The organism is Mesorhizobium sp. 01N446, assembly GCF_056399285.1.
Genome location: NZ_JBFTRA010000015.1, coordinates 55,040 through 111,043 on the forward strand (window position 1 = coordinate 55,040; position 56,004 = coordinate 111,043).

Consider the following 56,004-nt stretch of genomic DNA (forward strand, 5'->3'; position numbering starts at 1 on the left):
CATTTCGGAGCCGGTTATGTAGCCCTTGTAGTCCAGGCGATTGTGGATGAACGACACCAGACCGGGACCATAGGCGACGATCCGGGCGCCGAGGAAGTTGTAGATCAGCTCGAACGACGTGTAGCTGTTGTTGACGACATTGAGCTTGCCCCAGGTCTTGTCGATATCGACGTAGAGCTTGTCGTGCATCGACTTTTGCACATCCTCGCCATGCGAGGCGGCGACATGGAAGCTGCGGCGCAGGAACGTCGTCAGTTCGCTGCGGTAGCTGCCCTCGGCCTGCTGCATGCGGATATTGAGCCGCTCGAGCAAGCGGCCAAGCTTGACCGCGATCCAGGTGTTCAGCGGCACGTAAGTGGCGACGGCGAGGAAGGCCAGCGCCGCGCTGCCATAACTGCCAAGGAACTCCAGCCCTTTGACCTCGACCGAGGATCCGATCAGATTTTCGCCGATGAAATAGAGCGACGTCGCGACACCCAGAACGCCCATGGCGAGACCGATCGCCCCGCCCGTCATGTCCTTGATCGATTCCTGGATGCGCTGGTCGATGTTGTCGGGAGCCACGATACCGCCAGCCACCGAACCATGCTGGGCATGGAAATGGGTATGATTGCCGTCGAGCAGGGCCTGGTTGAACTGGCTGTTCAGCCAGCCGCGCCATTTGCGGTGGAGGGTTGCCGAGACAAGACCACGCACGCCGGTGAACCCGGCATCCTTAAGCACGACCAGCAGCACCAATATGCCGGCATTGGTCAGAATCGCCCGCAACGGGCTGGTGTTGGCGGCATCGTGGAAAAAGGCAATCGAATTGCCCAACTCGCCCAGCGCCACGGCAAACCATACGCCGGCCTTGCTGGAAAGTGCCGTCAGCAGGGCGATGACGACGGTGAGTGTCCAGGCTTCCGTCCACCGATCCGAGAACCAGTAGGCCCTCATCAGGCCCCAGAAGCTGCGCATCGAGGATACCGGCGTTAATTGCGACGGCCCCGCGGCTCCGCGGTGTAGTCTATCCGGTACTGACTCCTGCGATCGTTTGCCGATCCGAATCACGATCCCGCCCAAACCTTTTTTGTTTTGTTACGGATAGTAACACCAATTGATCATTTTCCATTAATTTTTGTAGGGGGTCGGAGAGATTGAAGTACCGGACGTGTCGGGAAGGCAACAGAACAGGCCGTCAAAATGCAGCGCGGAAGCCAGCCGAAGTGTCATTTAACGTAATAATTTGAGATAGTTACCCGGTAGCGAAGCAGCAGGCCAAAACCTTCCCTTGGGGAAGGTTTCCGCACGATTTTGTGACTCGTTTTGGCTTGCCCGGCAGGCCGATTTTCTCATTGCGGCTAACCAAATTCCCGAAAACGGGCCGTCCTTTGATGCCTGATTCCTGCCGCTGTCGGCCTTGCCGGAGGCCGAGAAATGACCCTAAACGGTCTCTGCGGTGAGGCGTATTCGCCGATCATCACTTAACCGCCTTGAACCCGACATGCCTGACCATGGCGCCGGGATCGATCGGCTGGAGCGGCGTTGACAAATCCCGGGTTCGGGATTGAACCTTTCGAGGCGTTGTCGACACCCATGGTTGTCCAACGGGAGGCTTCCCCATGCTCACGCGCGCAACCGCATTCGCAGCTTTCAACCTCATCGCCTGGTTATCCCTCTTTGCCTGGGGATCCTTCGCGAATGCAGCCGAACAGAGCATTCCGGCCGGCGCCGAGGGCCAGATCGAGTTCAACGCACCGTCGGGCAACATTGGCTGCATCTACACGCCGAAAGGCGGCACGAGTACCTACGAGCCCAGGGATGGCGGCCCGGAACTGAGCTGCTCGCGCGTCGAGCCGAGTTACATCACCATCATCCTTGGCCCCAAGGGGCCGGCGACGCTGATCAAGAACCCCGGCGAACAGCCTTGCTGCAGCGATGTCACAAGGCTCGCCTACGGCAACAGCTGGAGCGCCGGGCCGTTTTCCTGCCAATCGTCAACGAAGGGTCTGGCCTGCGCGGCAATGAACGGCCATGGATTTTTCATCAGCAAGGCCAAGGTGACGGTGAAGTAGGCCTGTTCTTACCCGCAGGCGATGGATCACCGGCCTCAGCCGACCTTGTCCAATTCGCCCCGAGCCTTCGCCGCCGCCACCTGGCGGATGGCATCCGCCAGCGTGTCGACGTCCTGAGCCCCCATCACGGCATATTTGCCTTCAAGCAGGAAGCACGGCACGCCCGATATGCCCATGCGCGACGCCGTGGCGATCTCGGTGCGCACCGCTTCGACATCGGCGTCGGTCGGCAAGAGCGTGGCGACCACGGACGCATCCATGCCGGCCTCGCGGGCGGCTTCGACCAACACGGCATGGTCGCCGATGTTGACCCCTTCCTCGAAATTCAACTGGAACAGGCGGCGGACCAGCCTGTTCTGCACGGCTTCCCCGGCAGCACCCGCCCAACGGATCAGGCGGTGGGCATCGAGCGTGTTCGGCGCCACCTTGATGGCATCGAAGGCAAAGGAAATGCCCTCTGCCTCGCCAAGCGGCTCGATACGGGCATGGATTTCGCGAATGCGCTCGTCGCTGCCGAACTTGGCCCGCATATACTCCCGGCGATCCTTGCCTTGCGACGGAATGGTCGGATCGAGCTGGAACGGCCGCCAGCGTATATGCACATCGACGTCCCCGGCCGCGGCAACCGCCTTGTCCAGCCGCTTCTGGCCAATAAAGCACCAGGGGCAGACGACATCCGACACCACGTCGACGGTTATCGCGTTCGCTTCGCTCATCTCGATCTCCGGATTTTCAGTTCGGTTTGCGCCACCATGTCGGCAGCTGATAGCCGAATATGGGCGTCTTCTTCGGATGTTCCAGATAATTCCAGTAAGCAAGCCACTGCTGCGTGTTGTACTGCATGGGCACCATGTAGTTGCCCGAGATCAGCAGCCGGTCGAGAACGCGAACGGCGGCGACGTAGTCCTCCTTCGAGCGGGCGCGCAGCATCGCTTCGATCGCCGCATCGACCGCCGGATCGGCAACGCCGGCGAGATTGAAAGAGCCTTCAGCCCTAGCCGCCTCGGAGCCCCAGCGCCCGAGCTGTTCGAAGCCTGGCGACAGTGAATTGTTGAAGCCGCTGGATCCGATCAGGGCCTCGAAATCGAAGCGCTGCTTGCGTGACTGGATCTGGTCGCCGTCGAGGCTGCGGATGCTGACGTTGATGCCGATCTTCTCCAGCGTGCGCTGATAGATGCCGGCCAGCCGCTCCTCGTCTTGCGAAGCGGTCAGGATCTCGAATGCGAAAGGTTTGCCGTCGGGATCGAGCATCGTACCGTCCTGCACGTGGTAACCGATGCTTTTCAGGAGATCGAAGGCTGCCTTCAACACCTTGCGATCCTGGCCCGAACCGTCGGTCACGGGCGGTTTCCAGGTGCCGTCCATGACGTCAGGCGGCACACGGCCGGGGTAGGGGGCGAGCAACGCCTTCTCCCTGTCGTCGGCAGGATGGCCGAGCGCGGAAAGCTCGGAGTTCTGCCAATAGCTCATCGTTCGGGTGTATTTGCCGCCGAACAGGTTCTTGTTCGCCCATTCGAAGTCGTAAAGCATGCCGAGCGCGCGCCGAACTACCGGATTGGAGAACTTCGGCAGCCTCGTGTTGAACAGGAAACCGCTCACCACGGGTGGAATGCCGGTGTCGAAGGTCTCGGAAACCACCTCGCCCCTGTGGAAGGCCGGGAAGTCCAGGTCGCGCTCCCGTTTGACCGGATCGCCGTCGTCGTCGATGGCGCAGAGGCCTTTCTTGAAAGCCTCGAGCTTGGCGTTGGCGTTGAGGAAATATTCGATGGTGATCTGGTCGTAATTGTCGAAGCCGCGCTTGGCCGGGACATCCTTGCCCCAATAATCGGGGTTGCGTTTGAACACGATGCGCTGGCCCGGCGCCACCTGGGCAATGGTGTAAGGTCCGCTGCCAATCAGCGGCTTCAGCGTTGTCTTGTCGAAAGTCTCCTTGTCGAAGGCATGTTTCGGCAGGATAGGCGTCAACGCGATGATCAGAGGCGTTTCACGATTGGCCTTGTCATTGAAGGTGAAGCGCACGCTGTGATCACCGGTCTTTTCAAGCTTGGCGATCAGGCTCATGCGTGCGTTGTAGGGCGGGCGGCCCTTGTCGGTGAAGACATCGTAGGTGAACAGCACATCCTCCGGCGTCACCGGCTCGCCATCCGACCACTTTGCCTTGGGGTTGAGGTGGAATTCGATCGACTTGCGCTCGGCATCCATGTCCGCGCTGTCGGCGAGCAGGCCATAGAGACTGAAGGCTTCGTCGTAATTGCGCTGCATCAGCGGCTCGAAAACGAGGTTGCCGTAGGTCAGATCCATCATGCCGCGCGCCGTCGTGCGCAGGCTTTTCAGGATGAAGGGGTTGAGGTTGTCGAAGCTGCCGACGACACAATAGGTGATGTTGCCACCCTTCGGCGCGTCGGGATTGACGTAGTCGAAATGGGCGTAGTCGGGCGGCAGCGCCGGCTCGCCCTGCATGGCGATGGCATGCTTCGGTTCCGACATGGCTGGTCGCAGCGAAAGGGTGAAAAGCGATATCGCGGTGATCAGCCAAACAAGAACGCGGCCCATGACCGTCTCCTTAACAGGTCGGCTTGATGATTCGGTGCGCACCCTAGCATGAGGCAGCTCGTTGCCGGCCAATCGTGTCATCAAGAATTACAAGTGAACGGGCTGGATTCGGCACCGCTTGCAGTGTAACACGCCGTCCGAAGTCATTCTGTTGCCTCATTTCGGCAACAGGTAGCTGGACCACACGGCGTAGAGAAGCCGGTTCCGGGATCATTTGAGAGGAAGTGCACGAGATGACGAGCCTGAACAGCAATGCGTACCGCCTTTCGGTCATGGCCGCGGGCGTGGTCGGCTTTCTGGGCGCGGGACTTCCCTCTGCTTCCGCACAGCAGCAGCAACAGATTCCACAGGGTTGGTTCAAGGCCTGCACCAAGCAGGAAGACGTCGATATCTGCAACGTCCAGAACATCGTCACTGCCGGCAACGGCCAGCTTGTCACCGGTGTCAGCCTGATCGAACTCAAAGGCAAGGTGAACCGCAAGGTGTTTCAGGTGACGGTCCCGACCGGCCGCCTGGTGCCTCCCGGCATCGGCCTGCAGATCGACACCGGCAAGGCGCAGAAGCTCGACTATGTCATCTGCTTCCCGGATCGTTGCGTGGCCGAAGTGCCGCTGACCGACCAACTGGTCGCCTCGTTCAAGAAGGGTCAGGGGATCACGCTGACCTCGATCAATTTCCAGAACCAGGCCAACCCGATCAAGATCGCGCTCCAGGGCTTCAGCGGCGCCTATGACGGCCCGCCGCTGCAGCAGTCGGACATCGAGGACCGGCAGAAGAAGCTGCAGGATTTCGTCGCCAAGAACAACCAGGACTTCGCCAAGAAGCTCAAGGACGAGCAGGACAAGGCCAAGACCGCCAACTGATCACCGGCTCGGCATTCTCGAGTCAAAGAAAAAGCGGGGTCATGCCCCGCTTTTTTCGTGTCTGAAAATGGCCTGGATTTTCCGGCTGGCCTGGATTTGCCGGGCGGCCGGCCGGAATGCCGCGAGGTCAGTGCCTTGACTGGCGTTTCGGCTCGTAGCGCCCATCCGGCCTCTTGTCGAACATCTCCTTGATCTGCGGGTGGCGGACCGGTTCGCCCGACCGATCCTCGAGCAGATTCTGCTCCGACACATACGCGATGTATTCGGTTTCCGAATTCTCGGCGAGCAGATGGTAGAACGGCTGATCCTTGCGCGGCCGCACATCGGCGGGAATGGCTTCATACCATTCGTCGGTGTTGGCAAACTGCGGGTCGACGTCGAAAATGATGCCTCGAAACGGAAACAGCCGGTGGCGAACCACCTGTCCGATCGCAAATTTGGCTGTTTTCATCGTACTCACCACTGAATTCCTTGATTTTATTTGGCGCAGACTCCGAGTCAATTCAATCCCGAAGCGTCTGAGCGCCTTGAAGCTACGCAGAATGCCGCGCAAAGGTTTTGATTGACGTCGCGATGCCGCGATAAAATCCGCAAAATCGCTACTGCTGCCGCATGGGTTTTCGCAGGCCGCCCGCGAGTGCCGCAAAACCACTGCCGGGACGAAGCCCTTCGCGCATGAAGAAGGCGCGCAGCGGCGCAAAGCCGCCAAGCACGCCGAGACCGGCGCCGCGTGCCATCTGCGCCGGCAGCATATCGGAGAGCAGCGACATGTTGAGGAGGTTCACCGCGCTGCTGCGCGCCAGAATATCGGGCCGGCGCTTGAAATCGTAGGCGGCAAGGGCCTTGGCCGCGCCTGGATCTTCGCTGTTTTCTTTTGCAATTCCAACCAGATCGTCGATATCCCTGATGCCAAGGTTGAGGCCTTGCGCGCCGATCGGCGGGAACACATGCGCGGCTTCGCCGACCAGCGCCACCCGGTCTCGCGCGAAACGCAGGGGCGTTACGGTCGAAAGCGGATAGATCTGGCGGCCCGGCTCCACCGTCACCCGACCCAGCATCGACTGCATCTGCTGCTCGACCCGCAGCGAGAGCGTTGCGTCATCCAGTGCCGCAAGTTCCTTGGCAGTCTCGGGCTTCACCACCCAGACGAGGCTTGAGCGATTGCCGGGCAACGGAACCTGCGTGAACGGACCGGTTTCCGTGTGGAACTCGGTCGAGGTGAAGGCATGTTCACGGCTATGGCCGAAATTGAGCACAAGCGCGGCCTGGGGATAGGCGTGTGAACCGGTCGAAATGCCCGCAGCCTCGCGCGCGGGCGACTGGCGTCCATCGGCGGCGACCGCCAGTGACGCGCCGACCTCGCTGCCGTCGGCGAGGACGGCATGAGCCCGATCGGCATCGAGATGCCAGGTCCTCACCATCGACCTGCGCCATTCGATCCCGGAATGGGCGGCCACCTTGGCGGCAAGCGCGGGTCCAAGGACGCTGTTGGGCAGGTTCAGCCCGAACTGGTCCTCGTCGATCTCGCTGGCGCGGAAGGTGACGACGGGGCTGCGGATCAGCCGGCTCGTCGCGTCGACGATGCGCATGACTTTCAAGGGAGCGGCCTTGGGCCTGATGACTTCGAGAACCTCGAGCCGCTCAAGCACTTTCAGGGCAGGGTTCATCAGCGCCGTGGTGCGGCCATCTGGGGCCGATGCCTCAGGTCCGACCAGCGTCACCGGGAAGCCGGCATCGGCGAAAGCCAGCGCCGCGATCAGCCCTGCCGGCCCGGTGCCGGCAATCAGTATCGGCGCTGTTTCCTGATGCTCCAAGGTCGGGTTCCGGCTTGCGATGCGGGGCGGGCCACCAGGCCGGCCAGTCGATAAGCATATAGGTCAGTTCATGCGGCTTGATCAACGCGGCGATTCGGCCCATTCGGGTATCATGACCGGCCACCAGGACGATTTCAGCCATCTCGACCGCGCCGGCCGCGCCACGGCTGACATCACGCGCAACCCACGTTTGACGGTCAATATCGTCGTCGGCGTAAGCATTCTGCTCGCCTGGCTGTTGTTGGCCACGATGGCGATTCGTGGCGCCGAGGCCGGGGGCAGCATGCCCGGCGACACTTTTCTGCGCGATCTGCCGCAGTTGCCGCTGCCCGATTTCCTGGAACGGTTCTTCGTGCTCTGCCTGTCGCCGGCGACGCTGGATGCCAGCGTCGTCCCGCGTGCCCTGGCGCTGATCCTGATGTGGTTCCTGATGGCGATCGCCGCAATGCTGCCATCCGCGGCACCGATGATCCGCACCTATTGCGAGATCGCCGATACGGCCCGGATCAAGGGCGAGCCGGTCGTCCATCCGCTGATGCTCGTTGCCGGCTATCTCGGCGTTTGGCTCGCCGCCTCGATGCTGTTTTCGGCACTAACGCTCTTCGTGCACGCATTCGCCGCGTCGGGTGAAATCTACGATCCGCTGCTTGGCATTGCCGGCGCGCTCGCACTGCTGGTCGCTGGCCTTTATCAGTTCAGCGGCCTCAAGGAAGCTTGCCTGACGAAATGCCGCAATCCGTTCTCGATCCTGTTTTCGAACTGGAGCACCAGACCGATCCGCGTCTTCCGCCTTGGCGCCGCGCAAGGCATCTGGTGCCTCGGCTGCTGCTGGGCGCTGATGCTGGTTATGTTCGCCGTCGGTGTGATGAACATCTTCTGGATGGCGCTGATCGGCCTGTTCACCCTGATCGAAAAACAGACCACGGGACGTCTTCCAACCCGGCTGGCCGGTGCGATACTGCTTGTCTGGGCAGCCGCGCTGCTAGTAATCTCGCTGTGAGTGGGGGAACTTCAATGACAGATCAGGGCTGGGCGATGAAAGGAGAGCTCGTACTCTCCTGCAATTGCACGGTTTTTTGCCCCTGCGTGCTGTCGCTTGGCAGTCACCCTCCGACCGAGGGCTATTGCCAGACCTGGGCGGGCTTCCGTATCGATGCCGGCCATTTCGGCGAGGTCGATCTGTCCGGCCTCAATCTTGGGCTGATCATGGAAATCCCCGGCTACATGAGCCGCGGCAACTGGACCGCCGGCCTCTTCATCGACAAACGCGCCTCGATCTACGCGGTCAAGGCCTTGACGAAGATCTTCACCGGCAAGGCCGGCGGAACCACGTCGCTGCTATCGATCCTGGTCGGAAAATTCCTGGGTGTCGAACAGGTGCCGATCACCTATGAGACACGGGACAAGACGCGTATCTTCCAGATACCGAAGATCATCGATGGCGCCGTCACCCCAATCGCGGGCAAGGATCGCGAGAAGGATACGGTGATCACCAATTCGGAATACTGGATTGCGCCGGAGATCATCGTGGCGAGGTCCGACAAGAGCAAGATGCGAGCCTTTGGCCGCAACTGGAATTTTGCCGGCCGCTCGGCCGAAATCTGCAAGCTGGATTGGCGGGGCCCGTGAGCAAGAACACATCGGCCAGGAACATGGCGGCACGGAAAGCCGCCAAGAAGATCACGGACCGGATTCCGCGACCGAAGAAGAAGGTCACCTGGCCGCAGGCGAGGGCGTTCTCGGTCCATCTGCTGACGGCGTCAGGCTCGTTCCTTGCCTTCCTGTCGCTGGTGGCGGCGAGTGAGGAACGCTGGACGGCGATGTTCTGGTGGCTCGGCCTGGCGCTGTTCGTCGACGGCATCGACGGACCCATCGCCAGGAAGCTCGAGGTCAAGGAAATCCTGCCGACCTGGTCGGGCGAACTGCTCGACAACATCATCGACTACGTGACCTATGTGCTGATCCCGGCCTTCGCGCTCTACCAGCGCGGCTTCATGGGCGAGGGCCTGTCGTTCCTGTCGGCGGCGATCATCGTCGTCTCCAGCGCGATCTATTATGCCGACACCGGCATGAAGACGAAGGAGAATTTCTTCAAGGGATTCCCTGTTGTCTGGAACATGGTGGTGTTCACGCTGTTCGTCATCGAACCGGGACAATGGRTGTCGTTCGCGGTGGTGGTGGTGGCCGGCATTCTGACGTTCGTCCCGATCAATTTCATTCATCCGGTGCGGGTCGTGCGGCTGCGGCCCATCAATCTCACAATGACCCTTTTGTGGTGTGCCTTCGGTGCGCTTGCACTCGCACAGGCGGCGCTCGCCGCCTTCTACGACCAGATCGGCGTCCTGGGCGAACAGGTCAGCACTTTCATCAAGATCGGCATCACCATTACCGGGCTCTACCTGGCCTGCATCGGTGGCATCATGCAGTTCTTTCCAAATCTCGGCGCCAAAAAGGCCTGACCAGCCGCTCCCAGAGGAATCTCAATCCATGTCCAAAGCCATCCGCATCCACGCCCATGGCGGCCCGGAAGTTCTGACCTATGAGGACACCGAACCCGGCCGGCCTGGTTCCGGACAGATCCTGGTCCGGCATACGGCCATCGGCCTCAACTTCATCGATGTCTATCATCGCTCCGGTCTCTATCCGCCGCCCGGCGGTTTTCCGCTCATTCCCGGCAGCGAAGCCGCCGGCGTCGTGCTGGAGGTCGGTGAGGGCGTCGACTGGCTGAAGCCGGGTGATCGGATCGCCTATTCGACTGGTGTCGGTGCCTATGCCGAGCAACGCGTCATCGCCGCCAGCCTCATGGTGAAGATTCCAGAGGGCATCAGCGACGAGCAGGCGGCCGCGATGATGCTGAAAGGCATGACATCAGAATATTTGCTGCGCCGGACCTTCAAGGTGAAGGCGGGCGACACGATCCTGTTCCATGCGGCGGCCGGCGGCGTCGGGCTCATTCTGGGCCAGTGGGCGAAGCATCTGGGCGCAACCGTCATCGGCACGGCAAGCTCGACCGACAAGATCGAGCTCGCCAAGGCGCATGGTTTCGACCATGTCATCAATTACAGGGAGCAGGACTTCGTCGCCGGCGTCGCGGCCATCACCGGCGGCAAGAAATGCGACGTCGTCTACGATTCGGTGGGCAATGACACGTTCCCGGCCTCGCTCGACTGCCTGAAGCCGCTCGGCATGTTCGTCAGTTTCGGTCAGTCATCGGGACCGATCCCGCCCTTCTCGATGTCGTTGCTGGCGCAGAAAGGCTCGCTGTTCGTCACCAGGCCGACGCTGTTCGTCTACAACGCAAAACGCGAGGACCTCGATGCCTCCGCGGCCGCGCTGTTCGAGGTGGTGCTCAGCGGCGCCGTCAAGATCCAGATCAACCAGCGCTATGCGCTGAAGGATGCGGGCAAGGCGCATGCCGACCTCGAGGGTCGCAGGACCACGGGGACGACCATTCTCATCCCTTAGTCCCGCCAGGCTTGCTATCCCTTGAATTTCCGCTGAAATTCTTGAAGCTCTTTCAAGACGCGTGCCGCTTTCCGTTGAGAGCCGGCGGCGCCTACCATGCTTGCGGGAACACAGAACATATCTGGTGAACCAGATGGGAGGCACTGTGAGTGCAAATCATGATGGGGCGAACCTGCTCGAGGTTCGCGGCCTGACCAAGATATTCGGCACGTTGACGGCGTGCGACCATATCGACCTCAACATCGCCAAGGGTGAAATCCACGCGCTGCTCGGCGAGAACGGCGCCGGCAAGTCGACGCTGGTCAAGATGCTGTTCGGCTCGCTGGAGCCCAATTCCGGCGAGATTTTCTGGAACGGCCAGGCTGTGCGGATCACCAGCCCGGGTTCTGCCAAGAAACTCGGCATCGGCATGGTGTTCCAGCATTTTTCGCTATTCGAGGCGCTGACCGCGGCCGAGAACATCGCGCTGTCGCTCGATGACGGCTCGCCGATCAGCAGCATCGCCGCGAAGGCGAGGGCGCTTTCCTACAGCTATGGCCTGCCGCTCGATCCGGACTCGCTTGTCGGCGATCTGTCGGTCGGCGAACGCCAGCGCATCGAGATCATCCGCTGCCTGCTGCAGACACCGCAACTCATCATCCTTGACGAGCCGACCTCGGTGCTGACGCCGCAGGAAGCCGACAAGCTGTTCGAGACGCTGGAGCGGCTGCGCTCGGAAGGCAAATCGATCCTCTACATTTCGCACCGGCTGGAAGAGGTCAAACGCATCTGCGACCGTGCCACCGTGTTGCGGCATGGCAAGGTGGTCGGTCACTGCAACCCGCGCGAGGAGACCGCCTCCTCGCTCGCCCGCATGATGGTCGGCAACGAGGTGCAGGCCGTGGTGCGGGCGCCGGTGGCGGGGATCGAAACCGCACAGCCGCTGCTCGAAATCCGAGGTCTCACCCGCAAGCCGGCGACGCCGTTCTCCATTCCGCTCAAGAACATCAGCCTCAATGTCCGCGCCGGCGAGGTGATCGGCATTGCCGGTGTCGCCGGCAACGGCCAGGGCGAATTCTTCGAATCCGTCTCCGGCGAAGTGTTGCAACAGGATGCCGCCTCGGTGCGCATCCGCGGCAAGGATGCCGGCGGCCTCACCATCACCGGACGGCGCCTGCTGGGCGCCGCCTTCGTGCCGGAAGAGCGCCTCGGCCATGGTGCCGCACCGCGCATGAAACTCTCGGAAAACCTGCTTCTGTCGCGCCATGCCACCGACGGCAAGGCTTTTGTCGGCGCCGGCGGGATGGTCAAGAGCGGCGCCATCTACGCTGCCTCCCAACGTATCATCGAGGCGATGGACGTGCGCAAGAGCGCGCCGGATCCGGAAGCGGCGGCACTGTCCGGCGGAAACCTGCAGAAATTCATCGTCGGCCGCGAACTCGACCGGCGGCCAAGCGTCATGGTGGTGAACCAGCCGACCTGGGGCGTCGACGCCGGCGCCGCCGCCCATATCCGGCAGGCGCTGATCGAGCTGTCGCGCAGCGGATCGGCGGTGCTGGTGATCAGCCAGGATCTCGACGAGCTGTTCGAAATATCGGACGCGATCGCGGTCATGCACAATGGCGAACTGTCCAAGCCGATGCCGATCGCCGAAGCGACCTTCGAGAAGGTCGGCCTGCTGATGGGCGGCGCCGAACCCGGCCACGCCGAACACACGCTGGAGACGGCATGATGCGCCTCGAACTCGTCAAACGCCCGCAGCGCTCCGCGCTGTTTTCGGCCCTGTCACCGTTCATCGCCTTCGCGCTGACGATCATCGCCGGGGCCATCATGTTCGCGCTGCTCGGGGTCAACCCGTTGACCGCGTTCCGGATCTATTTCGTCGAACCGGTCAGCCAGGTCTGGCAGCTGCATGAGCTGGCGATCAAGGCGGCACCGCTGATCCTGATCGCGGTCGGCCTGTCGGTCTGCTACAAGGCCAACATCTGGAACATCGGCGCCGAGGGCCAGTTCGTCTTCGGCGCCATCTTCGGCTCGGCCATTCCGGTGCTGTTTCCGCAATTCGAAGGGCCGCTGGTGCTGCCGCTGATGCTTTTGCTCGGCATGGTCGGCGGTGCGGCCTACGCGGCAATCCCCGCGTTTCTGAAGACCCGTTTCAACACCAACGAGATCCTGACCAGCCTCATGCTGGTCTATGTGGCCCAGCTCTTCCTCGACTGGCTGGTGCGCGGCCCCTGGCGCGATCCGCAGGGCCATGGTTTCCCACAGACGATCCAGTTCGGCGACTCCGCCGTGCTGCCTGAGTTGATGCCGGATGCCGGACGCGCCAATTGGGGCTTTGTCTTTGCGCTGGTTGCCGCGGTGCTAATCTCGATCCTGATGGGCAGCATGCTCAAGGGCTTCGAGGTGCGCGTGCTGGGCTCCAGCCCGCGGGCAGGGCGCTTCGCCGGCTTCGGCCTCAACCGCATGGTGTTCTTCGCCTTCCTGCTGTCGGGTGCGCTGGCCGGCCTTGCCGGCATTTCGGAAGTCTCCGGCGCCATCGGGCAATTGCAGCCGGTGATCTCGCCCGGTTACGGCTTCACCGCCATCATCGTGGCGTTCCTCGGCCGCCTCAATCCGCTCGGCATCATCGCCGCCGGCCTCGTACTGGCGTTGACCTATCTCGGCGGTGAGGCGGTGCAAAGCGCGCTCGGCATTTCCGACAAGGTGGCGCGGGTGTTCCAGGGCATGCTTTTGTTCTTCGTGCTCGGCTGCGACACGCTCATCCACTACCGCATCCGCCTGATCGGCCTGGCGCTGACGAAACAAGAAGGCGCGGCAAAGCTCGAAGCCGCGCCGAAGTTGAAGGAAGCCCGCTGATGGACATCACCGTCAACATCCTCCTGACCATCGCAACCGCCGCCACGCCGCTGTTGATCGCGGCGATCGGCGAACTGGTGGTCGAGCGCTCCGGCGTGCTCAATCTCGGTGTCGAAGGCATGATGATCATGGGCGCGGTCGGCGGCTTCGGGGCCGGCTATCTGACCGGCTCGCCCTGGATCGGCCTTTTGGCGGCGATCGCCATGGGGGCGGTGTTCTCACTGCTGTTTGCCGTCATGACGCTGTCGCTGGCCACCAACCAGGTGGCGACCGGCCTGTCGCTGACGCTGCTCGGCCTGGGCCTCTCCGGCATGATCGGCACCAGCTTCGTCGGCCAGCCCGGTGTCAGGCTGCCCAATCTCGACATTCCCGGCCTGAGCTCCATCCCGGTCGTCGGCAAGCTGCTGTTCGGCCAGGATCCGGTGTTCTACATCTCGATCGCGCTGACCGCCGCCGTCATGTGGTTCCTGTTCAAGACGCGCACCGGCCTCACGCTGCGCTCGATCGGCGACAGTCACACCTCGGCGCATGCGCTCGGCATCAAGGTCATCCGCTACCGCTATCTGGCGGTGATCTTCGGCGGCGCCTGCGCCGGTCTGGCCGGCGGCCATCTGTCGCTGGTCTACACGCCGCAATGGGTCGAGAACATGACCGCGGGCCGCGGCTGGATCGCGCTGGCGCTCGTGGTGTTCGCGTCGTGGCGGCCGTGGCGGGTGCTGGCTGGCGCCTACATCTTCGGCGCGGTGTGGATAGGCCAGCTTCATGCACAGGCTTTTGGCATTCCGGTGCCCTCGCAGATGCTTTCTTCTCTGCCCTATCTGGCAACCGTCGTGGTTCTCGTTCTAATCTCGCGCAACAAGCGTCTGACGATGATGAACACGCCGGCATCCCTGGGGCAGCCATTCGTTCCGGATCGTTGACAAAAACAAAAAGACGGGAAGCTCCAAGGCTTAACACAGAGAGGTAACACGATGAAAAAACTGCTTATTGCCCTGATGACGACGACAGCGGCATTGTCGCTGGCCGCGTCCGCGGAGGCTGCCGACAAGTTGAAGGCCTGCTGGGTCTATACCGGCCCGATCGGCGATTTCGGCTATTCCTACCAGCACGACCAGGGCCGGCTCGAAGTCGAGAAGGCGCTCGGTGACAAGGTCGAGACCGCCTATCTGGAGAATGTCTCCGAAGGTCCCGACGCCGACCGTGCTTTCGAGCGCCTGGCGCGCGAAGGCTGCAAGCTCATCTTCGGCACCTCGTTCGGCTTCATGGATGCCGAAGTGAAGGTCGCCAAGAAGTTTCCGAAAGTGATGTTCGAGCACGCCACCGGCTACAAGACCGGTGACAATCTCGGCATCTACAATGCCCGCTTCTATGAAGGCCGTTACGTGCTCGGCCAGATCGCCGCCAAGGAATCGAAATCCGGCGTCGCCGGCTACATCGTCTCTTTCCCGATTCCCGAAGTGGTGATGGGCATCAACTCCTTCATGCTCGGCGCGCAGTCGATCAACCCGAACTTCAAGGCCAAGATCGTCTGGGTAAATTCGTGGTTCGATCCGGGCAAGGAAGCCGACGCCGCCAAGGCGCTGTTCGACCAGGGCGCCGACATCATCGTCCAGCACACCGATTCGACCGCCGCGCTGCAGGTGGCCGAGGAGCGCAAGTTGCACGGCTTCGGCCAGTCGTCCGACATGATCAAGTTCGCGCCGAATGCGCAGCTGACCTCGTTGACCGACGAATGGGGGCCCTACTACATCAGCCGCGTGCAGGCAGCCATCGACGGCACCTGGAAGCCGGACAATGTCTGGCTCGGCATCAAGGACGGCGCGGTCAAGCTCGCGCCCTACACCAACATGCCCGACGACGTGAAGGCGATGGCCGAGGCGACCGAGAAGAAGATCGCCGGCGGCTGGAACCCCTTCACCGGACCGATCGCCAAGCAGGACGGGTCGGCGTGGCTGAAGGACGGTGAAGTGGCCGACGACGGCACGCTGCTCGGCATGAACTTCTACGTGAAGGGCGTCGACGACAAGCTGCCGCAGTAAACTGCGCACCCGAATAGGAAAGGGCGCCGCGAGGCGCCCTTTTCATTTGTCTGGAGAAACCGACTGAAGGCTCAGACAGCCGAACCGTAGAGGTCATAGGCGTCGGCACGGTCGATCCTGACGGTGACGATGTCGCCTTGGCGCAGCGGACGGCGCGACTGGATGTGGACCGAGCCGTCGATCTCCGGCGCATCATATTTGGTGCGGCCCTTTGCCGAGGTGCCGTGCGCCTCGTCGATCAGCACCGGCAGGCGCTTACCGACTTTCTTTGCGAGCTGCGTCGCCGAAATCTTCTGCTGGCGCTGCATGAAGCGGTGCCAGCGTGCTTCCTTGATGTCCTGCGGCACCTGCTCGAGGCCGAGATCGTTGGAACGGGCGCCCTTGACCGGTTCGTATTTGAAGCAGCCGGCGCGATCGATCTTGGCCTCGTCCAGCCAGTCGAGCAGCATCTCGAAATCCTCGTCCGTCTCGCCAGGGAAGCCGACGATGAAGGTCGAGCGGATGGCAAGGTCAGGGCACACGTCGCGCCAGCCGCGAATGCGCTCCAGTGTCTTTTCGCCATGCGCCGGCCGGCGCATGTTCTTCAGCACCTGTGGCGAAGCATGCTGGAACGGGATGTCGAGATAGGGGAGGATTTTTCCTTCGGCCATCAGCGGGATGACATCGGCGACATGCGGGTAGGGGTAGACATAGTGCATGCGCACCCAGATGCCGAGCTTGCCCAGTTCCTCCGACAGATCGAGGAATTTCGCACGCACTTCACGGTCGCCGAACATCGACGTCTGGTACTTGATGTCGATGCCGTAGGCGCTCGTGTCCTGCGAGATGACGAGCAGTTCCTTGACGCCGGCCTTGGCCAGTTTTTCGGCCTCGCGCAGCACATCTGCCGCCGGGCGCGAAACGAGGTCGCCACGCAGTGCGGGGATGATGCAGAAGGTGCAGCGGTTGTTGCAGCCTTCCGAGATCTTGAGATAAGCATAGTGGCGCGGTGTCAGCTTGACACCCTGCGGCGGCAGCAGGTCGACATAGGGATCGTGCGAGGGAGGCGCCGCCTCATGCACGGCTGCCATGACGCTCTCATAGGCCTGCGGCCCGGTGATCGCCAGCACGTTGGGGTGCTTCTCGCGGATGACGTCCGGCTCGGCGCCGAGGCAGCCGGTGACGATGACCCTGCCGTTCTCCGAAAGCGCCGAACCGATGGCATTGAGCGACTCGTCGCGGGCGGAGTCCAGGAAACCGCAGGTGTTGACGACGACGAGATCGGCGCCGTCATGCTTGCGGGCGATCTCATAGCCTTCGGCGCGCAGGCGCGTGATGATGCGCTCGGAATCCACGAGCGCCTTCGGGCATCCAAGGCTGACGAAACTGACGCGAGGGGCGGACATAGGCAAGTTTCCAATGGGGGCACGGGCCGAAACGCTGGTCCGGCCTCAAATCGCTGTAAATGTCGGTCTGTGGCGCATGGCAGGAGCCAATACGCGCGGCGCAATAGCACGGGTTGCGCAATCAAGCAAACCGGCCGGCGGGCTGGTCCGCGCCATCAGGGAGCTCAGTGGCCTCCGGATCCGAACCAGGGCGCCAGGAAAGCGAAGTGCTCGGGGAATTGCTGCACGGCTCCGTCAAGCAGCATCTTGACCGCGACATAGAGGATGATTGCCAGGCCGATATAGGCAATCCAGCGGTATTTGTGCAGCAGGCGCGCGACGAACGACGCGGCAAAGCCCATCAAGGCGATCGACAGGGCCAATCCGATGATCAGCACCGTCGGATGGTTCATGGCCGCGCCCGCCACGGCCAGGACATTGTCGAGCGACATCGACACGTCGGCGATGACGATCTGCCAGGCTGCCTGGGAGAAGGTCTTGCCGGATCCCTTGCCGCCAATGACCCCGTCCTTGTCGAAATCGCCATTCGACAGCGCTTCGGTCGCGTTGCGCTCGTCATCGTGGCTGACGCGCAATTCGCGCCACATCTTCCAGCACACCCACAGCAAAAGCAGGCCGCCGGCGATCAGCAGCATTGGGCCGATGGTCAGCAGCCATTGCGTGATCAGGGCGAAGAAAATGCGCAGCACGGTGGCCGCCGCGATGCCGACGAGGATGGCACGCTTGCGCTGGGCGGCCGGCAGGCCGGCCGCGGCGAGGCCGATGACGATGGCATTGTCGCCCGCGAGCGCAAGGTCGATGGCGATGACCTGGAGAAGAGCCGATAAGCCCGCGGCGGTAAATATTTCCATCGACCTGGAAGCCCTTCGCCGAGTGTTCGTTGTCGAATGTCCAGACGGGCCTAAAGGCATGGTCCGCTGGCGTCAAGACGCAGCGACAGACAACACTGGAAAACCACTTTCGTGGCAGGGGTATAACAGGGGATTCTCAGCCGCGGCCGGCTCGTGGGCCGAAGCCAAACCAAGTCCGCGAAAAACTAATCGTAGAGATTGTACTTCGCCCAGTCGGCTTCCGGAATTTCGTCGCCGATCCGGTAGCGCAGCTGCAGGACGTCCATATGGTCCGGCCCGGTCTGGCACTTGAATTTCAGCCGATACCACTGTCCCTTGCTGCGGAACGCCGCACCCGGACTCCTGATCGCATCAGCGCTCATCTCGGGCGTCGCGAAGGCGTAGGCGACGACCCGGTCGGCCTTGAACTTGCGGTCATCGTGCGTGATCCTGTCCAGGACTTCGGCATCGCAGCGCTGTTCGAGGCGTGTCTGCGGATCAAGTTTCATCAGCCCGGCACGCAAAGCATTGTCCATTGCGCTGGCCGGGAAAGCCAGCGTCAGCGACGCAATGGCCATCATGCATAGTGTCTTCATGGGCGGGACAAGCAGCATGTTTTGTCTGAAAAATCAACCAAGAGGGCCGCTTCATGCTCAGCAAGCCCTGGCATTCAGGGGGTCGACGCAATCAAAATCTCGTGTCGGACATCATCGAGCGGGGTCTGCGGCCAACGGATCAGCGAGGCGCGGCCGGCATCGGTGAGATCGTAGAGGCCGCGGTCGACGCGCGCAAACCAGCCATAGACATTGTGCTGCAGGATCTTCGGCGCGATCGGCGTCAAGGCCTTGAGATCGCGCGGCCGTTTGGGGCCGTCGATAAGCGCGGCGGCGCAGGTGAGAGCGCTCTGGCGGTAGGCGGTCATGATCGGATTGCGCGACCCTCCACCGGCGACGGGATCGCCGCGGCGGCGCTGATGCTCGTCGACAAGACGGGATCGCCGCCGTGCGTTCCTGCGCGGCTCCGGCGCGGCGGGACTGACAAGCACCTCGACCTTGTCATTGGCTGTCACGCCAAGCACGCCGAAACCAAGGCGGCGGCAGAGATTGCGGAACCGGGCATCGCTTTCACGCCCCTTGCCCCGCGCCGACGTGCGCGCCGCCAGCCAGACTTCGTCGCAAGCCGCCGCACGGTCGACGCCTTGCAGCACGAGTTCCAGATTGAACTGCAACTTCAATTCGCAGATGACGACCACCGGCGGCTCGCCGTCGCGCAGCGCGACGATGTCGCAGCCGCCGATTTCGCCCTTCACGACGAAGTCTAGACTTTCGAGGAACCGCTTCACCGGCGCGTAGAGTGAGGTCTCGTTCATGCCTTGAGGCTTAGCCGATTCGACGCAAAAAAGCCTTCCAGCTTCGGCGCGGGGCACCCAAAGCTCTCAAGAATGGAATTTTTCGAGGAAGGCCAGCAGCACGGTGTTGAACCGCCCGGGCCGCTGCAGCGGCGCGAAATGGCTGACGCCGGGCAGGATGACCAATTCCGATGCCGGGATGCTGCTTGCGAGATAACTCGCGTGCTCGTGTCTGATGAACTCGTCATGCTCGCTTTGAACGATTGCCACGGGCACGCGCGTGCCTGCCAGGTCGGCGGCGGTGTAGTTGGGTTCGGTTTTCATCATCAGGCCGACGGCTTTGACGAATGCGTCGAACTGATCCGGCGTCGCCGACAATGCGGCATAGTCCCTGGCGTGCCGGGCAAAACAGCGATCGATGACGGGACTGGGCTCGAATTCCCTGGTGCCGCTCGGGTCCATGTTGCAGCCGAAGAAGAACACGCCGGTGACGCGGTCGGCGGCTTTCATGCCAAGGATCAAGGCAACGCAGGCTCCGTCGCTCCAACCCACCATAGCCGCCTGCTTCAGGTGCAGCGTGTCCATCACGGCCAGGACATCGGAAGCCATCAGCTCGTATTTGTACGGCCGTTCGTCGCGGCTGCTGCGCCCGTGGCCGCGGCTGTCGATCACCACGACCCTATAGCCGGCCTTGGCCAGCGCGGGGACCTGAAATCCCCAATTGCCGCTGTGGCCGAGGCCGCCATGCAGCAAGATCACGGGAAGGCCGGCGCCAAAGCTGGCGTACCAGATTCTTGCGCCTTCATGCTCCACATGGCCTTCGTCCCTTGCGGCCGGCAGGGGTGTCGCGCCATGCGCTTCGAATTTCGCTAGGTCGTCGTCGTGATGGTCCATGCCGGGAAAGCCTCGAGGCGAACGCGCAGGACCTGCAATTATTGCCGGCATCAGCCAAAACCAAGCCGCGACGGAACGTCTGCTGCCACTTGGCGACACCACCAATCCGAGCGGCAAAAATCCTGCGCCGCCGGTGCCGGCCGTCAGGCTTTGGTGCTCGGCACCGGACGGTTCGATCGTTTCTCGTCCGGCATGAGCGGATAGCTGACTTGCCCGAAATAGCTGGCGGGGATCGGATCATCGACGCCGTATTTTTCCGGCACCTTGTCGCCGGTGGCATTGTAAGTGCCGAAGACCATGTCGAGGACAGGCAATTGCCCGGCGAAGTTCTTGTCGTATGCCTCGCGCTGGTTGGCGTGGTGCCAGCGATGGAACTGCGGGCTGGCGATCAGCCACTTCAAGGGGCCGAACGGAATCCGCAGGTTCGAATGAACAAGCAGCGTGTGCCAGAAGTAGATGACCGAAAAGACGGCGATCGAGGCTTCGGAGAAGCCGAGAAAAAAGATCGGCGTCAGCGACAATGCCTTGGTCAGGATGGCGTCGAACGGGTGGGAGTGGAAAGCGCCGAGCCAGTCCAGTTCCTCGATGCCGTGGTGCACCGCGTGGAATTTCCAAAGCGCGGGGATTTCGTGGAAGGCCCGGTGTGCCCAGTAGACGCCGATGTCGGTGATCAGGATGATTTCGGGAACCTGCAGCCAGACGGGCTGGCCGCCGACGGCCTGCGAAATTGATTGCGGAACGAGGATTGCGGCGGCTTCGAGTGTGTTGGCCGCGATCACAACGATGACCGCTTTTATGATGAGGCCATTGAACAGCACATAGATCAGGTCGACACCCAGGCCCTTGCGTAGGGCCTTCTGGGGCCGCTCGGCGAAAAGATGTTCGAACGGAATGAAGATCAACGCGCAGATCAACAGCCCCTTTATGCCAAATAAATCCATTCGCCCGCCTCTGTCGCCCGCCCTTGGCCAGCACCACTCACGTCCCAGCTTCCGGACAGAACCACATTTCTCCTTTCCAAAGGCTTGATGCCGGCGTCCGAGCCGCACGCATGGCCGGGCGATGGGATCGTGGCGCTTGTCACAGTGTCACACCGGCGTCGCAACCGGGCGATATGTGGGCAAGGCGCGGTCGACAAACGCAGCGCGTGCCGCGCGTCCTCCCAGGACTAACCCCTCCGGTTCCCTGCCGGTGGGGTTTTCTATTTCCATCTTGGCAGTCGCGAAATGTCCTTGCCACCGTGGCCTTCGGTCAGCACAGGACACCCCGCCATGGACGTTATGGCCGAGAGCTTGACCAACCGGACTTCCGTCCTTGAGGTGACCTGCCACCATAGAGGTGGCAGGTTCCGACCTGGACTATTTCACTGGAATCATCAGGTGCGCATAGGGCGTGTCGGGGAACATGACATATGGCTGTGTCTGATCCGGCTCGTGGGGATACAACGCCATTATGGTCGGGGCGTTCATGACCATTACGTGTGGGCCATCGTGTACCCATTTGCCGTCTGCGGGCGGCCTAGGGGCATAGGGATCGGCATTGCTCGCCGCATCGCCCCCCTTCAGCATGTAGGCGAAAGCGACCTTGCCTTCGGGCGGCGCGCTCTTGGACATGATCGCGTGCATCCACGCCATCCCGTTCTCATCTGTGCACATGGGATCGTCTGTGGGAGTGCCAGGGTCGTCAGGGATGCAAGTGAAGCCGTTCGTGCCCTTTCTGAGCGTCTTCATCTCCCAGTTCACGACAGCGGCGTTTTTGCCGACTGCCTCAGGTGCTGCCGAAATCGCATTCTCAATCAGTTGCTCATCGGTTTTGTCGGCTGCCACAGCGGCAGATACCCAAGCGACGGCAATAGATGCCAAAAACACACGGCTTGAATGGATGCGCATTGCTTACTCCCCTCGCGAGCGTCAGGGTGATCTGCGCGTCACAACGGTCAGCTCCCGCTCTTTGGAGTTGGCTGCTGCCCCATGCCTAGTGCGCGCCATTGAAGACCCTACTCCTATTCATGCACGAAACCTAATATGGCGATGCGAACGCATTAGCGGGTAGCTGATAAGAGGAGATATCCTCCGCAATCGGTAAGTTTCGGCGGCCATTGCCTGCCATGGTCCTTCAGCTGACGCACTCAGTCATCGTGTGGCCGGATCGAACGCCGCGACCAGTTCGCGGATCAGCGCCTGAATCCGCGCGGTCTTGTAAAGATCGGCATGAGCGACGAGCCAGACGTCGAAATCGGCCGAGCGGTCGGGCATGATCCGCACCAGCTCCGGCTCGGCGTCGGCGCGATAGCAGGGCAGTTCGGCAACGCCGATGCCGGCCGCCGTCGCCTCGACAAGGGTGACGGATGATGATGTGCGGAACACCACCTTGCCGGCGCCGGCCGGCTCTCCGCAAAGGGCGGAAGGCATCGTCGGCGCCACCGGCTGCTGGTACTCGACGAGATCGTGGCCCGCGAACCCGTTGCCGGAGGCTGGCGTGCCTCGCGCGGCGAGATAGGCACGGGAGGCATAGATTCCGGTTTTGAGCGTGGCGAGGCGGCGTACGATCAGATCGGGCGCGTCGGGCAGGATGGTGCGGATGGCGATGTCGGCCTCGCGCCGGGTTAGGCTGGCGACGTCCTGCGAGGTCAGGCAGACGACCTCGATGCCGGGATGTTCGGCGCGCATGCGGGCGATGGCCGGAATGACGAACCGCTTGCCGAGCGAGTCGGTCGTGGCCACCCGCACAGAGCCGATCAGCCGCTCGTCGATGCCCATTACCCGTCGCTCCATCTGGGCGACGGACCGCTCGATCGCTTCGGCCGGCTCGACCAGCGCTTCGCCGGCCGGCGTCAGCACATAAAGCGACGGCGTGCGAAGGAACAGCCGCGCGCCGAGTTCTTCCTCCAACGCGGCCAGCCGTCGGCCGACCGTCGCCTGATCGACGCGCATCCGCCGGGCGGCGCCGCGTAGCGTGCCCGCACGCGCAATTTCCAGGAAGAAGCGCGCATTGTCCCAGTTCATCGTGACCTCCCGGCGAAGCGAAGCGCGTGATGCATCCTTTCATCAGAGAAAGGCAGATATACTGCTTTATCGCATCGCATGCATTCCTAGATTTGGGCCTGCAGGAGATGTCCGATGACAGGATGCGATATACTGGAAGGCAACCACGCCGGTGCCTCCGGTCCCGATGACGAAGCAATCGCAGAGAGGCGGCGCAGGTTCACCCTGTGGCTCGTAGCCGGCGGCATGTTCATGGCGGTGCTCGACGCCACGATCGTCAACGTCGCTCTGCCGGCAATGCGCGCCGATCTCGATGCGACAGTCAGCGACCTCGCCTGGATCGTCGATGCCTACACGCTGAGCATGGCGGCGCTCATCCTCGCCGGAGGTGTTCTCGCGGATCGCTGGGGCGCGAAGCGCGTCTATCTCGCGGGGCTGGCCCTGTTCGTCGTCGCTTCCGCCTTGTGTGGCGCCGCCGGCACGGTCGCATGGCTTGTCGCGACCCGGCTGACGCAGGGCGTCGGGGCCGCCCTGTTCCTGCCGGCGTCGCTGGCCGTCGTGCGGGGAACCTTCGACGATGCCGACAAACGGGCGGGCGCGATCGCGACATGGGCCGGCATCGCCTCGGCCGCGGCGGCGATCGGGCCCGCGGCCGGAGGGTTGCTGGTTGGCAGCCTTGGCTGGCGCAGCGTCTTCCTCGTCAACGTGCCGGCGGGTTTGCTGGCATTTGGCCTGACGATTCGGATCGTGCGGCTCCGATCGACGCAGCGGATGAAGAGGTTCGACTGGGGCGGGCAACTCACCAGCATCGTCATGCTCGGCGCCCTCTGCTTCGCCGCGATCGAATTGCCGGAACGGGGCGGAGGTTCGTCCGCGGTCCGGCTTGCGGCGGCCATCGCCGTCGCCGCCACACTGTGCTGGTTCCTGATCGAGCGCCGCTCCCGCGATCCGATGGTCCCGCTCGTGTGGTTCCGCAACCCGGCCTTTCTTGCGGCCAACCTTGTGGGTTGCCTTGTCTATGTCGGCTATTTCGGAATGCTGTTCATCCTCAGCCTTTATCTGCACGGCGATTACGGGCTCGACGCCGGCCGAACCGGGCTTGCCTTGCTGCCGGTCGCGGCGAGCCTTTCGGTCGGCAATGTGATCGCGGGCAGGCTCCGGGCGAAAATGTCGCCGCAGCACCTCATCGCGGGCAGCCTTCTCCTCGCAGCCCTTTTCGCGCCCTTGGCGGCTTGGCTGCTGGGTGCTCATGCGTCATGGCCGGCTATCATCGGGACGCTTGCCATCTTCGGTGTGGGTACGTCCGCTTCCGTGCCGCCGGTGATCGCCACCGTTCTCGAGCAGGTTCCCGAGGCAGCGTCGGGCGTGGCATCCGGCCTGCTGAACGCACTGCGCCAGACCGGGAGCCTGCTCGGCGTCGCCGCCGCGAGCGCCGCTTCGACGCTGACGCCAAGCCTGCCCGCTGCGCTATGGATCGTCGCGGTGATGGCTGCGGCTGTCTACGCTGTCGCCGCAGGTTCGGCGATCGGCTGGATCCGCGCGCCCGCAAGACCGTGACCGGGTCGGCGCTTATGCTGGCGGGCTTAGTGCCGGCACTTCGGCTCAATTACGGAGTGCCGGACATCGCCAATATCGGGCCATGGAAGGAAACCGGTGGGGCTGGCGGAGGGAGTGGGATTCGAACCCACGGTGAACTTGCGCCCACGCCGGTTTTCAAGACCGGTGCCTTAAACCGCTCGGCCATCCCTCCAAGTAATTGCAATCATTGCGCTTTTCTCAATTCGCGAGAGGCCCAAGAATACCTCTTGCTACGCTGTTTGCAACTATCTGCCTTTTCGCTCGCTGCTTATAGCGGCCTGCAACGCGACGTCAACTTGCTCTGCTGCGTGCGCCTGCCTTCCTGGCATGACATGCGGGCAGCGGTCCAGCGTGATCCCGATGTTGGAATGGCCCAAGTGCTCGCTTGCAATCCTCGGATGAACGCCGGCTGAAAGCATCTGTGTCGCGTGCGTGTGCCGAAGGAATCGGATGTGGGGCAGGGAGGTCTTGCCAAGGACGCAGACGCACTCATAGGTGAGGGGTCGTGGTTGCAATGGCTGGCCGTCGACCTGGACTACGACGAAACTGTCAGCGTCCGAGCGAATGCCGATGCGCAACTGGCCCTGCCGCGCCCTGTGTGCCTTGAGTTCGGCGACAGTGCCGGCAGAGAGCGCTACCGTCCTGGCTCGGCCGCTCTTCGGCTCGTTGTATCGGCCCCATCGTCGGTTTGCTGTGCGAGAGGGGACTGGGCAGTGGTGGCCGCAGGGCTTAGCCGATTTGGGGCTTCCTTCGGGGCAAGCCGGCTATTGCTTTCGTCGGCCCACGATCATCGTCAGGGGCGGCCTCGGCTTTTGAACCCTGCGCAGCTTTGATCACGGCCTTGCGGCTGTTGCCGCATTTTAGAATCAACTCCCAGACCAGATCCGCAGTCAAACCGTTCTCTGAAGCGAAAGATTCGACCTGATGGTCGTGAATAGCATCATGCCAGGCCTTATAGCCGCCCATTTGGGCCTCCGCTCTAGGCGCCGCACGGCAAAGATATGCGCTCCTGCTAATACAAGGAACATGCGAACGAAGGACGTAAGGGCCTGGAGAACTCTTGCGGGAGCGGACGAGGGGTCTGAATACGGCCATCCCATGTCGGGAAAGCCAGATCCTTCTCATCCTTGCCCTGCCGAGCTTTGGACGGTGCTCGGCCAGTTCCTTCCGATGCCGCGAAGTTCGACGACCTAGCGCGAGGTAGGGCGATCGCCACGCGGGAACAATCTTTGCTCGCTGACGTTCTGAACCTGCCTTGGTTTTGATCCCCGTGGGCCAAGGCCAGGAAGCTGCCTCCATCAGCTTCCAATCAGCCCGCCTCGGACGGGGGCAAAACTGTCTGGGGCGGGCTTCGGTGCAGCGTTGTCCCCAAAGCGGGCATGGTTTTCCACTGTTAACTCTTTCGATCGAGTTTTCTTGCTGGAGCTTCGCCGACTCGTTTATTAGAAACCCCTTATGGAGAGACGGCACGCAATCCGAAGAGTCACGGATGGGCTCTGGGAGGTCTACGAGATAGACAACAACAAGGTTGTGCGTGTGGGTGGCGTGCCCTTGACAAACTTGTTGGATGAAGACGCGCTCGACGCGTTGGAGCTGATTAGGGATGGCTTCCTGACCCCGGGCCAAGTCAGAAGGACAAAGCCCTGAAGCAAGATGCCAGTGGCGCACGACTAGTCGGGCGTCGGCGGTTGCAATCCCAGACGCAAACGCTGATCTTCAGCGAAAGCGACGGCATCGGACTCACGTTCAAAGGCCCTGGAATAGGTGTTGCCGTCCGTTCTTACGATCCTAACAACCCATTCGCCCAAGGATTGGCTGATTTGTACAGTTGGGGGCGACGGTTTGGTGTCAGCCATGCCCCTGCTTTAAAAACTGACGGATTTCGGAATGTCTCACGAAGTTCGTCGCCCCCCCTATTAGCTCCCTATAATATAATGGCATAGATGGTTGGGATTCTGCTAGCCGTCTCCGACCTTGGCCACGCTGGCTTCGTTGAGCCCTCCTATAAGCCGATACTTATGCGATATCCTGCATCCCAAACGACGAGGCGCGGCTGGTGTGTCCTCCGCCGACCCGCGCAGCAGGGGCGCCACAATCTTGCCCGGTTCCGGCCACAATCGGTTAATACCGTGATAAACAATTCCTGCGCACAAAGGATCGGGGTTCAGGGCGCCGTTGGTTTCGTCGAGTGAGTGCTTTGGCTCCTCTGCTGTACAAAACGACGGCGTCTTGATTGAGACTGTAGGGGATTTCGGGATAATGCAGGCTTCGGCGCGCCCGCGTCTTCGTCGCGCTTCCACGCTTACGCTGTTGGCGGCGTCGGCTGCCTTGCTGGCGGCTTGCGCGTCGCAGCCTGAGCCGAAGGCGATGGTGAATTCCAAGCCTCGCTCCAAGGAATATTTCGCCGAGACCGAATATGGCGTAAAGGCGAGCCCGCGCGCTGCCTTCATGCGGCGCGGCGGCGGCCGCGACCAGCTCGGCAAGCCCTATCAGGTGCGCGGCAAGTGGTACTATCCCAAGGAAGACAAGCGCTACGCCAAGGTGGGCCTGGCTTCGTGGTACGGCGACGCCTTCCATGGCCGGCTGACTGCCAATGGCGAAGTGTATGACACGGCGCAACTGACGGCCGCGCATCCGACGATGCCGCTGCCGAGTTATGCCCGTGTCACCAATCTCGAAACCGGCAGTTCGGTCATCGTGCGCGTCAACGACCGCGGGCCATATCACGAGGGCCGCATCATCGACGTCTCGGAACGCGCGGCGCAGATGCTCGACTACGCCAAGGTCGGTACCGCGAAGGTCAAGGTCGAATATGTCGGCCGCGCGCCGCTCGACGGCAATGACGACCAGTATCTGATGGCCTCCTACCATCCGGGCAACCGGATTCCGGATCCGTCGGACGGCTTGCCGACCGGCGTCATGGTGGCCATGAACGGACCGTCGCCAAGCGTGCCGGTGGGCGCGGCCGCCGTACCGTTCCCGGGTCAGCTGACGAATTCCGGCGAGGCCGCGCAACCATCTTTGTCGGCGCAGGCGCCGGCCTTCGGCGACCTGGCACTGCCCGACTTCGGGCCGATCGTGCCGGAGCGCCCGGATATCGGCCTGCCGCCGCAGTCGCCGTTCGCGGTGGCGTCACTGTCCTATGCGGATGAGCGCGTTCAGCGCGCCGATGTCTTTGCCGCGTTGGACGAAAGCGGCATGTCGCCCACCGACATCCTGCGGTCGTGGAAAAAGTCCAATCCGCAGGCGTCGCCGTCCAGCGCCGACTATGTCGCTGCCGGCACGTTCGACGACGCAGCCGAAGCCAAGCGCGTGGCAGCGGCACTTCAGCCCTTCGGCCGAACGGAAATTCAGCGTTCCGATCTCGACGGCAATGACTGGTATGCGGTCAATCTCTATCCCAATGGCCATGGCGGCCTGGACGAGTTGCTGCAGGCGGCATGGTCGCACGGCGCACCCGATGCGCTGGCTGTGCGCAACTGATCTATTTTGCCCGGGCGGTTGATCCGGCGGAAAAAACCCTGATAGCTTGGCTGTGCCAAAACCGGCAAACGGGTCGAGATTTCATGCAGTTGCGCGCCTTTCCGCCATTTGCCGGCTTTCTGGGGCTGGCTTTGCTGCTGCTTTGCCTCCCACCAGCCCAGGCGCAGCTTTTCGAGACCAAGGCCACACAGGCCTTCATGATAGATGCCGACACCGGCACGGTGCTGTTCTCGAAAGACGCCGACAAGCCGATCCCGCCGGCCTCGATGGCCAAGTTGATGACCATGGAAGTGGTTTTCAACGCCATCAAATCCGGGCGTCTCAAGCTCGACGACACGTTCGTGGTGAGCGAAAACGCCTGGCGCAAGGGCGGCGCGCCGTCGGGCACATCGACGATGTTTGCCAAGCTCAAATCGGCGATCCGGCTCGAGGACCTGATTCAGGGCGTGACCGTGCAAGCTGCCAATGACGGCTGCATCGTCATCGCCGAAGGCATGGCCGGATCCGAGGACAATTTTGCGGCGCAAATGACCGAGCGCGCCCGCCAGATCGGGCTCAAAACATCGACCTTCGTCAATTCGACCGGCCTGCCGGCCGACGGCCAGCAGACGACGGTGCGCGAACTGGCGCAGCTGGCCTTGCTTCTGTGGCGCGATTATCCGGATTTCTATCGCTACTACGGGCTGAAGGATTTCACCTGGAACAAGATCTCGCAGAAGAACCGCAACCCGCTGCTGGCCATGGACATCGGCGCCGATGGCCTGGCTGTCGGCGCGAGTGAGGGCTCGGGCTTTGGCATCGTCGCGTCGGCCAGCCACAACGGCACGCGGGTGATCATGGCGATGAGCGGATTGGCCAACGACAAGGAGCGTGCCGAGGAGGCGCGCAAGCTGCTCGACTGGGGCGCGCGCTCCTTCGAGAAGACCGAGATATTCGCCAAGGACGAGGTGGTCGGCGAGGCCCAGGTTTTTGGCGGCGCGAAATCCGGCGTAACGCTGAAGGCAAAGGGGCCGATCGACATCTTCCTGCCGATCACCAACCGCGACAAGCTGACGGCCAGGATCGTCTACACCGGCCCGGTTGCGGCACCCGTGGAGGAGGGCCAGCCGGTGGGCGCGCTACGCGTCTGGATCGGCGACACGCTAAGCCAGGAGACGCCGCTTTTCGCCGCTGAATCGATCAGCGTGGGCACGCTGCCGCAGCGCGCGCTCGATGCCGTCAAGGAACTGGCGATCGGTTGGCTGCGATAGCGCCGACGGCATGGACGTTTTCCCGAACGCGGACTATCTAGAGCGCAACAATCCACATGAACAAAGGCCCTTTCGATTGGCGCGCGGATTTTTCATCACCTTCGAAGGCGGCGAGGGCGCAGGCAAGTCGACGCAGATCGAGCGGCTGGCGCGGAAGATGCGCGCCAAGAAGTATGATGTCCTGCTGACGCGCGAACCCGGCGGCTCGCCGGGCGCCGAAGCGATCCGGCATGTCCTGCTTTCGGGTGCGGCCGAGCCATTTGGACCGAAGATGGAAGCGCTGCTCTTCGCCGCCGCGCGTTCCGACCATGTCGAGCAGGTCATCCGGCCGGCGGTCGAGCGCGGCTCGATCGTGCTTTGCGACCGTTTCCTGGATTCCTCACGCGTCTACCAGGGGGTCACCGGCGGGATCGACCCGGCGTTCATGGCCACTCTGGAACAGGTCGCCATCAACGGCTTGATGCCCGACATGACGCTGATCTTCGATATCGATCCGGCCGAGGGCCTCAGGCGTGCGACGCTGCGGCGCGGCAGCGATGCCGGCGCCGACCGCTTCGAAAAGGAGACGCTGGCCATCCATCAGGCCCGGCGCGAGGCTTTCCTGGCGATCGCCACGGCCGAGCCGGAACGCTGCATCGTCGTCGACGCTTCCGCCGATCCCAATACGGTTGAGGACGTCGTCACCGCCGCCGTGTTCGCGGCGCTGGAGGCGAGGGCGCCGGCGCGCAACAGGCAGGCGGCACCGGTATGATCTTCGAACGCATCGCGCCGGAACAGCATGACACGCTGGACGGCGTTCCCGAACCATCCGAAACGCCGCGCCTGGTCGGACACGGGCAGGCGGCCGAGATGCTCGCCGCCGCCTATCGATCGGGAAAGCTGCCGCATGCGCTGATCTTCGCCGGGCCGGTCGGCATCGGCAAGGCGACGCTGGCCTTCCATCTGGCGCATCACCTCCTGAAGCACCCAGCCTTCGAGCAGGCGCCGGAAAGCCTTGCCAACCCCGATCCGGCCTCGCCACTGTTTCGGCAGATCGCGACCGGGGCGCATCCGGGCGTGCTGCACCTGACCCGCCCTATGAACGACAAGACCAAGAGCTTCAAGACCGTCGTGACCGTCGACGAGATCCGCCGGGTCAGCCGCTTCCTGTCGATGACCTCGCATGACGGCAGCTACCGGGTGGTCATCGTCGATCCGGCCGACGACATGAATGCCAACGCCGCCAATGCCTTGCTGAAGAATCTTGAGGAGCCGCCGGCACGAACGCTTTTCATTCTCATCGTCCATGCGCCGGGCAGCCTGCTGCCGACGATTCGCTCGCGCTGCCAGGTGGTGCGCCTGACGCCGCTCGATGCCGACGAGTTGCTGGCGGTGCTGGAAACCGCCGAGCCGCCGCCACCAGACGATCCGGCGGCACGGGCGGCATTGGTCGAGCGGGCAGGGGGCAGCGCGCGCAACGCGATCCTCTTGACGCAATATGGCGGGCTGGAGATCGCCGAGACGCTCGATGCACTTGTGGCGAAGGGAAGGAGCGATATCGGCGGGGCCTATCGGCTGGCGGAAGCCGTCGCCGGCAAAGACCAGGCGATCCAGTTTGATATCTTTAACCGCCGCGCGCTCGACCTGTTGTCGGATGCCGCAAGCCAGGCGGCGCGCGCCGGCAACCTCGCGCGCGCCAAGACGCTGTCGGATACCTGGCATGAGGCGCTGGACGCGATCTCCGAGACAGACACCTACAATCTCGACAAGAAGCAGCACGCCCTGACCATGATTGACCGGCTGAAGTCGGCCATGTGAACGGGCTTTCGGAATGGTCTGCCGTGTCTAGGACTGGCTCGCCCGTTTCCCCCGGAGTTGCCGAGCAGCTCGGCCTTCACGGCTTCGATCTCGGGCGTGACGAGGGCGTAAACGGTTTTGCTGGCGCCAGCCTGACGCAGGCGCGCGTCGAGCGCCTGCCGCGGATCATGTTGCGTGGTCGTGGCCATGCCGGTCTGCCCTTTTGCGCCGCCGCGAAACTACGGACCACGACCTGCCTTTGCAACGGCCTACGAGCGGCTCCGGACCCGGTGCCATGATCGAGGCCCAGACGCAACGCGGGACTTGGCATGAGGCGCTGGACGCGATATCTGAGACCGACACCGACAATCCCGACAAGAAGCAGCACGCCTTGACGATGATCGACCGCCTGAAGTCTGCGATGCGAATGTGACGGTCCCACCGGGATGGCAATCGCCATTCCGATGCGATATCCACCGCCACGGCTTCCATTCAGACATTCATGATGGTCATTCATGTCACGCGACACATTCTACATCACGACCGCGATTTCCTATCCGAACGGCAAGCCGCATATCGGCCATGCCTATGAGCTGATCGCGACCGACGCGCTTGCCCGTTTCCAGCGGCACGACGGCAAGGACGTGTTCTTCCTTACCGGAACCGACGAACACGGCATCAAGATGCTGCAGACGGCGAAGCGCGAAGGCATTTCGGCGCGCGAACTGGCCGATCGCAACTCGGCCGATTTCAAACGCATGGCGACCGCGCTCAACGCCTCAAACGACGATTTCATCCGCACCACCGAAGAGCGGCACTACGCGTCCTCGCAGGCGATCTGGAAGGCGATGGACGCCAATGGCGACATTTACAAAGGCGGCTATGCCGGCTGGTACTCTGTGCGTGACGAAGCCTACTACGGCGAGGAGGAGACGGAGGTCCGTCCCGACAATGTGCGCTACGGGCCGCAGGGAACGCCGGTCGAATGGGTCGAGGAAGAGAGCTATTTCTTCCGCCTCTCGGCCTACCAGGAAAAGCTCATCGCGCTTTATGAAAGCCAGCCCGACTTCATCGGCCCGGCCGAGCGCCGCAATGAGGTGATGAGCTTCGTCAAATCCGGACTCAGGGATTTGTCGATCTCGCGCACCACCTTCGACTGGGGCGTACCGGTGCCGGGCGACGAGAAGCATGTGATGTATGTGTGGGTCGACGCGTTGACCAATTACATCACCGGCGTCGGCTACCCCGATGAAAATGATGAGAAATGGCGTTTCTGGCCTGCCGACGCGCACATCATCGGCAAGGACATTGTACGTTTCCATGCGGTCTACTGGCCAGCCTTCCTGATGTCGGCCGGCATCCCGCTGCCGAAGCGCGTTTTCGGCCACGGCTTCTTGTTCAACCGCGGCGAGAAGATGTCGAAATCGGTCGGCAACGTCATCGACCCGTTCACCATGGTCGAGCATTACGGCGTTGACCAGGTGCGCTATTTCTTCCTGCGCGAGGTGCCGTTCGGCCAGGACGGCAGCTACAGCCATGACGCGATCGTCAACCGCACCAACGCCGATCTAGCCAATGGCCTCGGCAATCTGGCGCAGCGCTCGCTGTCGATGATCGCCAAGAATTGCGGCGGCGTGGTGCCGAAGCGTGGCGATTTGACGGAAGCTGACAGCGCCATCCTGGATCAGGCGGTGGCTGCTCTTGCCACGGCCCGCAAAGCCATGGACGGGCAAGGCATTCATCTGGCACTGGCGGCGATCTTCGATGTGGTGGCTGAAGCCGATCGATACTTCGCTGGACAGGCACCATGGGCGCTGAAGAAAACCGATCCCGAGCGGATGGAAACGGTGCTGTGGACCACCGCCGAAGTGGTTCGACGCGTCACCGTGCTGTGCCAGCCCTTTGTTCCGGGCTCGGCCGCGAAGTTGCTCGACCTGCTGGCAGTGCCGGCGGAGAAGCGTAACTTCGAGCATGTCCACGCCGACTATGCGCTTGCGCCCGGAACCGCCTTGCCGGTGCCGGAAGGCGTGTTTCCGCGCTATGTCGAACAGCCGGGTGCGAACGCCTGATGCTTGTTGACAGCCACTGCCATCTGGATTTTCCAGATTTCGCCGAGGAGCGGGCGGCCATTGTCGCCCGCGCCAAAGCGGCCGGAATCGGCCGCATGGTGACGATCTCAACCCGCGTGAGGCGCTTTCCGCAAATACTTGAAATCGCGGAGACTTTTGACGAAATTTACTGCTCGGTCGGCACCCATCCGCACAATGCCGCCGAAGAACTCGACGTCACCGCTGAGGAGCTTGTCCGCCTGTCGGCACACCCGAAAGTGGTGGCGATCGGTGAGGCCGGGCTCGACTATTTCTACGACAAGGCGCCGCGCGACGCGCAGGCGCAGGGTTTTCGCACGCACATTGCCGCGGCTCGTGCGACCGGCCTGCCTCTCGTCATCCATTCGCGCGATGCCGATGACGACATGGCAGCCATTCTCGAGGACGAGACAGGGAAGGGCGCCTTCCCTTTCATCCTGCACTGTTTTTCCTCGGGACGCCGGCTGGCCGAGGTGGGCGTCGCGCTCGGAGGCTATGTCTCGTTCTCCGGCATCCTGACCTTCAAGAACTCGGCCGAATTGCGTGCCATCGCCGCCGACGTGCCGCATGACCGGCTGCTCGTCGAAACCGACGCGCCCTATCTTGCGCCGATCCCGTTTCGCGGCAAGCGCAATGAGCCGGCCTACGTCGCGCACACGGCACGCGTGCTGGCGGAGACGATTAGCGTCAGCGAAGCTGAAATCGCCGATCTGACGACGGACAATTTCTTCCGGCTGTTCGGCAAGATGCCACGGCCTGCCGAGCAGAGCGCCTGACCGATGACCGACAGGCTGCGCCTCACCATTCTCGGCTGCGGCTCGTCGCCAGGTACGCCGCGCATCACCGGCGACTGGGGCAATTGCGACCCGACCAATCCAAAAAACCGGCGTATGCGCACGGCGGCGCTGGTCGAGCGGATTGCGGCCGATGGCGGCCGCACCACCGTGGTCATCGACACCGGGCCGGATTTTCGCGAACAGATGCTGCTCGCTTCGGTCAAACGCATCGACGCGGTCGTCTACACGCATCCCCATGCCGACCACATCCACGGCATCGACGATCTGCGCGGCTATGTGCTCGAACAGCGTCACCTGATCGACATCCATGCCGACCAGCCGACGATGCTGCGCCTGCGGCAGGCGTTCGGCTATTGCTTCGAGACGCCGCCGGGGAGCTCCTATCCGCCGATTGTGCGGGCGCATATCATCGACCACACAAGGCCGGTGGTGATCGAAGGCGAGGGGGGTGCCCTCACCCTGGAGCCGTTGCCGCAGTTCCATGGCGACATCATCTCGCTCGGATTCCGCATCGGCGGCCTGGCCTATTGCCCTGATATCAGCGGCTTTCCCGACGCCACCGCCGAACGGCTGCGCGGCCTGGAAATGCTGGTCATCGACGCGCTGCAGTACAACACCCATCCCAGCCATCTCTCGCTCGGCCAGGCGCTGGAATGGATCGAGAGGCTGGCGCCCAGCAATGCGGTGCTGACCCACATGCATGTGCCGCTCGACTATGCGACCGTAATGGCCGAGACGCCTGATAAGGTGGTGCCGGCCCATGACGGCATGGTGATTGAAATCCCTTATGAATCAGAATGATGCGAACGGCCTTTTATCAAGCCGTCTTGCGCTTTGGGCCGAATATCAGCAGCGTCCCAATCCGTTCATAGCCCATGCTGGGATAAAGCAGCGCTCCGGCGTGCGTCGCCATCAACACCGAGCACCGCGATCCATGGGCCCGGTCGTCCTGCAGCATCTTGGCCATCAGCGCCTGGCCGTCTACCGCCACGCTTTGCCGTCGTCATCCGCGCAGCATAACGTTGGCCGTCAGATCAAGGCAACACGCCTCGATCAAGCCAAACCGATGAAAATCATAGGCAATTCCCAGATGCCGGCCAATGCCCTAGTTCCATAATCTATCTTATGCGACTTTCGGATCAGCAGCCACTTCGTAATGCGACGGTCCTTTGACCCAGCGGCTGCGGTCCTTAGAAATAGTCGAGAAGCCCACTGAAGGCAGCTGCGATTGCAACAGCGTGCAGGATGCCAAGCGGCAGCCATCTGATACGGCCGCCTGGAGCAGCGAAGGCTCCATAAGCGGGAAATTGGGCCACAGCCAGTCCCACGGACAAGCCGGTGATGGTGTTATTGGTCAAGAGCGTCGCCAACATGGGTATCGGATAAAGAAGGCGCGCCAGCACGTAATTTCCATGCCCAGCTCCGGCCGAGAAGAGCGCCAGCAGCAGCGCGATGGGCGTGAAGCACAGGCCGATAAGCAACCCTGCCCGCAATGAAAATTCTGTCAGCTTCATTCCTCCGGAACCGATATCATTTCAGATCCGCCAGTTCATCATCCAGACCAGCGCCTGCCGGGACGGCGCGTCGAGCATACAGCTTACGATGATGTTGCGCTGGCGGTCGGTGTTCGCGGTTTCAACGGCGTTGTCGATATGGATGGCCGACAATAGCCGCCGTTGACAACCCACCGTCGAGACTGGCACGGTGAGGCAGTTGCCGTAGGGCGCGCCGGCCGAGGCCGAAGGGGCAATGCCCACCTACGATGTGCAAACCGTAGTCGCGCCCATGCCAAACCTCGAAAACCTGAAGAAGCAGGCAAAGCAATATCTGCGCTGGCATCGTGATCGATATCATCCGGTCGCAGCCGAGATCAGAGCCGCTTTGCAGCGGTTTCAGCACCTCGATGACAATCAGGTGCTGGAGGCATCGTTCAAGCTCAGCGATGCGCAGGAGCTTGTAGCTCGCCAATTGGGTTTCGAGGGATGGCAGGCGCTCAAAGCAGGAGCCCCGGCCATGAACACTCAATTCAAGCACGCGATGACGCCACCGGTCCTCAGCGGAACCGAAGCTCAACTTTATGTCACCGACCTCAAGGCGTCGTGCGATTTCTTCACGTCGAAGCTCGGCTTTACAGTCGACTTTGTCTATGGTGACCCGCCATTCTACGGCATGGTCAAGCGTGACCATGCCCGACTTTGCATGCGGCTTGTCTGTGAGCCGGTCTTTGTCGGGGATATACGCAAGCGCGAACACCTTTTGTCGGCATCGATCACTGTCGATACCGCGGCGGAGATCAAACAACTCTTTTTGGAGTACCAAGCCGCCGGTGTGGGCTTCCACCAAGGACTGAAGAAAGAACCTTGGGGCGCGAGGAACTTCATTGTCCTTGATCCCGACGGCAATCTCATCTTGTTCGCGGGGCCTGCCGACTGAGCGCAGCTCCTTGCGCCTCTGGCGATRGCGGTTGCTCCGCCATTGTCTTCCGCTCGAGGTCACACCCTGCCCTCCCCACCATCGCGCCCGCTTTGACCCATGCGCGCCAGCCCGCCGACGATTTTCGGTGATGGCATCGAACTCATGAGACAAATAGCCTGCTGTGGCGCTGGAACTCATATTCAGGATTGTAAAAATGACCGCCTCACCTTCCTTTCTCGGCCTTCCCGATCGCCTTGCCGATGGCCGCACGCCCCGCGCGGTGATCTTCGGAGCCGGCCATGGCAGCACCTATCCCGGCAAGGACAGCAGCGGCCATGCGCTGGCGGCCGACGCCATCCGTGCGGCCAGCCAGGGTGATGCCCCGCTTGTCGAGCACTGGGATTTCGATCTCGGCGGCCCGTTGTTCGACGGCAAACCGGCCTGCTGCGTCGACGCCGGCGACATTTCGACCATCCTGCACGACAATGAAGCCAACCGAGCCCGGATCGAAGCGAAAACGCGCGAGGTCCTGGCCTTGCCGGCCGTGCCCATCCTGCTTGGCGGCGACGATTCCGTCGTCATTCCGTTCCTTGCCGGCTTTGCCGGGCACGGACCGATCTGGATCCTGCAGATCGACGCCCATATCGACTGGCGCGACGAGGTGCAAGGCGAACGCCACGGCTATTCGAGCCCGATGCGGCGGGCGAGCGAGATGCCGCATGTCGCAGGCATGGTACAAGTCGGCCTGCGCAGCGTCGGCAGCGCGCGCCTCTCTGAAATCGAGGCGGCGCAGCACTATGGCAGCCGTTTCGTGACCGCGCGCGAGCTTCATGCGCAAGGCGTGGAAGCCGCCCTTCGCCATATTCCAGAAGGCGCGAGCGTCGTCGTCACCTTCGACTGCGACAGCCTCGATCCCGGCATCATGCCAGGTGTTGCGGCGCGCACGCCCGGCGGCCTTACCTACACGCAGGCGATCGACCTGATCGCGGGCCTCGGCAAGCGCGCCAGGATCGCGGGATTCGACCTGGTCGAGCTCTATCCGCCCGCCGACATGGACGGCCTGTCGGCGCAGACCGCCGCGCGCCTTCTCGTCAATGTGATCGGCACCATTGCCCGCGTTGCTGATTTTTAGACAGTGCGACCTAATAATCACAGCTCCTTTATTGTATTCGTGTATGTTTCTCTTCGCTGATGAATGGGATGGGAGAGATTCAGTGAAGAGACTTCTTGCAATCATGGCGCTGGCCGGGCTCAGCGCTACCGCGGCATCGGCTGCGGACATGGCCGCGCCCGTAGCTGGTTCCGCCTATGACTGGAGCGGTTTTTATGCCGGCGCGCATATCGGCGTCGCCAACGGCAACATCACCGCGACGGATGTCACACAGCCGAACGGCGGGTTCTTCACCGACCTGGTTCCGGCCGGAACAGAGGGTTTCGATTTCCGTGATACGAACATAGCGGGCGGCGTGCATGTCGGCGCCCAGTACCAGTGGCAGCAATTCGTCCTGGGCGGCGAAGCGACGTGGACCGCCACGGGAATCCGCAAGGAGATCGTCAGCCCATACTTCCCAGACTCCGACACCGAGACCGGCAAGATCCAGCACTATGCGACGGTGGTCGGCAAGATCGGCTATGCGTTCGACCGCGTCCTGATCTATGCGAAGGGCGGCTATGCCGGCGGCAAGGTCGGGTTCACGGCGCGCGACAATGATGCCCTGGTCACCTATGAGCAGAACGAATGGCACAATGGCTACGCGTTGGGCCTTGGCATCGACTATGCCCTCACCGACAGGCTGAGCCTTGGTGTCGACTATACGCATGTCGATCTCGGCTCCAAGACGAGCACGGGACCCAATGTGTTCGATGACGGCTCGCTTGGGAGCAACCCCGAGAGCTACGAAACCAAGGCCAGGGTAGATGCCGTGATGGCCCGGCTGAGCTACAAGTTCGGCGGCTAGCAGTTTGGCGGGTCTGATTGTGATTTGCCCGGCTTCGCGCCGGGCACGGTCTTTGACTAGAGCAATTCCAGGAAAAGTGTGAACGGTTTTCCGTCCGGAATTGCGTCAAAACAACGACTTAGAGCAGTTCACCGTTTCCGTGAAACGGTGAACTGCTCTAAAGAGGAACTCCACCGATTCCCCCGCTCCCACTGTGATCCGGTGGGTTTGGCGAGCGCTTGCGTCCGGCAGATTGAAATCCGGCTATGTGGCGCCAGCCGCTGAAATGCGGCGATGCACGCCGTCCAGGCTTTCCGCCAGCGCATCGAAGACGTTGCGGGCCGTGAGTTCGTTCAGGACCTGCTCGTTGATGCCGCCGCGGGTCGCATAATCCTGCGCCAGATGCGTGAAATCCGCATCGGGCGCCGTCTCCGGGGCGTGCCCGAGCGCGGTGAAGAGCGCGGCTATGTAGTCGCGCCCCTTGGTGTCCGGCACATCATGCGCTTTCAGCCAGCGATGGATCGTGTCGAGATACTTGAAATAGGTGGCATAGGTCGCGGTCGCGACGCTCAACGCGTCGAACTCGCTGGAACTCTCGACCGCGATCACCTTTCCCAATCCGCCGAACAACGCGGCCACGTCCGGATCGGGCGGGTAGATGATCGTCGCCCCAAGCCGTTGGGCGATCATCGGCATGGGCAGCGCCTTCGTCACGCGGCTGGCAGGTGCGGCCAGGCCGATGATTTCCTCGCGCGACAGCGTGGCGATCAGGCTGATGAGGTGATGATCGCGCCGGAACTTCAATCCAGGCAGCACCTGGTGGGCAATTTGCGGCCGCACCGCCAGCATGACGGTATCGCATTCGTCGAGCACCGCCTGATTGTCGGTGGCGATACGCACATTCGGATAACGGGACGCAAGGTTCGCGGCGATCTCTTCGTTGCGCGGCGACAGCACCACCGATACCGGATCGCGCTCAAGGGAGTTGAGCCCGGTGACAATGGCTGACGTCAGCGCGCCTGTGCCGATGAAGCCAAGTTTCATTGGGTACTCCAAGGCGTTGGTTCTCCGGCTCCGACGGTCACCGCAGCCCCTGCTCCAGCCCGATCCGGTAGCTCAGCGAGCGCTTCGCCCCCGGTTCGATCAGCATCACGCCAGGCTTGTCTGTGAATTCGCCGTCGAAATCGGCCGGGCTCGCAATACCATGCCAGGGTTCGATGCACAGGAAGGGCGCACCGCCGGGCTTGGACCAGATGCCGAGTACCTCGGCGCCCTGCCATGACATTTCGATCGCGGGACCGCTCTCGGCCGCATAACGTACGCTGGTGCTGGCGGCCCGATCCAGGATGACGGCGTCGTCGTCGAACAGCCGTTCGGACAGCGTAAGCGTCCTGCCTTTGATCGGTGTTGGCCGCGATTCTGGGAGCAGAAGGCCGTCCTTGAGGCGGCGGATCGGTGCGGGTTCATCATCGGCAAAAGTCAGCTGATAGGCCTCCTTGGGCAATTCCGCCAGCAACGGCCAGTTGAACGCTGGATGCGCGCCGATCGAGGCCGGCAAAGGTTCGTCGCCAGTGTTGGTGACCTCCAGGGTCACACCAAGCAGCTGGCGTTCGAGCGTATAGGTCACGGCAAGGCGAAAGGCGAAGGGGTATTGGGCGCGCGTGTCGGCATCGTCGGTGAGGACCAGCGTGCAAGAGCGGGGTCCCCTCTCCTCCCAGGTGAACGGCTTGTCGCGGGCGAAGCCGTGCTGCGTCATCGGATAGGCCTGGCCGCGGTGGCGCAGCTGGTCGCCCTTCAGCCGGCCGACGATGGGGAACAGCACCGGCGAATGCCGCCGCCACTCCGGCCCGGCCTGCCACAGGAACTCAAATCCTTGCGCATCCCGCAGCGAAACCAGTTCGGCGCCCTGCCCGACTATTACAGCCGAGATGCCGTCGCCCTGAAGCGTTTGGCTGTCCTGTGCCACATGTCCTCGCGGGCTGGTGTTGAAGCTGGCGGCAGACTAGCAAAAGCTCCTGGGGACTCAAGGCATGGACGGTTGTTGCCGGAACGAATTGTGGCCGGAGGATCTCTCCTCCGGCCACCTCTGCTCAGCGTGGGCGAGAACCCCGCCCTCGCCCATGGCGGACAGTCGTTACTCGCGCTCACCGGTGAAATTCAGCAGCAGCTGGAAGATGTTGATGAAGTTCAGGTAGAGCGAGAAGGCGCCGAAGACGGCCAGCTTCTGGCGCGATTCCGCGTCGAAATTCTCGGCATACTGCTCCTTGATCGTCTGCGTGTCCCAGGCGGTCAGGCCGATGAAGACGGCGATGCCGATCACCGAAATGGCGAATTGCAGCGCGGTCGAGCCGAGGAAGATGTTGACGATACTGGCGATCACCACGCCGATCAGGCCCATGATCAGGAACGACGAGAACTGCGTCAAGTCGCGCCTGGTCGTGTAGCCATAGAGGCTGGTGGCGCCGAACATGGTGGCGGCGATGAAGAAGGTGCGCGCGATGCTGGTCCCGGTGAAGACCAGGAACACGGAGGCGAGCGACAGGCCCATCACGGCACAGAAGGCCCAGAACATCGCCTGGGCGCTTGCCGCCGACATGGTCTGCATCTTGAACGAAAACAGCAGCACGAAGGCGAGCGGCGCCAGCATCACCACATATTTCAGCGGGCTGGAGAAGATCGGCACATAGAGCGCCGGCGTCGACGACACCAGGAAGGCGACCAGGCCGGTGACCACGAGGCCAAGGCCCATATAGTTGTAGACGCGCAGCATGTGCTGGCGCAGGCCTTCGTCGAAGACGGCTCCGGCCTGGGCGCCGGTGCCGACGCGATATCCCAGATTGGGCGTGTTCATTTGCAGTCTCCTTTGTGGATAGGTCAGTAAAGCGTTCTGGCGAGCGTCTCGGCGGCGCGGTCGAGGTCATGAACCCCGCTCTTGGCGACGACCGCATAGGCGACCTCGCCGATCTGGAAGTAGGCCGAGGAAATATCGCCCGACGGCGCGACGGTCGGCTTGACCACATCGAAGGTTCCTGGCCGGATCGCAAACAGCGACACCAGGCCCATGTCCTTGGTGTCGACCGCCATCTCGACGCTCGGGCCGAAGCGCGACGGATAGATCTGCACGTCGCGCACCTTCCAGTCCTTTGGCAGTGACGGCATGACGATGGCGGTCGCGGCGCGGATCTCGCCGGCATTGTAATTGGGCGCTTCCGGCTGCGAGGGCATGGTTTCGCGCACCAGCGTCGTCCTGTGCGCCCGGACCGCCTCGTCGACATAGGCGGGCGGCTGCGGCGAAGCGACGACCTTGGTCACCGACATCGGACCGATGATGCCGTTTGCCAGCCAGCCGGCGGCAACGAAAGCGGCAACGGCAGCCGCGCGCTGCAAGACGCCGAAGATGCGGCCCCGGACAAGGCCCCTCTCCAACCGCCGCGCCGCATCGGCGGTCGCCGGCCGCGCCATGTCCCTGGAGCCGGCAAGCGCCACGCGCAGTTCGTCGCGGGTCCGCAGATCCGACATGACGCGCGCGGCGGCCTCCGGACGCGTCGACAGGAAGGCTTCGACCTCGATGCGGCGGGTGACATCGAGCTGCTCGTCGATATAGGCGTCGAGGTCGGTGTCCGTCACGGGGTCGACAAGAGCGCTCATGGCTCACCTCCCACGATCCTGAGATGGTTCTTGCCGCGCACCGGGGCGGCTTCTTCCATCTGGCGCAAGGCGGCGCGCGCCCTGCCGATGCGCGACATCAGCGTTCCCAGCGGCACTCCGGTGGCATTGGCCGCCTGCTGATAGGAAAGCCCTTCGATGGCGACCAGATGCAGCGCCGAACGCTGCTCTTCCGGCAGTTTGAAAAAGGCGTCCCGCACCTGTGCCAGGCGCACGGAATGCTCCTGCGGCGCCGGCGTGGCGGCATCGGCGAGGTATCCGGCCTGTTCGATGCGTGACGCTTCCGAACGGCGCGAACGCACGCGGTCGACAAACGCGTTATGGACGATGGACAGCAGCCAGGCCCGCAGGTTTCCGCCGGAGCGAAAGGTGCCGCGCCGCTCGTAGGCGCGTACCAGCGCGTCATGCACGAGATCCTCGGCATCCGCACTGTCGCGCGTCAGCGACTGCGCGTAGCGCCGCAGCGATCCGAGCTGCCCTATGATGTCAAAGCGTGGCATCGACCGTTTCATGCCCTGTTTACGGAGCATGTGGGGATTTTAATCCCGACCTGTGCCATTTTTCTTTGCCGGATCCGCCGGAGGGTACCGTTCGCAGTACCCTCAGCCAGCCTGACTCTCAGGTGCGAAGTGGCTTTGCCGGTTTGGGGGCGGGTACACCGCAGGCGCGCAAAACCCATCTGCGGCCGTCGCTGCGAAAATCGGTGATGCTCAGCGGCTCGATGTCGATCTTCCAACTGGCCGCCAGCGGGGCACCCAGGACATGCACGATCGCGGTGCGAATGACACTGGCATGGGTCAGCGCGATGGCGTGGCCAGGCTCGGCCATCAACCGGTCCATCAATGCGGAAGCCCGGCGGGCAACGTCGGCCAGCGACTCGCCGCCATGCGGCGCTGCATTGGGGTCTGAGAGCCAGGCAGCGATGCTCTCGGGCTGATCCGCCTGCACGTCCTCAAAACTCTTGCCGGCCCAGCTTCCATGATCCTGGTCCGCCAGGAGCGGTTCGACCGATGCGTCCAGCGCCAGCGCCTCGGCGGTCTGGCGGGCGCGAAGCGCGGGGGCGGTCCACACACGGTCGGCACGGCGCAACGTCCCGCGCATCGCCTTCGCCAGCGTCAGCGAGCGCGGCTCCAGCGGCTCGTCGAGCGGAAACGAACCTCGCCGGGTCGCGGCAGTGACGCCGTTGCAGATCATCGTCAGCCGTACGAGCATGAAGCAGTCCCTTGAGCCGCTTGTTGAAGCCACCAGTGCGACTTCCTGCAAGGTGAAGACCTACTCGCGTGGTCGATCACACCTCGTCAACAGCAATAATGCCGGCTGAACAGTCTCACCATCGCTTTGCGCGGAGCGCGCCTCATTTTTCCTTCGAGCCAATCAACTTCGTCATGTCGACGGTGTTCAAGGGTATTGTTTCGTGCGGATAGATTCGCGCCTCCACCCAGCCTCGTGAGGCATAGAAGCTCCGTGATCTGACATTTGGTTCGAGGCAGCGCAAACGGCCTATGGTGAAGCCGCGGGAGGCTATTTCGCTTTCCAAAACAGCCAACAGAGCAGTTCCGGCGCCGAGACCCTGGGCGGATGGATGAATCCACAAATCGCTGACGACGTCAGCATGGGACAGCCCGACCCCGATGACGTGTTGAGGGTCGCAGGCTACCCATGCGCTCGCCCAATCATCATCGCCAGCCTTTAGCGGCTCGGAAGTCCAGAGCCCGCCATAGGTGGCTTCCAGCGAAGCCTCGACGCACTCTATGACAGCGGCCATGTCGGCGAATGCGGCCCTGCGTGTGACTATCAATTTGCCCTCCCCGACACAGATCTTGGGCAGTACGACCCGACGAGCATCGATACAGCAAGATCCCTTGCTCAATCGCCATGTATCTGGGCAAGTCCGTGGCGCCAACCCACACGCAGGAAAACCGCTGGCGAAACGCGCTCTATTTGCGTATCACTCCGCCGCGCCAACGGAACCATAACGATGTTCGAAGACCTGCAGCCCGCTCCCGCCGACAAGATCCTGGCCCTGATCGGCCTCTATCGCGCCGATCCGCGCCCCAATAAGGTCGACCTCGGCGTCGGCGTCTACAAGGACCGCGACGGCAAGACGCCGGTCATGCGCGCCGTGCGCGAGGCTGAAAAGCGGCTGCTGAACAGCCAGGACACCAAGACCTATCTCGGCCTCGCCGGCGACACCGCTTTCAACACGGTGATGGCCAAGCTCGCCTTCGGTCCGGGCGCCGACATGACGCGCATCCGTGCAGCGCAAGCGCCTGGCGGCTCCGGCGCGTTGCGCCTTGTGGCGGAGTTGCTCAAGCGGACACGTTCGGACGCCACCGTCTGGCTCTCGGACCCGACCTGGCCGAACCACATGCCGGTGATGCGTGCCGCCGGCCTGCAGATCCGCGAATATCCCTATTTCGATGCGGCCTCCGGTGCTGTTCGCTTCGACGACATGCTGGCGGCGTTGCGGACGGCCAAGAGCGGCGACGTCGTGCTGCTGCATGGCTGCTGCCACAACCCGACCGGCGCCAATCTGGATGCCGCGCAGTGGCAGGCCGTCACCGATCTGGTCGTCGAGCGTGAGCTGCTGCCATTCGTCGACATCGCCTATCAGGGCTTTGGCGACGGCCTCGAGGCCGACGCGCTCGGCCTGCGCCTGCTGGCGGCGAAAGTGCCGGAGATGGTCGTTGCCTCAAGCTGCTCGAAGAATTTCGCCGTCTACCGCGACCGCGTCGGCGCGGCGATGATCCTAGCCAAGGACGGCGCGCAGGCCGATGTGGCGATGAGCCAGATGCTGTCGGCGGCGCGCGCCATGTATTCGATGCCGCCGGACCATGGCGCCGCGGCGGTACGTATTGTCCTGGAAGACGCCACTTTGCGTTCCGACTGGGAAGCCGAGTTGGAAGAGATGCGCCTGCGCATGCTGCGGCTTCGCGTCCAGTTCGCCGAGGCGCTGCGCCGGCAGTCCAACTCCGACCGCTTCGACTTCGTCGCCAGCCATCGCGGCATGTTCTCGCGGCTTGGCCTGACGGAAGCGCAGGTCGAGCGGCTGCGTGACGAGCACGGCGTCTACATGGTCGGCGACAGCCGTATCAACGTCGCCGGTTTGCCCGAAGATGGCATGGACGACCTCGCCAAGGCGATCGTCTCCGTCCTGGACTAAGGCGGCTCAGCTGTGGACAAGACACCCTCGCCGGCTGACAGCGTTGGCTGTGCGGCAGGCGGCGGGCTAGCATCCGCCGCATGACGCCATCCAAAGACATTTCGCGCCTGATCGAGATCATGGCGGCGTTGCGCGCGCCGAAGACCGGCTGTCCCTGGGACATCGAGCAGGATTTCTCGACCATCGCGCCCTACACGATCGAAGAGGCCTACGAGGTGGCGGACGCCATCGCGCGCGGCGACCTCGGTGATCTGCGCGACGAACTCGGTGACCTCCTGCTGCAGGTCGTCTACCATGCGCAAATGGCCGAGGAAGCCGGTGAATTCGCCTTCCCGGATGTGGTCCAGGCCATCACCACCAAGATGATCCGGCGCCACCCGCATGTCTTCGGTGACGAAAAGGCCCGCAGCGCCGGCATGGCCAAGGGCATGTGGGAGAAGATCAAGGCGGAAGAGAAGGCCGAGAAGCGGCAAGCTCGTCTCGCGCGCGGCCTCGACCCAGAAGACAATGGCAAGGGGTTCCTGGACAGCGTTCCGGTCGCCCTGCCCGCTTTGACGCGGGCGCTCAAACTGCAGGAGAAGGCTGCCCGTGTCGGCTTCGACTGGAGCGAGGCAACCCCGATCCTCGACAAGATCGAGGAAGAGATCGGAGAGTTGCGTGAGGCGCTCGCCAAGGGCGAGACGGCCTCGATCAAGGACGAGTTCGGCGACATGCTGTTCGCCGTCGTCAATCTCGGCCGTCATCTCAAGCTCGATTCGGAAGCCGCGCTGAACGGCACCAATGAAAAGTTCCGGTCGCGCTTCCACTATGTCGAGCGAGCCTTGGAAAAATCCGGCAACACGCTGGAACAGGCCACCCTGGACGAGATGGAAGCACTCTGGCAGGAAGCAAAAACCGCGAAGTAGGCCTATTGACTGGCAATTCGGGGCGGAAAAGCGTTATACACTTTCCTGTAATTGCTCCGGTCTAGCCATTGTTTTTACGACGCAATCGGCTTTCGATCTCTTCGCGGGCGCTTTGCGTGGCCTTGAGCGAGATGGTGGCGCTGCCATCTTCATTGTCGGTGCGCGAAACGATATCGCCATTGCGGTACAGCCAGTCAACGAGGCCGAACTGTGCCGGCTCGATCGTTACCGTCAGGTCTTCGAGTTCGCCCGCCATGCGTGTCTCGATGACCGCTTTCAGCGCATCGATGCCCTCGCCGGTCACCGCCGAAATGGCGATTGGCGGACCTTTGCTGCCGTCGGCGGCATCGGCGAGCAGCCGGCTCCTGTTGCCTTCGTCCAGCAGGTCGATCTTGTTCCAGACTTCGATCACGCGCTTGGTGTCACTGGCGTCGACACCGAGGTCGGCCAGGATGCGCTCGACATCCTCTGCCTGTGCGGCCGTGTCGGGATCGGAAATGTCGCGCAGGTGGATGACGAGATCGGCCTCGACCACCTCTTCCAGCGTCGCGCGAAAGGCAGCGATCAGATGCGTCGGCAGGTCGGAGATGAAGCCGACCGTGTCCGACAGGATGATCGGTGTGCCATGCGGCAGGCGCACGCGGCGCAGCGTCGGGTCGAGCGTGGCGAACAGCATGTCCTGCGCCAGCACGTCCGCTCCGGTCAGCCGGTTGAACAGCGTCGACTTGCCGGCATTGGTGTAGCCGACGATCGCCACCACCGGGAACGGCACCTTCTTGCGCTTGGCGCGGTGCAGGTCGCGAGTGCGACGGACCGTTTCCAGCTCGTGCTTCAGCTTGATGATCTTTTCCTGCAACTGCCGCCGGTCGGATTCGATCTGGGTTTCGCCGGGGCCGCCGAGGAAGCCGGCGCCGCCGCGCTGCCGTTCAAGGTGGGTCCAGCTGCGGACGAGGCGGCCCTTCTGGTAGTTGAGATGGGCAAGCTCGACCTGCAGCGTGCCTTCCTTGGTGCGGGCACGCTCGCCGAAGATCTCGAGTATCAGCCCGGTGCGGTCGAGCACCTTGGCATGCAGTTCCTTCTCGAGGTTGCGCTGCTGCACCGGGGTCAGCGGATGGTCGACGATGACCAGTTCGGCGTCGTTCGCCTTGACGATCTCGGCGAACTCTTCGACCTTGCCGCTGCCGAGCAAGGTTGCCGGGCGCGGATCGTTGACGGTCACGACGRCCGTATGGACAGGATCGAGATTGATGGCGCGCGCAAGGCCGACCGCCTCGTCATGGCGGGCATCGGCCGAACGCGTCAGTCGTGGACGGTTCGTCTCGTCGTCGCCGCGCGGCTGGCGGGTAAGCACAGGCACGATGACGACAGCCCGGGTCGGCCCCTTGGCTTCCGTCCCGGGATGATGCGCTGGTTTTCCGCGAACCGTAGCGTCCGCGTCCTTATCACGTGCCAATCAGGCGCCCTGGCTTTCCTCGCCATCGAACATTTGAACCGGCTGGCTCGGCATGATCGTGGAAATGGCGTGCTTGTAGACGAGCTGGGAGTGACCGTCGCGGCGCAGCAGCACACAGAAATTGTCGAACGAAGTGACCACGCCGGTCAGCTTCACGCCGTTGATGAGGAAGATGGTGAGCGGGTTCTTGCTCTTGCGAACTGAATTCAGGAACAGGTCCTGAAGGTTTTGCGATCGTTCCGCCATTGTTCTTGTCTTTCGCCGATCCCCTTCGGTTTGCAGGCCAATGCGCCAAATTAACGGGCACATGTCAAGCGCGCAAACACCGTCTTGTCGTCAGTAACGACAAGCAGAACGAGATATATTGATGTTCATTCCACCTGTGCGGTTATCAGGCTGGACTTTTTTCCGCAATGTCAAAAAAGGCCTGACGTAACGAAAGTGTCACTGAACCGGGGTGCCCGTTGGCTACCGGATCGCCGTCAATGGCCACGACCGGCATGGCAATCGTCGTGGCCGAACTGATGAACGCCTCGCGCGCCGCCTTGGCTTCGGCGACCGAAAAACCGCGCTCCTCGATCTTCAGGCCGAGCTTTGCAGCCACCTCGAACATGGTCGTGCGGGTGATGCCGCGCAGGATGCCGTGCTCGGCGGGCCTCGTCACCAGGACACCGTCCCGGGTGACGATCCAGGCGTTCGACGAGCCGCCTTCCTTGACGTTGCCATCGGTATCGACAAACCACGCCTCCTGGGCGCCGGCCTCCTTGGCCTTTTGCTTGGCCAATACATTGGGCAGCAGTCCGACGGTCTTGATGTCGACCCGGTCCCAGCGATTCTCGGGCACGGTGATGACCGCGATGCCTGTCTCGGCCCGTTTTACGGCTGCGGCGGGATCAGCCTTCCTGGCGGTCACAACCAGGGATGGCTTGGTGTCCGGCGACGGGAAAACAAAGTCGCGGCTGGCGACACCGCGCGTCACCTGGACGTAGACAAGGCCGTTGACGACATGGTTGCGGTTGACCACTTCGCGCACAATGAGCGGCAGCACGTTGCGCGCGACCGGCCAGGCGATCGACAGTTCGGTCAGCGAGCGGTTGAGCCGGGCAAGATGGCGCGGCATGTCGACGATGAAGCCGCGCGCCACCTCGCAGACCTCATAGACGCCATCGGCGAACTGGTAGCCGCGGTCCTCGATATGCACGGAAGCGTCGGCGTGAGCGACGTAGCGCCCGTTGACATAGGCAATGCGTGGCATTGGCGACCCCTGGAGAATTCTCGGGCTGTCTTATGCGATTCCGCCCCGGCCGTAACCGGCAAATGGTTGGCCCACGCGCGGTTGAGTACAAATCCCGCGCGTCAGACGCCCAACGACTTCAGCTTGCGGTGCAGGGCGGAACGCTCCATGCCGATGAACTCGGCGGTCTTCGAGATGTTGCCGCCGAAGCGGTTGATCTGGGCGATCAGATAGTCCTTCTCGAACTGTTCACGCGCCTCGCGCAACGGCAGCGCCATGATGTGCTGGTCGGACTGATTCGGCGTTCGCGGCATGACATCGCCGATCTCGGACGGCAAAAGGTCCGCGGTGATCGGCGCATCGACGTCGTCGCCACGCGCCAGGATCATCAGGCGCTCGACATTGTTGCGCAGCTGGCGGACATTTCCCGGCCAGTTGTGCGCCTGCAGCACGGCAAGCGCGTCATCGCCGATGCGGCGCGGCTTGATGCCGGCCTGGCGGGCGATCTGCTTCATGAAATTGTCGACGAGATAGGGAATGTCCTCGCGCCGCTCGGCCAGCCCCGGCACCATTACCGGAACCACCGCCAGGCGGTGGTAAAGATCCTCGCGGAAACGGCCGTCGGCGATCATGGCTTCCAGGTTCTGCGAGGTCGAGGAGATGATGCGGACATCGACCTTGACCCGCTTGGTGCCCCCTACCCGCTCGAACTGCTGCTCGACCAGCACGCGCAGGATCTTGTTCTGCGTTTCGCGCGGCATGTCGGCCACCTCGTCGATGTAGAGGATGCCGCGATGGGCTTCTTCCAGCGCGCCGACCTTGCGCTCGACGCCGTTCGATTCGGTGCCGAACAGTTCGATCTCCATGCGCTCGGGCGTGATGTTGGCGGCGCTCAGCGTCACGAACGGTGCGCCCTTGCGTGCCGACAGCGTGTGAATGGCGCGCGCCGCCAGTTCCTTGCCCGATCCGGACGGGCCGATGATCATCACGCGGCTGTTGGTCGGCGCGACGCGCTCGATGGTCTGGCGCAGCTGGCTCATCGCCGACGACATGCCGATCAGGTCGAAGGTCTCGCCGCTGCGCTGCTTGAGGTCGGAAACCTCGCGCCGCAATTTCGAGGTTTCCAACGCACGCTCGGCAATGAGAATCAGCCTGTCGGCCTTGAACGGCTTCTCGATGAAATCATAAGCGCCACGGCGGATGGCGGAGACCGCCGTTTCGATGTTGCCGTGGCCGGAGATCATCACCACCGGCAGGGTCGGGTGCATGGTCTTGATCTCGTCGAGCAGCGCCAGGCCGTCCAGGCGCGAGCCCTGCAGCCAGATGTCGAGGAAAATCAACCTCGGTGCCCGGTCGGCGATGGCGGCCAGCGCGCTGTCGGCATCAAATGCCGTACGGGTTTCGTGACCTTCGTCGCTCAGTATGCCTGCGACGAGCTCGCGGATGTCTTCCTCGTCATCGACGATGAGAATATCAGACGCCATTACCGACCTTTTCAGTTTCTCGTTCGTGTTCCGTCTTGCCTTCGCCGCGTAGCGGCGTGGCAGCCGCGGGCGGCAGGATAATGCTGATCATCGCGCCGCGGCCGCCATGGAAGTCCGCGGGCGCATCATGAAGTTCCAGCCTGCCGCCATGGTCCTCCACGATCTTCTTGACGATAGCGAGACCAAGCCCGGTGCCCTTCTCGCGCGTGGTCATATAGGGCTCGAGCAGCCGTTGGCGATTCTCGCGCGGCAGGCCTTTGCCATTGTCGATGACGTCGATTCGAATCGCGCCATTCTGACGGCCGGCTTGAATCCGGATTATGCCGTGCGAGCCGTCCTTTTGTTCCAGTCCGTCGATCGCCTCGGCGGCGTTCTTGATCACATTGCCGAAAGCCTGCGCCAGAAGGCGGCTGTCGAACGTGCCCTTCAGCGGTTCGTTGCCGAAAATCCGCTCGAAGGTGATGTCGGCGCGGCTGACTTCGACCAGGAAGGACGCCTCGCGCAGCGATTCGCGCAGATCGATGGCCTTCATTTCAGGCTTGGGCATGCGCGCGAAGGCGGAGAATTCGTCGACCATGCGGCCGATGTCCTCGACCTGCCGGATGATGGTGTCGGTGCATTGGTCGAAAACCTCGCGGTCCTCGGTGATGACCTTGCCGTAGCGGCGCTTGATGCGCTCGGCCGAAAGCTGGATCGGCGTCAGCGGGTTCTTGATCTCGTGGGCGATGCGGCGCGCCACATCTGCCCAGGCGGAAGAACGCTGCGCCTGGACCAGGTCGGTGATGTCGTCGACGGTCACGACGTAAGATTTCTCCTCCGAACCGTCGTCGCCCGCCTCGACGGTGATCTGCACGTTGAAGGTGCGCTCGGTGCCGGCGCGGAAGAAGGTCACCTGCTCGCGGTAGACGGGCTTGCCCGACTGGCGGCCGATCTCGAAGACACGGCCGACATGCGGCAGAATGGCGGAGAGGTTCTGCCCGAGCGCGGCACTGGCGGAGATGGCCAGCATCGATTCGGCCGAACGGTTGACGATGGTGACGATGCCGTAGGGATCGACGCCGATGACGCCGGCGGTGACGCCGGCAAGCACGGCTTCGGAAAAGCGCCGCCGCTCGTCGATCAGGTCCTTTGCCGACAGGATCTCGTTGCGCTGCGATTTGAGCTCCAGCAGCATCTTGTTGAAGGTATCGCCCAGCGAAGCGACGTCGCCGTCGGAAGGCCTGACCGGAACCGCGACGTCGAGATTGCCTGTCGCCACCTCGTCGGCGGCGCCGATGAGCTGGCGAATCGGCCGCACGAGACGGTCGGCGACCGCGATGCCCGTCCAGATTGCCGACAGGATGATGATCAGGGTCAGCGACAGATAGGGCAGCGCGAAGGCCACTTGCGAGGTGCGCCTGTTGTCTTCGAGGTTGCGGTATTCGTCGGTGTTGGACCTGACGATCTGCCGCGCCTTGATCACCTCGGGGTCGACGAGGCGGATGGTGTAGAGATAGAGCCCCTCGATCTCGCGCAGCTTGACGATGGCGCCCATGATGTTGCGGGTGCGCGGCTCGATCAGCACCGGTTTGCCCTCGGTGGCGCTGCTGACTGACCCTTCCGGCGGTTCCGGCATGGCGAAATCGGCATCCGTCTGCGCACTCATGACGAACGAGCCGTCGGGCTTGATCAGCGCCGCATGGGCCAGCGACCGGCCCACCGCCTCCTTGTTGAGGAGGTCGAGAAAGCCTGTGCGATCAAGGCCGTAGAGCGTGCGCGAAGCATCGAGATCATAGGCCATCGACAGCGTCGTACCCTGCAGATTGCGGGCATTTTCCTGGACGTAGGCATCGGCGATCGACAGCGAGGAGTTGACGATCGTCTTGGTGCGGATCTCGAACCAGCGGTCGAGGCCGATATCGAGCGTGATCGAGGCGATGATCGCCACCATGATGGCGGGGATCGCGGCGACCAGCGCGAACATGGCGACGATGCGCACATGCAGGCGCGATGCCGCCTTGCCGTGCCGGCGCGCCATGACAATGCGGTGCACCTCGCGCCCGACCAGCGCCATGAGAAACAGCACGAAGGCGGCGTTGAGCGCGATCAGCGCCCAGGTCGTCCTGGCGTCAGGCGCGATAGGCGTCGCGCCAACCAGGATGGTGAATGAAATAGCCGCCATGACCAGCGCGCCGACGACCGCCACCACGCCGGGCAGCGCCAGCAAGCGGCGCCCGTCACGCGCGCCGGGTTCGCTGAAGAGCGGTTGGTTGAGTACAGGTGCCTGCGGAGCCATGTCGCCGTCTGGGAGCCAATGATTGCGTCCGATCTATGCAACGCATTGTGGCGATTATGCAACAAGTGTGACAATGGCGGAAATGTTTCGCCGCTCAGTCCCCTGAAAAGAGTGCGTCAGATCAGCGCTCAGCCCGGCCGCGACGATTTATAGACGTTGACGCCCAGCTCGCGAATCTTCTTGCGCAGCGTGTTTCGGTTCAGCCCCAGCAGCTCCGCGGCCTTGATCTGGTTGCCGCGGGTTGCGGTCATCGACGCCAAGACCAGCGGATATTCGACCTCGGACAGAATGCGCTGATAGAGCCCGGCGGGCGGCAATTCGCCGGCAAACGAGGCGAAGTAACGCTGCAGGAAATGTTCGACCGCCTGGCCGATGGAGAGGTCGTCGGGAATGAGGTTGCCGCCGCCGGGTACCACGGGGCGCTCGCCGGTCTTCAGCTCCGCCTCGATGATCTCGGCGGAAATCTCGTCCTGCGAATAGAGCGCGGCAAGCCGGCGAACGAGGTTTTCCAATTCGCGCACATTGCCCGGCCAGGGGTAGCGCTTCATGAGTTCGATGCCGCCGGAAGAGATGCGCTTGGTCTGCAGCCCTTCCATCTCGCCAAGCTTGAAGAAGTGGCGCACGAGGTCGGGCACGTCCTCGGAACGCTCGCGCAATGCCGGCAGCCTGAGCGGCACGACGTTGAGGCGATAGAACAGATCCTCGCGGAACAGTCCCTGGTTGATCAGCGTGCGCAGATCCTTGTTGGTGGCGGCGACGATGCGCACATCGGTCTTGATCGGCGTGCGGCCGCCGACCGTCGTGTATTCGCCCTGTTGCAGAACACGCAGCAATCGCGTCTGCGCCTCCATAGGCATGTCGCCGATCTCGTCGAGGAACAGCGTGCCGCCCTCGGCCTGCTCGAAACGGCCGGTGGAGCGGTTCTGGGCGCCGGTGAAGGCGCCCTTCTCGTGGCCGAACAGTTCCGATTCAATGAGATCGCGCGGGATCGCCGCCATGTTGATGGCAACGAACGGCCCGCCGCGACGGCGGCCATATTCGTGCAGCGCGCGCGCCACCAGCTCCTTGCCGGTGCCGGATTCGCCCGAGATCATCACCGTCAGGTCGGTCTGCATCATGCGCGCCAGCATGCGGTAGATGTCCTGCATGGCCGCCGAACGGCCGACCAGCGGCATGGTTTCGGGCTGCTCATCCGGCCGCGCATCGATCTTCGGCCGCCTCGGCTCCGACAGCGCCCGGTTGACGATGTTGAGCAGTTCGGTCAGGTCGAACGGTTTCGGCAGATATTCATAGGCGCCGGTCTCGGATGCGCGAATCGCCGTCATGAAGGTGTTCTGGGCGCTCATGACGATGACCGGCAGTTCCGGCCGCGCCTTCTTGATGCGCGGCAGCATGTCGAAGGCGTTCTCGTCCGGCATCACCACGTCGGTGATGACGAGGTCACCCTCGCCCGCCGCCACCCAGCGCCACAAGGTCGAGGCGTTGGAGGTGACGCGCACCTCATGGCCGACGCGCGAGAGAGCCTGGTTGAGCACCGTGCGGATCGCCGCATCGTCATCGGCGACGAGAATATTGCCGCGAACGGTCATTTGCGGTCTCCTTCACCGTCTTCTTCAGCGCCGAACGGCGTTTCCTTCCAGGCCGGCATCAAGATGCGGAAGGTGGTTCCGCGCGGGGTCGATTCGCATTCGATGATGCCGCCATGCTCGCCGACGATCTTGGCTACCAGTGCCAGCCCCAGCCCCGAGCCGTTCGGCTTGGTGGTGATGAAGGGATCGAACAGGATCGGCAGGATATCTTCCGAGACACCCGAACCATTGTCGCGCACGCAGAATTCCAGCGGCAGCGACACGCGGTCCTGCGTGCCTGGAACCGAAACGCGAATGCCCGGCCGGAAGGCGGTCGACAGCACGATCTCGCCATGCGGGTCGCTGCCGATCGCCTCGGCGGCGTTCTTGACCAGGTTCAGGAACACCTGGATCAGCTGGTCGCGATTGGCGAATACCGGAGGCAATGATGGATCATAGTCCTCCAATATCTTGATTCTCTTCGCAAAACCGTTCTTTGCGATCGCCTTCACATGGTCGAGTACGACATGGATGTTGACGGGATAGCGATCGATCGGCCGCTCGTCGGAAAACACTTCCATGCGATCGACCAGCGAGACGATGCGGTCCGTCTCGTCGGTGATCAGCCGGGTCAATGCGCGGTCTTCGTCGGAGGCGGACAGTTCGAGCAGTTGCGCGGCGCCGCGAATGCCGGAGAGCGGGTTCTTGATCTCATGGGCGAGCATCGCCGCCAGGCCGGTCACCGAGCGCGCGGCGCCGCGATGCGTCATCTGGCGGTCGATCTTGTCGGCCATCGACCGTTCCTGGAACATCACCACGACGGAGCCCGGGAATTCCGTCACAGGCGCGACATAGAGATCGACGACCTTTTCGATGCCGAGGCGTGGCGAGGACACATCGACCCGATACTCGTTGACCGGAGCCCGGCGCTCGCGCACCTGATCGACCAGGGTCAGCAGCGGGCTGCCGAAGGGGACGAGCTTGGACAGGGTGTTGCGCGCCAGCATGGTCGCGCTGGATCGAAAGAAGTCCTCGGCATCGGCGTTGGCGAAGGTGATGAAACCTTCCTCGCTGATCATGATCACCGGGCGGCGGATCGTGTTGAGGACGATCTGGGCGGCATCCACCATTTCAGTTCCCTGGCCAGCGGCGGCGTTCATGCGGCGCTCCGCAGGCTCGAGAGTTGCGGATCGCGCGAAAACATATCGCGCAGCAAGGCAATGACGCGGGCCGGATCGAATGTGGTCAGGATCGCCTTTCGGTCGTCGTCGGCGACGCCAACAGCATGACGATCGAGATACCAGCCCAGATGCTTGCGCGCCTGGCGCAAACCGCTCTCGACGCCATAAAGCGCCAGCATGTCCTCGTAATGGGCGACGATATAGTCGGCCAGATCAGCGGGAGTCCGCGGCACGTTGGCCGCCGTTTCGCCTGCCGCCGCGGCTGCGATGCCACCGGCGATCCAGGGCGCACCGTAATGCGCGCGGCCGACCATCACCGCATCGGCGCCGGATTGGTCGAGAATGGCGGCCGCCTCGGCAGGCGAACAGACATCGCCATTGGCAACGACTGGAATGGACACGGCCTCCTTGACGCGAGCGATGGCGCGCCAGTCGGCCTTGCCCTGGTAGAACTGGCAGCGCGTGCGGCCATGCACCGTCACCATCTTGACGCCGGCCTGCTCGGCGCGGCGCGCGAGGATGGGCGCATTGAGCGCGCCTTCGTCCCAGCCGAGCCGCATCTTGACCGTCACCGGCACCTTGACGGCGCCGACCACGGCCTCGATCAGCGACAGCGCATGGTCGAGATCCAGCATCAATGCCGAGCCGGCATAACCACCGGTGACCTTCTTGGCCGGGCAGCCCA

General features: G+C 62.8%; 56 protein-coding genes, 1 tRNA gene and 2 pseudogenes (2 of these 59 only partly in view). 25 read left to right on the forward strand and 34 right to left on the reverse strand.

Features of this window, described 5'->3' with window-relative positions; all coding sequences use genetic code 11:
• Window positions 1-957 carry the 5' portion of an ABC transporter ATP-binding protein/permease gene (locus AC1DPX_RS33290; RefSeq protein ID WP_477242134.1) on the reverse strand. 936 nt of this gene lie to the left of the window's left edge, so the window shows 957 of its 1,893 coding nt (coding positions 1-957); the start codon lies at window positions 955-957; its stop codon lies off the left edge, out of view.
• Between the two features lie 644 nt (window positions 958-1,601).
• On the opposite strand from AC1DPX_RS33290, the gene AC1DPX_RS33295 reads away from it, so the two are divergent.
• The gene (locus AC1DPX_RS33295; protein WP_202354426.1) at window positions 1,602-2,054 is read left to right on the forward strand and encodes a hypothetical protein; all 453 of its coding nucleotides are present in this window, start codon (window positions 1,602-1,604) and stop codon (window positions 2,052-2,054) included.
• A gap of 35 nt (window positions 2,055-2,089) precedes the next feature.
• Here AC1DPX_RS33295 and AC1DPX_RS33300 read toward each other — a convergent pair whose 3' ends face one another.
• Window positions 2,090-2,770 (reverse strand): DsbA family oxidoreductase, encoded by a 681-nt coding sequence (locus AC1DPX_RS33300; RefSeq protein WP_477242136.1) that lies wholly within the window; start codon window positions 2,768-2,770, stop codon window positions 2,090-2,092.
• A 16-nt stretch (window positions 2,771-2,786) separates the two neighbouring features.
• Window positions 2,787-4,607, reverse strand: a complete 1,821-nt coding sequence (locus AC1DPX_RS33305; protein ID WP_477242138.1) for an extracellular solute-binding protein — start codon at window positions 4,605-4,607, stop codon at window positions 2,787-2,789.
• A gap of 233 nt (window positions 4,608-4,840) precedes the next feature.
• Here AC1DPX_RS33305 and AC1DPX_RS33310 point away from each other — a divergent pair, with 233 nt between their 5' ends.
• Complete coding sequence (locus tag AC1DPX_RS33310) at window positions 4,841-5,470, forward strand: invasion associated locus B family protein (RefSeq protein WP_135864814.1); 630 nt, start codon at window positions 4,841-4,843, stop codon at window positions 5,468-5,470.
• Window positions 5,471-5,597: 127 nt separating this feature from the next.
• On the opposite strand, the gene hspQ is transcribed toward AC1DPX_RS33310, so the two are convergent.
• Both hspQ and AC1DPX_RS33320 read right to left on the reverse strand, forming a co-directional pair.
• The gene (gene hspQ, locus AC1DPX_RS33315; RefSeq protein ID WP_019858091.1) at window positions 5,598-5,921 is read right to left on the reverse strand and encodes a heat shock protein HspQ; all 324 of its coding nucleotides are present in this window, start codon (window positions 5,919-5,921) and stop codon (window positions 5,598-5,600) included.
• A 148-nt stretch (window positions 5,922-6,069) separates the two neighbouring features.
• On the reverse strand, window positions 6,070-7,284 hold the full coding sequence (locus AC1DPX_RS33320) for a UbiH/UbiF family hydroxylase (RefSeq protein ID WP_477242140.1): 1,215 nt from the start codon (window positions 7,282-7,284) through the stop codon (window positions 6,070-6,072).
• Window positions 7,285-7,354: 70 nt separating this feature from the next.
• On the opposite strand from AC1DPX_RS33320, the gene AC1DPX_RS33325 reads away from it, so the two are divergent.
• The 8 genes from AC1DPX_RS33325 to AC1DPX_RS33360 all read left to right on the forward strand — a co-directional run bounded on the left by AC1DPX_RS33325 (window position 7,355) and on the right by AC1DPX_RS33360 (window position 15,626).
• Window positions 7,355-8,284, forward strand: coding sequence for a DUF2182 domain-containing protein (locus AC1DPX_RS33325; protein WP_202354430.1), 930 nt, complete (start codon window positions 7,355-7,357; stop codon window positions 8,282-8,284).
• A 14-nt stretch (window positions 8,285-8,298) separates the two neighbouring features.
• Window positions 8,299-8,913, forward strand: coding sequence for a DUF1326 domain-containing protein (locus AC1DPX_RS33330; RefSeq protein WP_095788751.1), 615 nt, complete (start codon window positions 8,299-8,301; stop codon window positions 8,911-8,913).
• Between the two features lie 23 nt (window positions 8,914-8,936).
• The gene (gene pcsA, locus AC1DPX_RS33335) at window positions 8,937-9,743 is read left to right on the forward strand and encodes a phosphatidylcholine synthase (protein ID WP_477242212.1); all 807 of its coding nucleotides are present in this window, start codon (window positions 8,937-8,939) and stop codon (window positions 9,741-9,743) included.
• Window positions 9,744-9,771: 28 nt separating this feature from the next.
• A complete protein-coding gene (locus AC1DPX_RS33340; protein ID WP_477242142.1) occupies window positions 9,772-10,749 on the forward strand; it encodes a quinone oxidoreductase family protein in 978 nt (325 codons plus the stop codon).
• A 133-nt stretch (window positions 10,750-10,882) separates the two neighbouring features.
• Window positions 10,883-12,460: an ABC transporter ATP-binding protein gene (locus AC1DPX_RS33345; RefSeq protein WP_477242214.1), complete on the forward strand. Its 1,578-nt coding sequence runs from the start codon at window positions 10,883-10,885 to the stop codon at window positions 12,458-12,460.
• Window positions 12,457-13,587, forward strand: a complete 1,131-nt coding sequence (locus tag AC1DPX_RS33350; protein WP_202354432.1) for an ABC transporter permease — start codon at window positions 12,457-12,459, stop codon at window positions 13,585-13,587. Before AC1DPX_RS33345 ends, AC1DPX_RS33350 begins: the two co-directional genes overlap by 4 nt.
• Window positions 13,587-14,507 carry an ABC transporter permease gene (locus AC1DPX_RS33355; RefSeq protein WP_202354433.1) on the forward strand — a complete coding sequence of 307 codons (921 nt, stop codon included), beginning with the start codon at window positions 13,587-13,589 and terminating at the stop codon, window positions 14,505-14,507. The genes AC1DPX_RS33350 and AC1DPX_RS33355 overlap by 1 nt, the downstream gene beginning before the upstream one ends.
• A gap of 51 nt (window positions 14,508-14,558) precedes the next feature.
• Entirely contained in the window at window positions 14,559-15,626 is a 1,068-nt protein-coding gene (locus AC1DPX_RS33360) for a BMP family ABC transporter substrate-binding protein (protein ID WP_069092151.1), read from the forward strand.
• A 71-nt stretch (window positions 15,627-15,697) separates the two neighbouring features.
• On the opposite strand, the gene rimO is transcribed toward AC1DPX_RS33360, so the two are convergent.
• The 8 genes from rimO to AC1DPX_RS33400 all read right to left on the reverse strand — a co-directional run bounded on the left by rimO (window position 15,698) and on the right by AC1DPX_RS33400 (window position 23,088).
• On the reverse strand, window positions 15,698-17,011 hold the full coding sequence (rimO, locus tag AC1DPX_RS33365) for a 30S ribosomal protein S12 methylthiotransferase RimO (RefSeq protein ID WP_477242144.1): 1,314 nt from the start codon (window positions 17,009-17,011) through the stop codon (window positions 15,698-15,700).
• A gap of 164 nt (window positions 17,012-17,175) precedes the next feature.
• Window positions 17,176-17,862 (reverse strand): TerC family protein, encoded by a 687-nt coding sequence (locus AC1DPX_RS33370; RefSeq protein WP_202354435.1) that lies wholly within the window; start codon window positions 17,860-17,862, stop codon window positions 17,176-17,178.
• A gap of 185 nt (window positions 17,863-18,047) precedes the next feature.
• A complete protein-coding gene (locus AC1DPX_RS33375; protein WP_010909428.1) occupies window positions 18,048-18,455 on the reverse strand; it encodes a DUF930 domain-containing protein in 408 nt (135 codons plus the stop codon).
• Between the two features lie 56 nt (window positions 18,456-18,511).
• A complete protein-coding gene (locus AC1DPX_RS33380; RefSeq protein WP_477242146.1) occupies window positions 18,512-19,210 on the reverse strand; it encodes a DUF2161 domain-containing phosphodiesterase in 699 nt (232 codons plus the stop codon).
• Window positions 19,211-19,276: 66 nt separating this feature from the next.
• Window positions 19,277-20,083: an alpha/beta fold hydrolase gene (locus AC1DPX_RS33385; protein ID WP_202354437.1), complete on the reverse strand. Its 807-nt coding sequence runs from the start codon at window positions 20,081-20,083 to the stop codon at window positions 19,277-19,279.
• A 143-nt stretch (window positions 20,084-20,226) separates the two neighbouring features.
• On the reverse strand, window positions 20,227-21,024 hold the full coding sequence (locus AC1DPX_RS33390; RefSeq protein WP_477242148.1) for a sterol desaturase family protein: 798 nt from the start codon (window positions 21,022-21,024) through the stop codon (window positions 20,227-20,229).
• A 417-nt stretch (window positions 21,025-21,441) separates the two neighbouring features.
• Window positions 21,442-21,972 carry a hypothetical protein gene (locus AC1DPX_RS33395; RefSeq protein WP_069092147.1) on the reverse strand — a complete coding sequence of 177 codons (531 nt, stop codon included), beginning with the start codon at window positions 21,970-21,972 and terminating at the stop codon, window positions 21,442-21,444.
• Between the two features lie 243 nt (window positions 21,973-22,215).
• A complete protein-coding gene (locus tag AC1DPX_RS33400; protein ID WP_477242150.1) occupies window positions 22,216-23,088 on the reverse strand; it encodes a LysR family transcriptional regulator in 873 nt (290 codons plus the stop codon).
• A 114-nt stretch (window positions 23,089-23,202) separates the two neighbouring features.
• Between AC1DPX_RS33400 and AC1DPX_RS33405 the strand changes: the two genes are divergently transcribed.
• The gene (locus tag AC1DPX_RS33405; protein WP_477242152.1) at window positions 23,203-24,624 is read left to right on the forward strand and encodes an MFS transporter; all 1,422 of its coding nucleotides are present in this window, start codon (window positions 23,203-23,205) and stop codon (window positions 24,622-24,624) included.
• 103 nt (window positions 24,625-24,727) lie between these two features.
• Here AC1DPX_RS33405 and AC1DPX_RS33410 read toward each other — a convergent pair.
• From AC1DPX_RS33410 to AC1DPX_RS33425, 4 genes and pseudogenes are all read right to left on the reverse strand, one after another.
• Window positions 24,728-24,817: transfer RNA gene (locus AC1DPX_RS33410), tRNA-Ser, on the reverse strand.
• Window positions 24,818-24,890: 73 nt separating this feature from the next.
• Window positions 24,891-25,250, reverse strand: a pseudogene (locus AC1DPX_RS33415) (tyrosine-type recombinase/integrase); the annotation flags it as partial.
• A gap of 124 nt (window positions 25,251-25,374) precedes the next feature.
• Window positions 25,375-25,611 (reverse strand): hypothetical protein, encoded by a 237-nt coding sequence (locus AC1DPX_RS33420; RefSeq protein ID WP_477242154.1) that lies wholly within the window; start codon window positions 25,609-25,611, stop codon window positions 25,375-25,377.
• A gap of 992 nt (window positions 25,612-26,603) precedes the next feature.
• Window positions 26,604-27,026 carry a hypothetical protein gene (locus AC1DPX_RS33425; protein ID WP_477242156.1) on the reverse strand — a complete coding sequence of 141 codons (423 nt, stop codon included), beginning with the start codon at window positions 27,024-27,026 and terminating at the stop codon, window positions 26,604-26,606.
• On the opposite strand from AC1DPX_RS33425, the gene AC1DPX_RS33430 reads away from it, so the two are divergent.
• From AC1DPX_RS33430 to AC1DPX_RS33470, 9 genes and pseudogenes are all read left to right on the forward strand, one after another.
• Entirely contained in the window at window positions 27,016-28,128 is a 1,113-nt protein-coding gene (locus AC1DPX_RS33430; RefSeq protein WP_477242158.1) for a septal ring lytic transglycosylase RlpA family protein, read from the forward strand. The genes AC1DPX_RS33425 and AC1DPX_RS33430 overlap by 11 nt on opposite strands.
• An 83-nt stretch (window positions 28,129-28,211) precedes the next feature.
• Window positions 28,212-29,378 (forward strand): D-alanyl-D-alanine carboxypeptidase family protein, encoded by a 1,167-nt coding sequence (locus tag AC1DPX_RS33435; RefSeq protein WP_477242160.1) that lies wholly within the window; start codon window positions 28,212-28,214, stop codon window positions 29,376-29,378.
• Between the two features lie 76 nt (window positions 29,379-29,454).
• Complete coding sequence (tmk, locus tag AC1DPX_RS33440) at window positions 29,455-30,129, forward strand: dTMP kinase (protein WP_202354444.1); 675 nt, start codon at window positions 29,455-29,457, stop codon at window positions 30,127-30,129.
• Entirely contained in the window at window positions 30,126-31,175 is a 1,050-nt protein-coding gene (locus AC1DPX_RS33445) for a DNA polymerase III subunit delta' (RefSeq protein ID WP_202354445.1), read from the forward strand. The genes tmk and AC1DPX_RS33445 overlap by 4 nt, the downstream gene beginning before the upstream one ends.
• Before the next feature lie 289 nt (window positions 31,176-31,464).
• Window positions 31,465-31,587, forward strand: a pseudogene (locus tag AC1DPX_RS33450) (DNA polymerase III subunit delta'); the annotation flags it as partial.
• Between the two features lie 82 nt (window positions 31,588-31,669).
• Entirely contained in the window at window positions 31,670-33,223 is a 1,554-nt protein-coding gene (gene metG, locus AC1DPX_RS33455; protein WP_477242162.1) for a methionine--tRNA ligase, read from the forward strand.
• Window positions 33,223-34,017 carry a TatD family hydrolase gene (locus AC1DPX_RS33460; RefSeq protein WP_477242164.1) on the forward strand — a complete coding sequence of 265 codons (795 nt, stop codon included), beginning with the start codon at window positions 33,223-33,225 and terminating at the stop codon, window positions 34,015-34,017. Before metG ends, AC1DPX_RS33460 begins: the two co-directional genes overlap by 1 nt.
• Before the next feature lie 3 nt (window positions 34,018-34,020).
• Complete coding sequence (locus tag AC1DPX_RS33465; protein WP_477242166.1) at window positions 34,021-34,839, forward strand: MBL fold metallo-hydrolase; 819 nt, start codon at window positions 34,021-34,023, stop codon at window positions 34,837-34,839.
• Complete coding sequence (locus AC1DPX_RS33470) at window positions 34,826-35,155, forward strand: hypothetical protein (protein WP_477242168.1); 330 nt, start codon at window positions 34,826-34,828, stop codon at window positions 35,153-35,155. The genes AC1DPX_RS33465 and AC1DPX_RS33470 overlap by 14 nt, the downstream gene beginning before the upstream one ends.
• A 73-nt stretch (window positions 35,156-35,228) precedes the next feature.
• On the opposite strand, the gene AC1DPX_RS33475 is transcribed toward AC1DPX_RS33470, so the two are convergent.
• Window positions 35,229-35,552: a hypothetical protein gene (locus tag AC1DPX_RS33475; RefSeq protein ID WP_477242170.1), complete on the reverse strand. Its 324-nt coding sequence runs from the start codon at window positions 35,550-35,552 to the stop codon at window positions 35,229-35,231.
• Between the two features lie 21 nt (window positions 35,553-35,573).
• A complete protein-coding gene (locus AC1DPX_RS33480) occupies window positions 35,574-35,795 on the reverse strand; it encodes a hypothetical protein (RefSeq protein WP_477242172.1) in 222 nt (73 codons plus the stop codon).
• 28 nt (window positions 35,796-35,823) lie between these two features.
• On the opposite strand from AC1DPX_RS33480, the gene AC1DPX_RS33485 reads away from it, so the two are divergent.
• From AC1DPX_RS33485 to AC1DPX_RS33495, 3 genes are all read left to right on the forward strand, one after another.
• The gene (locus AC1DPX_RS33485) at window positions 35,824-36,471 is read left to right on the forward strand and encodes a VOC family protein (protein WP_202359415.1); all 648 of its coding nucleotides are present in this window, start codon (window positions 35,824-35,826) and stop codon (window positions 36,469-36,471) included.
• A 196-nt stretch (window positions 36,472-36,667) separates the two neighbouring features.
• Window positions 36,668-37,585 carry an agmatinase gene (locus AC1DPX_RS33490; RefSeq protein ID WP_477242174.1) on the forward strand — a complete coding sequence of 306 codons (918 nt, stop codon included), beginning with the start codon at window positions 36,668-36,670 and terminating at the stop codon, window positions 37,583-37,585.
• Between the two features lie 82 nt (window positions 37,586-37,667).
• Entirely contained in the window at window positions 37,668-38,411 is a 744-nt protein-coding gene (locus AC1DPX_RS33495) for an outer membrane protein (protein WP_244730346.1), read from the forward strand.
• 243 nt (window positions 38,412-38,654) lie between these two features.
• Here the strand turns inward: AC1DPX_RS33495 and AC1DPX_RS33500 are convergent, their stop codons facing one another.
• From AC1DPX_RS33500 to AC1DPX_RS33530, 7 genes are all read right to left on the reverse strand, one after another.
• Entirely contained in the window at window positions 38,655-39,434 is a 780-nt protein-coding gene (locus AC1DPX_RS33500) for a pyrroline-5-carboxylate reductase (RefSeq protein ID WP_202354452.1), read from the reverse strand.
• Window positions 39,435-39,471: 37 nt separating this feature from the next.
• Window positions 39,472-40,356 carry an aldose 1-epimerase family protein gene (locus AC1DPX_RS33505; protein WP_477242176.1) on the reverse strand — a complete coding sequence of 295 codons (885 nt, stop codon included), beginning with the start codon at window positions 40,354-40,356 and terminating at the stop codon, window positions 39,472-39,474.
• A 168-nt stretch (window positions 40,357-40,524) separates the two neighbouring features.
• Window positions 40,525-41,241 (reverse strand): Bax inhibitor-1/YccA family protein, encoded by a 717-nt coding sequence (locus AC1DPX_RS33510; RefSeq protein ID WP_095203348.1) that lies wholly within the window; start codon window positions 41,239-41,241, stop codon window positions 40,525-40,527.
• Between the two features lie 23 nt (window positions 41,242-41,264).
• Window positions 41,265-42,038 (reverse strand): anti-sigma factor family protein, encoded by a 774-nt coding sequence (locus AC1DPX_RS33515; protein WP_477242178.1) that lies wholly within the window; start codon window positions 42,036-42,038, stop codon window positions 41,265-41,267.
• Window positions 42,035-42,568, reverse strand: coding sequence for a sigma-70 family RNA polymerase sigma factor (locus tag AC1DPX_RS33520; protein WP_477242216.1), 534 nt, complete (start codon window positions 42,566-42,568; stop codon window positions 42,035-42,037). Before AC1DPX_RS33520 ends, AC1DPX_RS33515 begins: the two co-directional genes overlap by 4 nt.
• A 106-nt stretch (window positions 42,569-42,674) precedes the next feature.
• Entirely contained in the window at window positions 42,675-43,268 is a 594-nt protein-coding gene (locus AC1DPX_RS33525) for a histidine phosphatase family protein (RefSeq protein ID WP_477242180.1), read from the reverse strand.
• 142 nt (window positions 43,269-43,410) lie between these two features.
• The gene (locus AC1DPX_RS33530) at window positions 43,411-43,854 is read right to left on the reverse strand and encodes a GNAT family N-acetyltransferase (RefSeq protein WP_477242182.1); all 444 of its coding nucleotides are present in this window, start codon (window positions 43,852-43,854) and stop codon (window positions 43,411-43,413) included.
• Between the two features lie 180 nt (window positions 43,855-44,034).
• Between AC1DPX_RS33530 and AC1DPX_RS33535 the strand changes: the two genes are divergently transcribed.
• Both AC1DPX_RS33535 and mazG read left to right on the forward strand, forming a co-directional pair.
• Complete coding sequence (locus AC1DPX_RS33535; protein ID WP_477242184.1) at window positions 44,035-45,219, forward strand: amino acid aminotransferase; 1,185 nt, start codon at window positions 44,035-44,037, stop codon at window positions 45,217-45,219.
• 80 nt (window positions 45,220-45,299) lie between these two features.
• Window positions 45,300-46,124, forward strand: coding sequence for a nucleoside triphosphate pyrophosphohydrolase (gene mazG, locus AC1DPX_RS33540; RefSeq protein WP_477242186.1), 825 nt, complete (start codon window positions 45,300-45,302; stop codon window positions 46,122-46,124).
• A gap of 61 nt (window positions 46,125-46,185) precedes the next feature.
• Here mazG and hflX read toward each other — a convergent pair whose 3' ends face one another.
• The 8 genes from hflX to dusB all read right to left on the reverse strand — a co-directional run.
• On the reverse strand, window positions 46,186-47,577 hold the full coding sequence (hflX, locus tag AC1DPX_RS33545; RefSeq protein WP_477242188.1) for a GTPase HflX: 1,392 nt from the start codon (window positions 47,575-47,577) through the stop codon (window positions 46,186-46,188).
• Entirely contained in the window at window positions 47,578-47,823 is a 246-nt protein-coding gene (gene hfq, locus AC1DPX_RS33550; RefSeq protein ID WP_006202172.1) for an RNA chaperone Hfq, read from the reverse strand.
• A 145-nt stretch (window positions 47,824-47,968) separates the two neighbouring features.
• Window positions 47,969-48,832 (reverse strand): D-amino-acid transaminase, encoded by an 864-nt coding sequence (locus AC1DPX_RS33555; RefSeq protein ID WP_477242190.1) that lies wholly within the window; start codon window positions 48,830-48,832, stop codon window positions 47,969-47,971.
• A 101-nt stretch (window positions 48,833-48,933) separates the two neighbouring features.
• Window positions 48,934-50,295 (reverse strand): nitrogen assimilation response regulator NtrX, encoded by a 1,362-nt coding sequence (ntrX, locus tag AC1DPX_RS33560; protein ID WP_010909346.1) that lies wholly within the window; start codon window positions 50,293-50,295, stop codon window positions 48,934-48,936.
• Window positions 50,285-52,570, reverse strand: a complete 2,286-nt coding sequence (locus AC1DPX_RS33565) for a sensor histidine kinase NtrY-like (protein ID WP_477242192.1) — start codon at window positions 52,568-52,570, stop codon at window positions 50,285-50,287. Before AC1DPX_RS33565 ends, ntrX begins: the two co-directional genes overlap by 11 nt.
• 128 nt (window positions 52,571-52,698) lie before the next feature.
• On the reverse strand, window positions 52,699-54,159 hold the full coding sequence (gene ntrC / locus AC1DPX_RS33570) for a nitrogen regulation protein NR(I) (RefSeq protein ID WP_019858034.1): 1,461 nt from the start codon (window positions 54,157-54,159) through the stop codon (window positions 52,699-52,701).
• A complete protein-coding gene (locus AC1DPX_RS33575; protein WP_477242194.1) occupies window positions 54,156-55,298 on the reverse strand; it encodes a two-component system sensor histidine kinase NtrB in 1,143 nt (380 codons plus the stop codon). The genes ntrC and AC1DPX_RS33575 overlap by 4 nt, the downstream gene beginning before the upstream one ends.
• Window positions 55,295-56,004 carry the 3' portion of a tRNA dihydrouridine synthase DusB gene (gene dusB, locus AC1DPX_RS33580; RefSeq protein WP_477242196.1) on the reverse strand. It continues 319 nt past the right edge of the window, so only the last 710 of its 1,029 coding nucleotides appear in the window; its start codon lies off the right edge, out of view; it ends in the stop codon at window positions 55,295-55,297. The genes AC1DPX_RS33575 and dusB overlap by 4 nt, the downstream gene beginning before the upstream one ends.

Excerpts from the sequence above, each read along its gene's own strand:
- AC1DPX_RS33330 (WP_095788751.1), top strand. The coding sequence starts at position 8,299 with ATGACAGATCAGGGCTGGGCGATGAAAGGAGAGCTCGTACTCTCCTGC.
- AC1DPX_RS33460 (WP_477242164.1), top strand. The coding sequence starts at position 33,223 with ATGCTTGTTGACAGCCACTGCCATCTGGATTTTCCAGATTTCGCCGAG.
- AC1DPX_RS33355 (WP_202354433.1), top strand. The coding sequence starts at position 13,587 with ATGGACATCACCGTCAACATCCTCCTGACCATCGCAACCGCCGCCACG.
- ntrC (WP_019858034.1), bottom strand. The coding sequence starts at position 54,159 with ATGACCGTTCGCGGCAATATTCTCGTCGCCGATGACGATGCGGCGATC.
- AC1DPX_RS33340 (WP_477242142.1), top strand. The coding sequence starts at position 9,772 with ATGTCCAAAGCCATCCGCATCCACGCCCATGGCGGCCCGGAAGTTCTG.
- AC1DPX_RS33520 (WP_477242216.1), bottom strand. The coding sequence starts at position 42,568 with ATGAAACGGTCGATGCCACGCTTTGACATCATAGGGCAGCTCGGATCG.
- AC1DPX_RS33445 (WP_202354445.1), top strand. The coding sequence starts at position 30,126 with ATGATCTTCGAACGCATCGCGCCGGAACAGCATGACACGCTGGACGGC.
- AC1DPX_RS33400 (WP_477242150.1), bottom strand. The coding sequence starts at position 23,088 with ATGAACTGGGACAATGCGCGCTTCTTCCTGGAAATTGCGCGTGCGGGC.
- AC1DPX_RS33405 (WP_477242152.1), top strand. The coding sequence starts at position 23,203 with ATGACAGGATGCGATATACTGGAAGGCAACCACGCCGGTGCCTCCGGT.
- AC1DPX_RS33380 (WP_477242146.1), bottom strand. The coding sequence starts at position 19,210 with ATGAACGAGACCTCACTCTACGCGCCGGTGAAGCGGTTCCTCGAAAGT.
- mazG (WP_477242186.1), top strand. The coding sequence starts at position 45,300 with ATGACGCCATCCAAAGACATTTCGCGCCTGATCGAGATCATGGCGGCG.
- AC1DPX_RS33300 (WP_477242136.1), bottom strand. The coding sequence starts at position 2,770 with ATGAGCGAAGCGAACGCGATAACCGTCGACGTGGTGTCGGATGTCGTC.
- AC1DPX_RS33345 (WP_477242214.1), top strand. The coding sequence starts at position 10,883 with ATGGGAGGCACTGTGAGTGCAAATCATGATGGGGCGAACCTGCTCGAG.
- AC1DPX_RS33350 (WP_202354432.1), top strand. The coding sequence starts at position 12,457 with ATGATGCGCCTCGAACTCGTCAAACGCCCGCAGCGCTCCGCGCTGTTT.
- AC1DPX_RS33435 (WP_477242160.1), top strand. The coding sequence starts at position 28,212 with ATGCAGTTGCGCGCCTTTCCGCCATTTGCCGGCTTTCTGGGGCTGGCT.
- AC1DPX_RS33310 (WP_135864814.1), top strand. The coding sequence starts at position 4,841 with ATGACGAGCCTGAACAGCAATGCGTACCGCCTTTCGGTCATGGCCGCG.
- AC1DPX_RS33390 (WP_477242148.1), bottom strand. The coding sequence starts at position 21,024 with ATGGATTTATTTGGCATAAAGGGGCTGTTGATCTGCGCGTTGATCTTC.
- AC1DPX_RS33525 (WP_477242180.1), bottom strand. The coding sequence starts at position 43,268 with ATGCTCGTACGGCTGACGATGATCTGCAACGGCGTCACTGCCGCGACC.
- AC1DPX_RS33575 (WP_477242194.1), bottom strand. The coding sequence starts at position 55,298 with ATGAACGCCGCCGCTGGCCAGGGAACTGAAATGGTGGATGCCGCCCAG.
- AC1DPX_RS33490 (WP_477242174.1), top strand. The coding sequence starts at position 36,668 with ATGACCGCCTCACCTTCCTTTCTCGGCCTTCCCGATCGCCTTGCCGAT.
- AC1DPX_RS33305 (WP_477242138.1), bottom strand. The coding sequence starts at position 4,607 with ATGGGCCGCGTTCTTGTTTGGCTGATCACCGCGATATCGCTTTTCACC.
- metG (WP_477242162.1), top strand. The coding sequence starts at position 31,670 with ATGTCACGCGACACATTCTACATCACGACCGCGATTTCCTATCCGAAC.
- ntrX (WP_010909346.1), bottom strand. The coding sequence starts at position 50,295 with ATGGCGTCTGATATTCTCATCGTCGATGACGAGGAAGACATCCGCGAG.
- AC1DPX_RS33470 (WP_477242168.1), top strand. The coding sequence starts at position 34,826 with ATGAATCAGAATGATGCGAACGGCCTTTTATCAAGCCGTCTTGCGCTT.
- hfq (WP_006202172.1), bottom strand. The coding sequence starts at position 47,823 with ATGGCGGAACGATCGCAAAACCTTCAGGACCTGTTCCTGAATTCAGTT.
- AC1DPX_RS33485 (WP_202359415.1), top strand. The coding sequence starts at position 35,824 with ATGCCAAACCTCGAAAACCTGAAGAAGCAGGCAAAGCAATATCTGCGC.
- AC1DPX_RS33555 (WP_477242190.1), bottom strand. The coding sequence starts at position 48,832 with ATGCCACGCATTGCCTATGTCAACGGGCGCTACGTCGCTCACGCCGAC.
- AC1DPX_RS33475 (WP_477242170.1), bottom strand. The coding sequence starts at position 35,552 with ATGAAGCTGACAGAATTTTCATTGCGGGCAGGGTTGCTTATCGGCCTG.
- AC1DPX_RS33325 (WP_202354430.1), top strand. The coding sequence starts at position 7,355 with ATGCGGCTTGATCAACGCGGCGATTCGGCCCATTCGGGTATCATGACC.
- AC1DPX_RS33465 (WP_477242166.1), top strand. The coding sequence starts at position 34,021 with ATGACCGACAGGCTGCGCCTCACCATTCTCGGCTGCGGCTCGTCGCCA.
- AC1DPX_RS33510 (WP_095203348.1), bottom strand. The coding sequence starts at position 41,241 with ATGAACACGCCCAATCTGGGATATCGCGTCGGCACCGGCGCCCAGGCC.
- AC1DPX_RS33565 (WP_477242192.1), bottom strand. The coding sequence starts at position 52,570 with ATGGCTCCGCAGGCACCTGTACTCAACCAACCGCTCTTCAGCGAACCC.
- hspQ (WP_019858091.1), bottom strand. The coding sequence starts at position 5,921 with ATGAAAACAGCCAAATTTGCGATCGGACAGGTGGTTCGCCACCGGCTG.
- AC1DPX_RS33515 (WP_477242178.1), bottom strand. The coding sequence starts at position 42,038 with ATGAGCGCTCTTGTCGACCCCGTGACGGACACCGACCTCGACGCCTAT.
- AC1DPX_RS33360 (WP_069092151.1), top strand. The coding sequence starts at position 14,559 with ATGAAAAAACTGCTTATTGCCCTGATGACGACGACAGCGGCATTGTCG.
- AC1DPX_RS33295 (WP_202354426.1), top strand. The coding sequence starts at position 1,602 with ATGCTCACGCGCGCAACCGCATTCGCAGCTTTCAACCTCATCGCCTGG.
- AC1DPX_RS33375 (WP_010909428.1), bottom strand. The coding sequence starts at position 18,455 with ATGCTGCTTGTCCCGCCCATGAAGACACTATGCATGATGGCCATTGCG.
- AC1DPX_RS33370 (WP_202354435.1), bottom strand. The coding sequence starts at position 17,862 with ATGGAAATATTTACCGCCGCGGGCTTATCGGCTCTTCTCCAGGTCATC.
- rimO (WP_477242144.1), bottom strand. The coding sequence starts at position 17,011 with ATGTCCGCCCCTCGCGTCAGTTTCGTCAGCCTTGGATGCCCGAAGGCG.
- AC1DPX_RS33500 (WP_202354452.1), bottom strand. The coding sequence starts at position 39,434 with ATGAAACTTGGCTTCATCGGCACAGGCGCGCTGACGTCAGCCATTGTC.
- AC1DPX_RS33385 (WP_202354437.1), bottom strand. The coding sequence starts at position 20,083 with ATGGACCATCACGACGACGACCTAGCGAAATTCGAAGCGCATGGCGCG.
- AC1DPX_RS33395 (WP_069092147.1), bottom strand. The coding sequence starts at position 21,972 with ATGCGCATCCATTCAAGCCGTGTGTTTTTGGCATCTATTGCCGTCGCT.
- AC1DPX_RS33420 (WP_477242154.1), bottom strand. The coding sequence starts at position 25,611 with ATGGGCGGCTATAAGGCCTGGCATGATGCTATTCACGACCATCAGGTC.
- AC1DPX_RS33535 (WP_477242184.1), top strand. The coding sequence starts at position 44,035 with ATGTTCGAAGACCTGCAGCCCGCTCCCGCCGACAAGATCCTGGCCCTG.